Origin of the sequence: Loktanella salsilacus, assembly GCF_900114485.1 — a bacterium.
Classification (GTDB): domain Bacteria; phylum Pseudomonadota; class Alphaproteobacteria; order Rhodobacterales; family Rhodobacteraceae; genus Loktanella; species Loktanella salsilacus.
This window is the reverse complement of sequence record NZ_FOTF01000018.1, coordinates 1-57,671: the sequence shown is the minus strand read 5'-3', so window position 1 is coordinate 57,671 and position 57,671 is coordinate 1. Positions and strand designations below refer to the sequence as shown.

The window sequence follows — 57,671 nt, the reverse complement described above, 5'->3', positions numbered from 1 at the left end:
ATCATCCAGCGCGATATTCTCTGGCGCGGCCGCGGCGCTGCCCTCAGGCGCGATGGGACGCACGCCGATGCCAGCGCCAAGCAAGGGGGTGCGGGCGGTGACGATGCGCACGCCCTCTAGCCCGGCGGTCGCGATAATCACGTCGTCGCCTTGCCGCCGCAGCACCTGCGTTTGCTGCGATTGCAGGCGGTCATCCGCATCAACGACCAGCACGGTGCCATCGGCAGCGACCGCCGTGGCGGGCACTTGCGCCACGCCGTCAAGCGGCGGTTCGAGCACATGAACGGTCACGAAATCCCCCGGCCGCAGCCCCGGCGCATCATCCAGCGCGGCAAAGATCTGCCGCCCGGTCTGACCTGCGCCCACCGACCCGCCAATGCGGTCGACAGTGCCGCTGGCATTCAAATCCAGCCCTTCGACATTCAGGCTGGCCGTCACAGGCAAGCCGATCACCTCGCCACCATCCTGCAGCAGTCGCGCGAATTGCGCGGTCGAGATGCGGAACGCTATCTCTAGCTGATCGGGGTCCATCAACGTGCCGAATTCCTCGTTCGCGGTCAGGCGCGCGCCCTGCGCGGTGGACACGCCCGTCAGCACGCCGTCGAAGACCGCCGTGACAACTGTGTCGTCTAGCGTCCGGTCCGCCTCGCTTAGGTCGATTTGCACGCGGGTCAGTGCGGTGCGGGCGAGGTCCAGCCGCGCTGCCGCCTGCGCCTGCGATTGGCGGCGGGTCAACACGGTGGATTCGGCGTTTGAGACAGCAAGCTGCGCCTCTTCAACCACCGACTGCGTGCCCACGCCGCGCCGCGCCAGATCGCTGGCCCGCGTCAAGACTGCCCTGCGTAAATCCAGTTGGGACTGCGCTTGCGTCAGCTCGTCCGCGGCCAGCGTCACACCCGTTTCGGCGTCACGCACCTCGCCTTGCGCGTCTTGCACATCAGCGGCGATCCGGTCGCGGGCGGCCTGTGCGTTGGCCCCGTCCAGTCGCAGCAAGTCCTGCCCTGCCGTGACGCGGCCGCCTTCGACCAACGCCGGCGCGGTCCAGATCACCGTGCCGCCCACCGCGCTGCGCAGGCCAAGGGTCGTGCGGCTGCGGACCTCTCCGAACACGGTCAGTTCGGGCGACAGGGTGCCGGGCGTGATTTCGGTGACATTGACCGCAAACACCCGTTCCCGCTGGGCAAAGCTGCGCGGCTCTTCGTTCATGCGGGCGACGACAGCGCCGCGCAGGGTGTTCACGGCCCAAGCCGCAAGCCCCAGCGTCACCGCCAAAAGAAACACACCAACCAAGGATCGCCGCAAAAATCGCATTCAATCATCCCGTAAGTTTACTTGACGCAAGGTAGGCCGAAACCCGCAGATCACCACATCACAGGCGCGTCACTTGCGCCGCTGATGTTCGTCCAGTCGCGGCATGATTTCCACAAAATTGCAGGGCTTGTGCCGATAATCGAGCTGTTTGACCAAGATTTCATCCCAAGCGTCCTTGCAGGCGCCCGGGCTACCCGGCAGCGCAAACAGATAGGTGCCCTGCGCCACGCCGCCCGTCGCGCGGCTTTGCACGGCGCTGGTGCCGATTTTAGCCATGCTGACATGGGTGAACACGATGCCAAAGGCGTCGATTTCTTTCTCGTAGACATCGCGGTGCGCCTCCACGGTCACATCGCGGCCGGTCAGCCCAGTGCCCCCGGTCGAGATGACAACATCAATTTCAGGGTTCGCACACCACGCCCGCAGGCAATCCGCGATCGTTCCGCGATCATCCTTCACGATATCACGGGCCGCCAAACTGTGCCCAGCATCCTGCAACCGCGCCACCAGCGTATCACCGGATTTGTCATCGTCTGGCGTGCGGGTATCGCTGACCGTCAGCACGGCGATGCGGACGGGGATGAAGTCTCTGGTCTCATTGATACGGCTCATGGCGGGCCTCCTTAATGGCAGCGGGGCGTTGGGGCGCAGTCTTTTTCTGTGCGCAATAGCACAGAACAGGACGCTGCGGCGCGTGCAAGCATGTTATCACACCACTTGCACAGATCGGGATGCGGCATAACTTACAAGTAACCCTAAAGTGGACCACCCCATGCAGTATTCCATCCTCGACCTTGCCTCTGTTCCCGAAGGCAGCACCACCGCGCAGGCGCTTGCCGCCAGCGTCACCCTTGCCCAGCGCGCCGAACAGCTTGGCTATCATCGTTATTGGCTGGCAGAGCATCACAATATGGCGGGCATCGCATCCGCCGCGACCTCTGTGCTGATCGGGCATATCGCTGGCGCGACCAAGACGATGCGCGTCGGTGCCGGCGGCATCATGCTGCCGAACCATGCGCCGCTGGCGATTGCTGAACAGTTTGGCACGCTTGCGACGCTGTATCCGAACCGCATTGATCTTGGCCTAGGCCGCGCCCCGGGCGGCGACGGCCATGTGATGCGTGCGATGCGTGTCGAACGGCGCGGCGACACCTTTCCGCAGGACGTGATGGAGCTGATCGACTACCTTGGCGACGACGCCTCTGGCCCGGTGCAGGCCCACCCCGGCCAAGGCACGCATGTACCAGTCTGGATGCTGGGCAGTTCGCTGTTCGGCGCACAACTGGCGGCCCATCTGGGTCTGCCCTATGCCTTTGCCAGCCACTTTGCGCCTGACGCGCTAGAGGACGCGATTGCCACCTATCGCGGCAACTTCCGCCCATCTGATAGCTTGGCCAAGCCCTATTTCATGCTGGCCGCCAACGTCATCGCGGCCGATACAGATGCAGAGGCGCAGCGCCTGCGCACGTCTGTCCAGCAAGCCTTTGCCAACCTGCGCAGCGGCAAACCGGGCAAGCTGCCTGCCCCCGTGGACGATATCGACGGGATGATCGGCGCTGGGATGCGCGCCGCGGTGGATCACGCCCTGCGCATCACCGCCGTCGGCAGCCCTGACACGGTGCAACGCCAGATGTCCGACCTGATCACCCGCTACCAGCCGGACGAAGTCATCCTGACCGGCCAGATCCACAACACCGCCGCCCGCATCCGCAGCTTTGAGATCGCGGCAGAGGTGATGCAGGGCACGTCCTTGGCGGCCTAAACCGGTTCGCCCGCGTCCAGCCGCGCCAGAATGTCGTCGCCTTCGGTGATGATGGTCTGGCGCTTGGCCGCGTCCATCCGGTCCCAGACGGCATACATATTGCCCATACGCGGATTGCCTTTGAACAGATCGCGGTGCCGGTCAAGGAAATGCCAGTACAGCAGGTTAAACGGACAGGCCTGCTTGCCCGTTTTGTGCGCCACCTTATAGGCGCAGCCACCACAGTAATCCGACATCTTGTTGATATAGTTGCCAGAGCTGACATAGGGCTTGCTGGCGATGATGCCGCCATCGGCGAACTGGCTCATGCCGATGACATTGGGTGCCTCGACCCATTCATAGGCGTCAGCATAGACCGCCAGATACCATTCATGTATTTGCGCGGGCGCGATCCCCGCCAGCAACGCAAAGTTACCCGTCACCATCAACCGCTGGATATGGTGGGCATAGGCTTCCTCTTTGGTTTGCGCGACGCTTTGCTTCATGCAGCGCATGAACGTTGCGCCGCCCCAATAGACGGCAGGCAGATCGCGCGTGTGCTTTAAACCGTTGCGCTGGGTGTAATCCGGCCCTTCTAGAAAATAGATCCCCCGCACATATTCGCGCCAACCGATAATCTGGCGGATAAATCCTTCTGCCGCGTTAATCGGTGCGTCCCCCGCCTGCCAAGCAGCCTCTACCGCCTCACAAACCTCCATCGGGTCCAGCAGGCCCGCGTTGACATAAAGCCCGACCAGCCCGTGATAGAGGAAGCGGTTGTCGTCCAGCATGGCGTCCTGAAAATCGCCAAACTGGGGCAGACCGCCCTTGATCCAATGCGCCAGATGCTGCCGCGCCTGCCCCTGATCGGTGGCGAACCAAAAGTCATCCAGATCACCAAAGTTATCGCCAAAACGCGCCGCCACCAGCGTCAGCACCTCTTGCACAGTGTCGTCCGGAGTGAACCGCATCGGCCCGCTGTAATCGACCTGCCCTGGCGCGGGTTTGCGATTGTCGTGGTCATAATTCCACTGCCCGCCGGCGGGGTCGTCCCCTTCCATCATCAGGCCTGTCTTGCGGCGCATATCGCGATAGAAATACTCCATCCGCAGCGCTTTGCGTCCCTTGGCCCAGCCGGCAAAGTCCTGATGCGACGCGATAAAGCGATCGTCCGGGCGCTGATCTACGGGCACAGGGCAATGGGTCAACGCCTCAATCAGCCGCCATTCGCCCGGCTCTGTCGCGATCACACGGTCCGCCCCGTGCCGCGTCGCGGCGGCCAGCAGCGCGCCGACGATACTGGTTTCGCCAGCCTCTAGCCGGGCATAGTCGACGGTCCAGCCATCATCGCTAAGCCGCTTGGCAAACTTTCGCATCGCAGCAAACAAAAACGCGATCTTCTTAGGATGATGCGGCACATAGCCCGCCTCGTCCGTCACCTCTGCCATGACGACCACATCGCTAGCTTTGTCGCCCGCGCGCAGGGCGCTGAGGTTCATCGACAGCTGGTCGCCCAGCACCAAGATCAGGTTTACCATGGCACAGCCTTTCCGGCGTAATCAAAAAACCCGCCGGACTGATCCGCCGACAACCCGTCCATCACGCCCAGCAAATTGCCAGCCGCCTCACCCGCCGTCACCGTCTTATGTCGTCCGGCATAATTTGCGGTAAACGCCGTTTCGACCGTCCCCGGATGCAGCGAGACGACGATGCTATCCTTGTGACTGCGCCCCAGCTCAATCGCCGCGCCATGCACGATCTGGTTCAGCGCCGCCTTGGACGCGCGGTAGGAATGCCAGCCGCCAATGGCGTTATCGCCAATCGACCCCACCCGCGCCGACAACACAGCACAGACGCTGCGCCCATTGCGCGGCAACAGCCGGGGCAGATGCCGCAGAATTAACGCGGGCCCAATCGCGTTCACCGCGAACACCTGTGCCATCGCGCCTGCGTCAATCGCATCCAGCGACTTCTCTGGCACGCCCAGCACACCCACTGCGACAAAGATCGTCTCGAACGGGCCATCAAGCCCGCCCAAAACCGCCGCGACTGACGCGGCATCTGTGACATCCAGCCCGTCCGCACGCCGCGACAGCGTCACCACGTCGTCGCCGCGATCATGCAGCGCCTGCACAACGGCCTGCCCGATCCCGCCGGAGGCCCCAATCACCAATGCCCGCGCCATATGCCGCCCCTTATCCAAGCCAGACTGTGACCTAGCCCCAGCTTCCCGCAGGTCCATATTTCTTCTCGTCAAAAATATCCCGGGTGAGGCCGCACCGCGGCCGAGGGCAGCGCCCTCAATTCCCCCCTTTCATCCCGCGAAACCTGCGCTATAGTCACATCCATGAATTCGCGCCGCATCACCTTGGCCCTAGGCCTGCGTAACCTACGCCTGAACCACGCCTGAGCGTGCCCTTCGGCGCGACCGCTCGATAGGTGACAGCGCCGAACATCCCCACACAGACCAAGCTCAGGACCAAAGACCATGACCGACCGCGTTCTCATTTTCGACACCACCCTTCGCGATGGCGAACAATCCCCCGGTGCCACGATGACCCATGCTGAAAAGCTGGAAATCGCAGGCATGCTGGACGACATGGGCGTCGATATCATCGAGGCAGGCTTTCCCATCGCCTCTGAGGGCGATTTTGCCGCCGTCGCCGCCATCGCCAAAGCCTCGCGCAACAGCACGATCTGTGGCCTGTCCCGCGCGAACTTCAAAGATATCGACCGCTGCTGGGAAGCGGTCAAGCACGCCGCCAAGCCGCGCATCCACACGTTTATCGGCACCTCGGAATTGCACCGGGCGATCCCGAACCTGACGATGGACCAGATGGCCGAACGCATCCACGACTGCGTCACCCATGCGCGCAACCTGTGCGAAGACGTGCAGTGGTCGTCGATGGACGCGACCCGCACGGAATGGGACTTCCTCAAGCGCACGGTCGAGATTGCGATCGCAGCCGGTGCCACGACGATCAACATCCCCGACACCGTCGGCTACACCGCGCCTGTCGAATCTGCCGACCTGATCCGCCGCCTGATTGCAGAATGCGAAGGCGGCACGGACGTGATCTTTGCCACGCACTGCCATAACGATCTTGGCATGGCGACGGCGAACAGCTTGGCCGCCGTCGAAGGCGGCGCACGTCAGATCGAATGCACGATCAACGGCCTTGGCGAACGGGCGGGCAACACCGCACTGGAAGAGGTCGTGATGGCCATGAAGGTCCGGTCCGACATCATGCCGTTCCATTCAAACGTGGACAGCAAAAAGATCATGGCGATCTCTCGGCGCGTGGCCACGGTGTCCGGCTTTCCGGTGCAGTTCAACAAAGCCATCGTCGGCAAGAACGCCTTTGCCCACGAATCCGGCATCCACCAAGACGGCATGCTGAAAAACGCCGAGACATTCGAGATTATGCGCCCCACCGACGTGGGCCTGACCGAAACCTCGCTTGTCATGGGCAAGCATTCCGGCCGCGCCGCGTTGCGATCAAAGCTGCTGGAACTTGGCTACGAGCTTGCCGACAATCAGCTGGCCGATGTGTTTGTCCGGTTCAAGGAACTGGCCGACCGCAAGAAAGAGGTCTTCGAGGACGACCTTGTCGCGCTGATGCGCCAGAACGATGCGGTCGAGGACCGGATCAAGCTGAAATCCCTGCGCGTGGTCTGCGGCACCGATGGCCCGCAAACGGCCGATATCGTGCTGACGATTGACGGCGTTGAAAAGTCCGCCAGCACCACGGGCGACGGTCCCGTCGATAGCGCCTTTAACGCTGTCAAAGCGCTGTTTGATCACAAGGCGCGGTTGCAGCTGTATCAAGTCCACGCCGTCACCGAAGGCACCGATGCGCAGGCCACGGTCAGCGTCCGGCTTGAGGAAGATGGCCGTATCGCAACCGGCCAATCGGCGGATACCGACACGGTTGTCGCGTCCACGAAGGCCTATATCAACGCGCTGAACCGCCTGATTGTGCGCCGGGAAAAGACCGCACCCGATCACGACACCAAGGGCGTCAGTTATAAGGACGTTGGTCAGTAACCGACTGAATGTTGCAAAATGACAAATTGCGGGGCGATCCGAACCTAGGATCGCCCCGCAAAGTTGCAAAAGTCATAGTGGCAAAAACGTGCCACTACGTCACCAAACCGGGGCTTTCATTTCACCAAGGCTTGTCCTTATAAGGCACAAGCCTAGCGGCACCGGGAATCGCTTGGCAAATCTGCTTTTGCGACTTGGGAAGGCCACTACACATGGCGATCTGGCACAGTTTGTTTTCATCCGACATGGCGATCGACCTTGGGACAGCGAATACGCTGATCTATATCAAGGGTCGTGGGATCGTGCTGTCGGAACCTTCCGTCGTCGCATATCACGTCAAGGATGGCGTGAAAAAAGTGCTCGCTGTTGGCGAAGACGCCAAGCTGATGCTGGGCCGCACCCCCGGTAGCATCGAGGCGATCCGCCCGATGCGCGACGGCGTTATCGCTGACTTTGACGTCGCCGAAGAGATGATCAAGTATTTCATCCGCAAGGTCGCGAAACGCTCTACCTTCTCTAAACCCAAGATCATCGTCTGCGTGCCCCACGGCGCGACGCCCGTTGAAAAGCGCGCGATTCGTCAGTCGGTTCTGTCCGCTGGTGCCCGCCGCGCTGGCCTGATCGCTGAACCGATTGCGGCCGCTATCGGTGCAGGCATGCCCATCACCGACCCGACTGGTAACATGGTCGTCGATATCGGTGGCGGCACGACCGAAGTGGCAGTCCTGTCGCTGGGCGATATCGTCTACGCCCGGTCCGTCCGCGTTGGCGGCGACCGCATGGACGAGGCAATCATCAACTACCTGCGCCGCCAGCATAACCTGCTGATCGGCGAATCCACCGCCGAGCGTATCAAGACCAGCATCGGCACGGCCCGCATGCCCGACGACGGGCGCGGCGCATCCATGCACATCCGTGGCCGCGACTTGCTGAACGGCGTGCCCAAGGAGACCGAAATCAGCCAAGCGCAAGTCGCCGAGGCGCTGGCCGAACCCGTGCAGCAAATCTGCGAGGCCGTGATGACCGCGCTAGAGGCGACTCCGCCGGATCTGGCCGCCGATATCGTTGACCGCGGCGTCATGCTGACGGGTGGCGGCGCGCTGCTCGGCCAGCTTGATCTGGCCCTGCGCGAGCAGACAGGTCTGGCGATTTCCGTCGCAGACGAGTCGCTGAACTGCGTTGCACTCGGCACCGGCAAAGCGCTGGAATACGAAAAGCAGCTGCGCCACGTCATCGACTACGACAGCTAAGCCCTAACCCCGGAAGGGCGCCGAGCATTGGCCCGCGATCGCAACACCCATGACGATTTCATCGCCCCGATCCGCAGATTGCTGGTCGGGGTTGGTGTTGTATTGCTACTGGGTATTTTCCTTGTGTGGCGCATCGATAGCCCCCGTGTTGAACGCTTTCGCGCGGCTGTGATCGACCGGATCGTACCATCCTTCGACTGGGCCATGGCGCCTGTGACGGGCGCGGTGGAGCTGGTCGATGATTTCCGCAGCTACTCTGCCCTGTCAGAGCAGAACGCCAACCTGCGCCGCGAATTGCAGCAGATGAAAGCGTGGAAAGAGGCGGCCCTGCAGCTAGAGCAGGAAAACGCCCGCCTACTAGAGCTGAACAATGTCCGCCTTGATCCCCAGCTGACCTATATCACCGGCGTCGTCATGACCGACTCTGGGTCGCCGTTTCGCCAGTCGGTGCTGCTGAATGTAGGCCATCGCGACGGGATTGTGGACGGCTGGCCCGCGATGGACGGGATCGGCCTTGTGGGCCGGATCAGCGGCGTCGGGCGCAGCACGTCCCGCGTGATTCTGCTGACTGACACGTCCAGCCGCATTCCCGTGACGATCCAGCCGTCAGGACAAAAGGCGATTCTAGCAGGCGACAACACGCTGAACCCGCCGCTGGAGTTTTTGGAAAACGCCGATGCCGTCCGCCCCGGCGACCGGGTTGTGTCGTCCGGCGATGGCGGTGTGTTTCCTGCCGACCTGCTGATCGGCCAAGTCGCGCTTGGCAGCGACCGCCGCTTGCGCGTGCGCTTGGCCGCGGATTACGGCCGCCTTGAATTTCTGCGCATTCTGCGCGCCCATGCCCACGAAGACATCAGCGATCCCGGCGGCCTGCTGATCCCCGAAGAAACGCTGATCGGCCCCCTGCTGCCGCAGTCGGCGCAAGTGGGCAGCGATGGCTGAAAGCCCTGCCGCACGCATCTGGATTGGCCGCGCCGTATTTCTGGCATTGGCGACAGCGGTCATCTTTATCCAGCTTCTACCGCTGGATACGGCACCGCCCAGCTGGGCCGCGCCGGACCTGCTGCTTGCCATCTCGCTTGCTTGGGTGGCGCGGCGGCCTGAATTCCTGCCGTTCATCGTGGTCTTTGCGGTGTTCTTACTGACCGACCTGCTATTTCAACGCCCGCCGGGCCTATGGGCCGCGCTGGTCGTGGTCCTGACAGAGACGGTGCGATCACGCTCTCGTGGTTTGCGCAACGTGCCTTTGGCGCTGGAATGGGGTACAGTGGCCTTCGGGATCGTCGCGATCACGCTGGTCAACCGCTTGGTGCTAGCGATCATGCTGACCCCGCAAGCGCCGCTAACGCTGACCCTGATCCAGATGGTGATGACCATTATGATCTATCCGGTTGTCGTGCTGGTGGCGCAGGTTCTTTTTGGTCTGACCCGGCCCGCGCCCGGTCAGGTAGATAGTCTGGGGCACCGGTTATGAAGCGACCCGTCAAGGATAACGAACAGTCGTCACGGGGCATCAGCCGCCGTGCGTTGATCCTTGGGTCGGCGCAGCTTGGCGTGGCGGGCGTGCTGGGCTGGCGGATGCAATCGATGCAGATCGAACAGGCCGACCAGTTCCGCCTGCTGGCCGAGGAAAACCGCATCAACGTGCGCCTGCTGCCGCCGGCGCGGGGGCTGATCTTTGACCTGAACGGCATTCCGCTGGCCGCGAATGAACAAAACTACCGCGTCGTCATGGTGCGCGAAGACGCAGGCGACGTGGACGCTGTGCTGGCCCGTCTGCAAACCATCGTCGACATTGACCCCGCCGACATCGCACGCGCCAAGGAAGACATGCGCAAGCTTTCGTCATTCGTGTCGGTCACCATCACCGACCGCCTGCGCTGGGAAGACGTCGCCAAGATCAACGTCAATGCCCCCGCCCTGCCCGGCGTCAGCGCCGAGGTCGGCTTGTCCCGCCATTACCCTTACGGCGCAGATGTGGGTCACGTCATTGGCTACGTGGGCCCGGTTAGCGACTACGACCTGTCCAAGATCGAAGATCAGGACCCTTTGCTGCAAATTCCAAAATTCCAGATCGGCAAAACCGGTGTGGAAAACAAGCTTGAACACACCCTGCGCGGATCGGCTGGCACCAAGCGGATCGAGGTCAACGCCCTTGGCCGCGTGATGAGGGAACTTGACCGGCAAGAAGGCCTTGCTGGCAAAGATATCCAACTGACGCTGGACGAGCGGCTGCAATCTTATGCGCAGGCGCGCATGGATGGCGAAAGCAGCGGCGCGGTGGTGATTGATCTGGAAACCGGCGATCTGCGGGCCATCGCCTCTGCGCCGTCGTTTGATCCAAACCTGTTCGTGCGCGGCATTTCGGTCAAGGATTGGACCGACCTGAACGAGAATAAATACCGCCCCCTTGCGGCCAAGGCCGTGCAGGGTGCCTATCCGCCCGGCTCTACCTTCAAGATGGTCACGGCCCTTGCCGCGCTAGAGGCCGGCGCAATCAGCCCCGAGGAAACCGTCTATTGCCGGGGCTACACCGAAGTCGGCGGCACGCGGTTCCACTGCTGGAAAAGCGGTGGCCACGGCAATGTCAATTTCCACGACAGCCTGAAATTTTCCTGCGACTGCTATTATTACGAAGTCAGCCAGCGCGTCGGGATCGACAAGATTGCTGAAATGGCGCGCAAGATGGGGATCGGACTGAAGCATGACCTACCGCTGTCCGCGGTGTCGTCAGGCCTTGCCCCCGACAAACAGTGGAAGACAGAGGTGCGCGGCGAAGCGTGGCGCATCGGCGATACGGTGAACGCGTCGATTGGTCAGGGCTATGTCCTGGCCTCGCCCTTGCAACTTGCGATCATGACGGCGCGGATTGCGACGGGCAAAATGGTGACCCCGCGCCTGATCAAATCCATCGACGGCGTCGAAGAACCTAGCGGCATTGGCGAGTCCCTTGGCATTAACGAAAATATGCTGCGGCGCTGCCGTCAGTCGATGGACGCCGTGGTCAACGACCGACGCGGCACCGGCGCGCGCGCAAAGATTCTGACTGCCGGGTACGAGATGGCCGGCAAAACCGGGACATCTCAGGTCCGGCGGATTACAGCGGACGAGCGTGCCCGCGGTGTGACCCGCAATGAGGACCTGCCGTGGGAACGGCGCGATCACGCGCTGTTTGTCTGCTTTGCGCCGATCAATAATCCGAAATTCGCGGTGGCCGTTGTGGTTGAACACGGCGGCGGCGGATCGACCGCCGCGTCACCCATCGCCCGCGATATTATGTTGCAGGCGCTGTATGATGGCCCGCCCCCGTTGGAGGCCTACCCTTCGGCCGATCGCGGCCGGATCGAGGAACAGCAAAAGCGCATCGCAGAGCGGATCACAAAGATTAGACCAGCACAGGACCGCGTCTGATGAGCTATCTGGCGCATAACACCCAGTTCGTTCCCACAGGGTTTCGCAAGATCCTCTACCTGAACTGGCCCGTCATCATGCTATTGATGGCTGTCGCCTCTGCCGGGTTTGTCATGCTGTATTCCGTCGCTGGCGGATCGGCGCAGCCGTGGATGGAGCCGCAGATCAAGCGTTTCATCCTTGGCGTCGTCCTGATGATCGGCGTTGGCATGGTGCCGATCTGGTTCTGGCGCAATATGGCAGGCCTTGCCTTTGCCGTGTCCCTCGCCTTGCTGGTCGGGGTAGAGCTGTTCGGCAGCGTCGGCATGGGCGCGCAGCGTTGGATTGATCTGGGCTTTATCCGCCTGCAACCGTCAGAGCTGACGAAGATCACCCTCGTGATGTTTCTGGCCGCCTATTACGACTGGCTGCCGACGAACAAGACGTCGCATCCGGTGTGGGTTGCGCTGCCGGTGATCTTTATCCTCGTGCCGACGGCGCTGGTATTGAAGCAGCCTGACCTTGGCACGGCCTTGCTACTGCTATTTGGCGGCGGTGCGGTGATGTTTTTGGCAGGCGTGCACTGGGCCTATTTCGCGACCGTGATCGGGGCTGGCGTGGGCGCTGTCTATGCGGTGTTTGTCAGCCGGGGCACGACATGGCAGTTGCTAAAGGATTATCAGTTCCGCCGGATCGATACGTTTCTGGACCCGGCCAACGACCCCCTTGGCGCGGGCTATCACATCACGCAGGCCAAGATTGCGCTGGGATCGGGCGGTTGGACCGGGCGCGGCTTTATGCAGGGCACGCAAAGCCGGCTGAACTTTTTACCAGAAAAACACACCGACTTTATCTTTACGACCTTGGCAGAAGAGTTCGGCTTTGTCGGCGCGTTTTCACTCCTTGCGCTTTATGTGCTGATCATTGTGTTCTGCGTCGCCTCTGCCATGAATAACAAAGACCGCTTTGCGGCGCTGCTGACGATGGGGATCGCGATGACGTTCTTTTTGTTCTTTTCCGTGAATATGGCGATGGTCACGGGTCTGGCCCCGGTGGTTGGCGTTCCGCTGCCGCTGGTCAGCTATGGCGGGTCCGCGATGCTGGTGTTGATGGTGGCTTTCGGTCTGGTGCAATCCGCACATGTGCATAAGCCGCGATGATCAAAGTCCTCTTTTCCGCCCGCCCCGCCGCTTGGGATGAATACGAGGCCCCCCTGCGCCGCGCCTTTGACGCCGCCGGACTGGACTGCGACCTGTCCCGCGATCACGCGCCGCAGGACACGCGCTATATCGTCTTTGCCCCCAACGGACCGGTCAAGGATTTCACGCCTTACGTGAACACCCGGCTGGTGATGGGTCTATGGGCTGGGGTCGAAACCGTTGTCGGCAACACCACCCTGACCCAGCCGCTGGCGCGGATGGTGGATGACGGGCTGACGCGCGGGATGATCGAATACGTCGTCGGCCATGTGATGCGCCACCACCTTGGGATGGATGCGCATTTGGCCGGGCAAGACGGCGTCTGGCGCGATACGGTCTATCCGCCGCTGGCCAAGGATCGCCCCATCACGGTGCTGGGCCTTGGCGCGCTTGGTGCTGCCTGCGGGCAAGCGCTGGCCGCGCTTGGGTTTCCGGTCACGGGGTGGAGCCGGTCGCAAAAGCAGATCGACGGGCTGACCTGTCTGTCAGGCGACGATGGTTTGACAACGGCCCTGTCCGGCGCGCAGGGCGTCGTGCTCTTGCTGCCGCAAACGCCTGCGACGGACAGTATTCTGAACGCCCGCAGCCTTGCGCTGCTGGAACCGGGTGCTTTTATCGTCAATCCCGGACGCGGACCGCTGATTGACGACGCGGCTTTGCTGGCGGCACTTGGCAGCGGACAAGTCGGGGCGGCAACGCTGGATGTGTTCCGCAAGGAACCGTTGGCCGCAGATGACCCCTATTGGTCCCACCCCCGCGTGACCGTGACGCCGCATATCGCATCGACCACCCGCCCCGATACGGCGGCGCAGGTCATCGCAGAGAATATCCGCCGCGGCGAGGCAGGCTTACCTTTCCTGCATCTGGTGGATCGCAAGGCTGGCTATTAACGCGCCTTAACGCAGCTTTGGCGGCGCGGATGGATCAGACCCCGGTGCCATCGGCACGGCAGCCGCCGGGCGCGATACATCGGGCAGATCAAACCGCAGGCCGACGCGGGCTAAACGCTGCGATACCGCATCGGCGCTCGCCACGAACATCACGTCCATCACACCTGCTTCGATGCCGGAAAAAGTCAGCGCCTCGCCTGCGGCATGGGCCAGCGCGGCTTGCGCTGTTTCGGGCGCATCCACAAAGGCCAACACGTGCCCCTTGGCCCCGTCGGCATAATCCGCCGCAACCAGCAGTGCGTGATCGGCCAGACCGGCGCAGCGGCTTAGCTTGCGATCCAGCGCCTCTAACACTGCGTCCGGCAGGCCAGTGGGGCGGGACACACCGGTCAGGCGCGCCTCTGCCTGCTCTGGCGCGTGATCAAGCGTCGAGGCCAGCCAGTCGACCGCATCCGCAGGGATCAGCATTTCGCTAGGGGCGGTTTGCAAGTTCAGCCCAAGGCCAATGCCCTGCCCGGCCATTATCTGCACCAAGGCGCGGCCCGGAAGGCCCGCATAAGGCGCAGCGCGGCCGGTGAAGGCGGACAAACGCTCCTCTGCGTCGAAAACCAGCGTGTAGGATGCGCCATCAACCGTAAAAAGCGAGGGGCGCACGCTGTCGCCGTCAGGCTCTGCGTCCAGCAGAATGAACAGGTCCGTATCGGCCAGCAGTTCATAGAACCGCAGGCGCAGGGTGTCAGAATCGCCCATCAAAGCATGAGCGCGGTCCAGGTCGGTTTCGATTTCGGGGGCGGCAGTCATGACAGCACCTCTTGTACGCGGGCCCGCAGCACGGGCAACAGATCGGTCGCAAACCAAGGATTGCGGTTCAGCCAAGCCGTATTGCGCCACGACGGATGAGGCAAGCAGAACACGCGCGGCGCATGATCGCGCCACGCGGCAACGCGGTCCGTGACGCCGACCTTGCCACCCAAGTGCCAGCCTTGCGCATAACCACCGATGAGCAGCGTCAGGGGGATATCGCCAAGGCTGTCCATCACCGGCTGCCGCCATGTCGCAGCGCAAACACGCGGCGGCGGCAGGTCGGACCCTGCGGCGTTATACCCCGGAAAGCAGAACGCCATTGGCACGATCGCAACCCGGTCCCGGTCATAAAAATCGTCGTGCCCAATTCCAAGCCAGTCGCGCAAACGGTCGCCGGATTTGTCCCAAAACGGCGTTTGCGCTGCATGGACCCGCGCGCCGGGGGCCTGACTTGCGATCAAAATGCGCGGCGGCCCATTGAACCAGACCACCGGGCGCGGCACGTGACGCGTCGCCGTTGCGGCAAACCGGTCCGCACAGATGCGGCAGGCAGCAATATCGTGTTTTAGATCCATGCCATCCATTTAGGTCGCGCGCCCGGCAATCAACCGCTAACGCCCGGTCACACCACAGTGAAAGGCTGCGCATCTACGAGATCCGCCTGTCTTTAGCCATAATTCTACGGCATACCGATGAAAAGAAGGCCCGATGTGACGGACGGTTAACCCCTGTGCGTCATCAAAAGGCACCAGAAAGTTGGGCGGATCAGGGACGCGATGTTGGAGTTTAATCAGGTCAGCAAGTCCTATTGGACTGGCAAAACGCGCAAGGTGATCCTTGATCGCGTGTCGTTTCGCGTTGAACTGGGCAATTCGCTGGGGATCCTTGCACCGAACGGGACTGGCAAGACCACGCTGATCAACATGATGGCAGGCCTTGAAAAACCTGACGAAGGCACGATTTACCGCGGCTGCCGGATTTCGTTCCCGCTTGGGTTCATGGGCGGCGTTGTGAACCGCCACACGGCGCGGGAAAACGTGCGCTATATCGCACGGCTTTACGGGCTGGACCCTGACTATATCGAGGCGTTCTGCCGTTGGCTTTGCGGGATCAAAGAATACTTTGACATGCCCGTCGGCACCTATAGCGCGGGTATGCGGTCGCGTTTGACCTTTGCCTTGATGCTGGCGCTGGAATTCGACATCTACCTGATCGATGAAGGCATGCCATCCACGACTGACGTCGAATTTAATCGCAAAGCTGGTGAAATCCTGCGCGAGCGGTTGGAAAAGACGACCGTGATTATCGTGTCGCATCAGGCGCAAATCTTGGAACGGTTCGCCCGCTCTGCTGCCGTTTTGCGCCACGGTAAATTACATATGTTCGACACTTTGGAAGAGGCCAAGCAGCTTTATGACTACGAAGCCGACCGCTAAGAAATTCCGCATCCGCACGCCGGGTGCCGCCGCTGCAACGCCCGCCGCGCCTGAACCCCTGCGCCCCGCAGAGGCAGAAGCCCCGCGCCCAGTGCCCCCGCAGCAGCCTACGCTGGACGAGTCTGCGGACGTTCCTGCGACCGGCGATGCACCCGAAGGCAGCGCCGATATCGAAGACATTCGCCGCGAAGGTCTGACAGGCCGGCAGCTGCGCATGGCACGGCGCGTCGCGCAAAAGAACGGCATGGCCGTGACCTCTGATTTTGATGCCGTACGGCAACTGCGGCTAGCAGGTGTCGATCCGTTCCAGCGGTCCACCGTGCTGGAACTGGTTGCCCCTGATGGAAACGCCACCGGCGGCACGCGTGCGCCGGGTGCCGCGCTGGGTGCGCCGCCGGGCATGCCGGGGATGCCAAATGCGCGCGTTCAGCTGCCACAAACCATGGCCGACACGCCCGGCAACTTGCCATCCACTGAATTTGCCAGCCCTGCTGACCGGCACCTGTCAGAGATCATGAAAATTCAGGCCGATCTGGGCAAACGCCGTCGCCGGCGCACCGCGATGATGATGTCCCGGCTTGCAGTTTTCGTGCTGCTGCCGACGCTGATGGTCAGCTATTACTTCTATAATGTCGCGACCCCGATGTATGCGACCAGCTCTGAATTCGTCATTCAGCAGGCGGAACCTGCGGCGGCCTCAGGCGGGCTTGGCGGGTTGTTTCAAGGCACGTCGATGGCCACGCAGCAAGATAGCATCACGGTGCAATCCTATCTGTCGTCCCGCGCGGCGATGGTACGGCTGGACGACGATCACAACTTTAAGGATGTGTTCAGCGATCCGGCGATTGATCCCATTCAACGCTTGCCAGAGGGCGCCACGAACGAGGCCGCCTTTGGCATCTACAAAAGCCGCGTCAAGATTAGCTATGATCCGACCGAAGGCATCCTGAAAATGGACGTCATCGCCCCCTCGCCCGAGACCAGTCAGGAATTTTCAGAGGCGTTGATCGGCTATGCCGAGGATCAAGTCGACCAGCTGACCCAGCGCCTGCGCGAAGACCAGATGGCCGGCGCACGCGAAAGCTACGAATCGGCGGAAGGCAAGCGTAGCGACGCTCTTGCCGCTTGGCTGCAGCTGCAAGAAGACGTGCAGCAGATCGACCCGATTGGCGAAACGCAGGCCCGCACGCAGCAGATCTCTCAACTCGAAAGCGAACGCCAACGCCTGACGCTGTCCTTGCAGGAACGGCTGAACGTGCGCGTCCCGAACGAGGCGCAGGTAAATGGCTTGCAGGCGCAGATTTCCAATATCGAAGCCTTGATCGCCGATCTGCGCAACCAAATGACGAACTCTGCCATCACGGGCACGTCGCTGGCGTCGCGTAACACCGAACTGCGGCTGGCCGAGGAAAACTATACCTTCCAGACCATGCTGGCCCAGCAAGCCCTGACTCAGATGGAAACCGCCCGGATCGAAGCGAACCGCCAGGTCCGCTATTTGTCGATGGGCGTCGAACCCGTCGCCCCAGACGAGGCGACCTATCCGAAAGCCTTCGAGAATTCGATCTTGGCCTTTTTGATCTTTGCAGGCATCTACCTTATGATCTCGATCACCGCTTCCGTCCTTCGCGAACAGGTAACAAATTGATGCATGACGTCCACATCGGCGACCTGACGGTCGGCAACGACCGCCCCCTTCTGGTCATCGCTGGCCCTTGCCAGCTAGAAAGCGCGGACCACGCGCAGATGATCGCCGGCCAAATGGCCGAGGTCTGCAAAGCTGCCGGCGCGCAGTTCATCTTTAAAGGCAGCTATGACAAGGCCAACCGCACGTCCCTATCGGGCATGCGCGGCCTTGGCATGGACGAGGGGCTGAAGGTGCTGCAAGGCGTCAAGGACTCCATCGGTTGCCCGGTCCTGACGGACATCCACGGCATCGACCATTGTGCCACCGTCGCCGAAGTTGTCGACGTGCTGCAGATCCCCGCCTTCCTGTGCCGCCAGACCGACTTGCTGCTAGCCGCTGGCGAAACGGGCGCGGTAATCAACGTGAAAAAGGGTCAGTTTCTGGCCCCCTGGGATATGCCAAACGTCGTGTCCAAAATCGAAAGCACCGGAAACAAGCGCATCTTGCTGACCGAACGCGGTTCGTCTTTTGGCTATAACACGCTGGTTGCGGACATGCGGTCCCTGCCAACGATGGCGAAAACAGGCTATCCCGTCGTTATGGACGCGACCCATTCGGTGCAGCAACCGGGCGGCCAAGGCGGATCGTCTGGCGGGCAGCGTGAATTCGCCCCTGTCATGGCCCGCTGCGCCGTCAGCATCGGTATCGCCGCCGTCTTTATCGAAACGCACGAGGCGCCGGATACCGCCCCGTCTGACGGGCCGAACATGATCCCGCTGGACCAGATGGGCGCGCTGATCAATTCGCTGATGCAATTCGATGCGCTGGCCAAGGCGAACCCACTGCGGGTCTAACTTTACGACCCTCCCCCCTGCCCTAGATTGCAGGGCAGCCAAACCTTAGGGGCTGCCCATGCGATACCTGCTGCTGATTGCCGTTCTGTCCTGTCTGGCCGCCCCCGTGGCAGCGCAGGACCCCACCACCACGATCGACACTGTCGCCACGACGCAGCAAGACGGCGCGATTGCGGCCCGCTTGCAGGATATCCTAGGCGTGCTGGGCGGCTACGATGCCGTCAGCGTCGCGGTACAAGAGGGTGTCGTGACCTTCGACGGCACGGTGACAAACGCCAGCGATGCCGCGCGCCTTGATGATCTGGCGAACCGCGTGGCGGGCGTCGTCGCGACCCGCAACAATGTCGCCGAAACCTCTGACGTGGGCGCACGGCTGAACCCCGTGCTGGACCGCTTTCAGACCCGGATTGCGCAGACCATCGCGTTCCTGCCGCTGCTCGCCGTGGCCACCGTCGTCTTTGCCCTGATCGTCTGGGGCGGGTTCTGGATCGCCCGGCGCCCCCAGCCGTGGAACAGGCTGGCCCCCAATCCCTTTATCGCCGAGATTTTTCGCCAAATCGTGCGCCTTGGCTTTGTTGTGCTCGCGCTGGTCATCGCGCTGGATATCCTGAGCGCGACCGCTCTGCTGGGCACGATCCTTGGTGCCGCTGGTATCGTCGGCCTCGCGCTTGGTTTTGCGGTCAAGGACACGGTCGAAAACTTCATCGCCTCGATCATGCTGTCGATCCGCCAGCCGTTTCAGCCTAATGATTTGATCGAGATTAACGGCGACCAAGGCAAGGTCATCCGCCTGACCAGCCGTGCCACAATCCTTTTGTCAAACGATGGTAATCACATCCACATTCCCAACGCGACGGTCTTTTCTAACCGCCTGATCAACTACACCCGCAACGCGGAACGGCGGTTTCAATTCCGAATTGACGTGTCCCGCGATAGCGACCTGTCCGCCGCCCGCGCCCTAATCGAAGCGACAATCCAAGACCTGCCCTTCGTGCTGAACGCCCCCGCGGCGCAGGTCTGGATCACCGCGCTAGAGGCAGGCGGGATCGCCATGCAGGCCACCGGCTGGATCGACCAACGCAGCGCATCACTGACGCTGGCGCAGGGCGAAGCCATCCGCAAGGTAAAGCGCGCACTCGAGGCGGCGGGAATCACCATTCCCGACAACACACAAGCCATCGCCATCACCAAATCCGCCCCCCACTGCGGACACCCCGCACCCGAGAATGACACCGAAACCGTCGTCGATTCGAGCCATGAAACCGCCCTAGAAGCCATGATTGCAACCGAAAGGCATAGCGACGACAGCCCCGATCTTCTTCGGGATGGCGGTCAGTCAGAATAGTGCGAAAAAAGTGCGATCTGGGGCTTGAAGCCCCCCGAAGCTTATCGTATCCACCGCCTTGCTGATGGGGTGTAGCCAAGCGGTAAGGCAACGCTTTTTGGTAGCGTGTACCGTAGGTTCGAATCCTACCACCCCAGCCAGCTCCTCCCTCCACTTGATTACTTAGGCCCACGGGCCGACAGAGTGCACAAAGTGCCCCGGATAATGCCTCTGGTCCTGCGGGTGTCGTGGGTGCCTTCTGAGGTCGCCCGGACGGCCTGCGCCACACGCTACAGGTGGCGGTAATCAGTCCCGTTGGCCCAGTGATCATAGTCGTCGCGCTTGTTGTCTGCCCGGGTCCCCTCAATCAGATGCTCGGGGTTCACACAGCGCCGATTATGGCACCGATGCCGCACGACCTGATCCTCGGTCAGCACCGATCCGGTCAGCACACAGTACACGAAGCGGTAAGCCGCGACCTGCCGTCCGTTGAACATGATCTTACGGGGCGCGCTCCGTATCCGTGACCATGCAGCCGTTCTCGTCGGTAGGCGTGACCTCAAGAAGGTTGGCAGCCCTCGCAAGGGCCACCTCCGTGTGGTTCGTCAGCAGGTCAAGTGGAGCCTAACAAAGTGTAGGTTTTTTCGGTATTCGAGTTTGCGGTTGCTGCCTAAATCAGGGGTTTGCGCATGCCAATGATTACTGGGGTTGGCTGGCAGACTAAGCAATGAAACGGAAGATGCCGCGGTGACAAACTCCTTGATGGCTTCGGCTGCTGGGGGTTCATGCTGCCCCATTTTTATTTTTGCCGGGCGGTTCCCGCAACGACATTAATCAGGCGTTGGAGAGCGGGCCTCGGATGTTGGTGAGGCCGTTGCATGACTGCGTCGTCTGGGCTTCACGGGCTGGGTGGGGGCGCTTTTGGGTCGTGCGAGAGACAGCCAGAGCCTCTACCATCACAGCCGTCATACTGTTCCACATTCACCGTTGCGACTGAATTGGGCTAGACCGGGACCGGGGCCGTGCTGAGGGGGAATATCCATGGCGCCGCTGTTGCAGGGCACACTGTGCGGTTCTCTTAGTTGCGCTTGCGGCTAACCGTTAAGCAACCTTATGCGAGTAGTTTTTCAAGTACTTTTGAGCAAGCACCTCAATAGGAATCGGTTTATCGAACAAATATCCTTGAAATAAATCGCACCCGAATGATTTCACCAGCTTCGCCTGTGCTTCGGTCTCGATTCCTTCGCAAACGACGCTTTGCCCCATACTTTGCCCCACAATGATCATGCTCTTTATAAGTTGAAGGCATTTGGGCTCGGAAGCCCCTTCCAAAAGGAAACTACGGTCTATTTTCAAGGTGTCGAATGGCATATGCCGCAGATACCCGATCGATGAAAATCCGGTACCGAAGTCATCCAGCGAAGTCTTGAAACCCATATCGTGCATCAGCTTCAGTCGAACTGCGGCAAGCTGTCGGTTCTCGACGATAATGCCTTCGGTTAATTCAAATTCGATCCGGGACGGGGCTATATCGTATTTTGCAACAATGCGGTTCATATCTAATAGATATGCATCATCCTGCAGCTGGATAGGAGAAACGTTTACGCTCACATGCAGATCTGGATATTCAACAATACGGCTACATATTTTTTCGAACAAGATTTGCCCTAATTCTCCTATTAAGCCCGACCGTTCAGCAATCGTGATGAATATCTCTGGTGAAACATGACCAATGGTTTTTGAATGCCACCTGGCAAGAGCCTCTGCTTTGACGAACTGACCGGTCCGCGCACTCACCATAGGCTGGAACAGGATGTCCAACTCGTCAGGCATCTCAATCGAAGCGCGAAGCGCGCGCTCGATCAGGAAATCCTCTTTCGCTGTCTGATCTATCCCGTCATCATAGAACTGCGCTGATTGATCGCTGGATCGTTTGGCGTGATACATCGCGACATCAGCGCGACGCAGCATTTCTGACGGCTCTTGGACAATGTTGTCGTTGATGGCAACGCCAATGGCTGCCGATAGATTAAAACTGTTTTGATTGATGATAAGCGGCTGCTCCAACAGCGCCTCTATTTGCAACAGAACCGCAGAGGCTTCTGCTTTAGCGTCGGCGCAGTTCGTAATGACGACCGAGAATTCATCCCCACCCATTCGCGCCACAAGAGTGTTGTTTTTAGACAGCTCGGACAGTCGTGCCGATACGCCTATGACAACCGCGTCGCCGACTTCGTGGCCGAAGGTATCATTGATTTTTTTGAAATTATTCAGGTCAAGGTAGATCAGCGCAACAGAATTACGGAGCGCGGTAGATTGATTCTTGAGCCCTTCGTTGAAGGCCATTCGGTTGGCGATGCCTGTTAAAGAGTCCGTTCGCGCAGCCCTATTGGCAGATTCTTCCCTAGCTAAAAGCATTGTAGCGTTGCGATGGGCAACGATCGCGATGGCCGAAGACACGGCCACAAAGACCAAGCTGACCAGCAGGAGCCAAGGCAGCATCCACCGCACAAGTTCCGAGCCCGGCTGGGCGCTTATCCAGTTCACATAGGCAACCACGGCACCATCGGGCCCAAGGACCGCAAAATAAGACCTGTCAGCGATCGGCGCGGCGCTCAGGGTGACTTGCGTCAGTAGCAGGTCTCTTCCCATCTTGGTCAGCGCGTCCTGATCAATAACCCGCGTCATGATCGCGACGGACGCATCTGTGGTGGTCAACGTGCGCAGGCGTATCGGGTCAGTCGGCATGACATATGACGCCGCGTGAAGCTTAAACCCACCCTCATCAAATGTATAAAACTGAAAAGAAGTCTGCGGCATAATGGGACGCCCTGCCATCATGGTCCGAACTGTGCGTGCCAGCCCCGCAGTATAGCTATCGTCATAAACCGGGACATCAGCGGATCCTTGTGTCCAGGAGGTCGATCGGTGGTTGAACGCATTCAGGATATGCAATTCAGTGAAAACATCCCCGCCTTCGGCCCCCGAGGCGTAATTTTCATAGAAGGAGTCCATATCGCCGTCACGAATATTATCGTAAGCGACATCCCAATTATTGTAATCGTCGGATAACGCGCTCAGCATTTCGCGCTGGCTATTCAAATAGCGTGACACCAGTTGCGTGCTGTCATCCACGACGCGGCGGTCCAGTTCTGACGAAAACATCACGACACCAGAACCGACGACCGCCAGAAATATGATCACGGACAGTAACGACATCAATGTCATCTTACGCGGTGTGTACATAGACATTTTCACCTGGCTATACATTCAATATTTTGCGTACTTTGGACATCTTAAATAACGATGAAGATGCCACTCTAGACGTCCCTGACGAGCCACGACTAAATGCTGTTGATCATGTATTGGTCGGGCCACTTGCGCCTAACGGTGCGGCCCATATCGCGCGATGTAGGCGTTCTGATCTGGCGAAGACGTGTGCGCTTGAGAGGGCTGCCTGCTCAGGGACTTTGTGAGAACTGAGATGGCGTTAACAAGCAAACCGTTGCTCGCCTACGGGCTGCTCTGGAACCCTCTGGGCTTAGGCGTTTCAGCGGAACCAAACGAACCTCTGCAAAGGTTGGGGATCTTGCCAAAATCTACCTTAGGAAGCGGGCCGTGGCGTTGCGTCCTGGGGGCTACAAATCAGGCCTGCATTCCATCGGGCTGTTCGTTAGCAAGTACGCCAACGTTCCAGTGTCCCATCTAGGCCGTGACGAGGGACGGGCATTCCCTGAAACCACCCCCCCGGCTGTCAAAGGTAATCAGGAAGTCGGTGGCTTCCGCTGCCGCGAGAAAGAGTGAAGCTAACCCGCATCTTCCAGCTAGACGGGATCCGAACACGCCAGCCAGCTCCTCCTATATCTTAGTGAAGCATGAATGATCTGATCACTGCATGGCAAACACCGCCGCAGGCAACGATCGCTTTGCTGGTATGTATCCGCGGGTTCAGACATCCGCGAAACCGTTGCTTAGTCTGCGCTGGAAAGATCAGCCAGCTTTCGACCGAAAGCTGCGTTGGAACGCGCATATGGGGCGGCTCGGCATCGCGGCCGGGCCACCCTAACTTAAATCGACGTCAGCCCGTGACCGCTCGCGCCGCCTGTCTATTGCTCCAGCGGTTGCGAGAGTTATGGCCGCTGCTGCCCGTCACCGAAGACGAAATACTTGAAGCTGGTCAGTTGTTCGGCCCCCACCGGGCCGCGCGCGTGCATTTTACCAGTCGCGATGCCAATTTCTGCGCCCATGCCAAACTCACCTCCGTCGGCGAACTGCGTTGACGCATTGTGCATCACGACGGCTGAATCAATCGCCGTCATGAACCGCTTCGCGGCGTCATGGTTTTCCGTCACAATCGCATCAGTGTGGCCAGACGAGTGGGCCTGAACGAACGCAATCGCCTCAGCCAAGTCGTCGACAACCTTCACAGAAATAATGTTGCTCAGATATTCGGTGTCCCAATCGGCGTCCGTTGCAGGGATTATGCCGGGCAGGATCTTTTGCGCCGCATCGTCGCCACGCAATTCGCAGTCGCCAAGTGCATCGCGCAGCAGCGGCAAGACCTGATCTGCGATCTGGCGGTCGATGACGACACATTCGGTCGCACCGCAAATCCCAGTGCGCCGCATCTTGGCGTTTTGCACAATGCCCACGGCTTTCGCGATATCGGCGTCTTGGTGGATATAGCTGTGATTATTGCCATCCAGATGCAGCAACGTCGGCACGCGCGCCTCTTTCTGCACCAGGGACACGAGCCCGCGCCCACCGCGCGGGATCACCAGATCGACTGTATCCGTGCTGTGCAGCAAAAGCTTTACCGCCTCGCGGTCGCGGGTATCCACCAGTTGCACGGCATCCTCGGGCAGGCCCGCAGCCAAAAGGCCCTGCGCCAGACAGGCCACAATAACCCGCGAGGAATGAAGGCTTTCTGAACCGCCCCGCAAAATCACCGCATTGCCTGATTTCACGCAAAGCGCGCCTGCGTCCGACCCGACATTCGGGCGCGATTCATAGATCATCGCGATCACGCCAATGGGCACGCTGACGCGGTCAATCTTTAGGCCATTGGGCCGGTCAAACGTCGCAAGGGTGCGGCCCAGCGGGTCGGACTGCGCCGCAATAGCATCGACGGCATCCGCCATCGCCGCCACGCGGTCTTGGGTCAGGGTTAGGCGATCAATGAATGCCGCATCCTTGCCGCTGATGCTGTCCAGATCGGCCGCATTCGCGGTCAGAATGTCATCCGTGCGCGCACGCAGCGCCTTCGCCGCCTCGCGTAGCGCCAAATTGCGCTGGTCTGCCGTGGCCAAAGCAAGCTCTTGCGCTGCGGCTTTCGCGCGCTGGCCAAGGTCTGCAACAACGGCGGCCACGTCCATACCGGCTGTATCGGTGCTTAGGTCATTCATATGTCTCTCCTTTCGCAGCGCCAAAAGCGCCGCGCTTATTTCAATTCTGTGGCCCGGCGATATGCGGCCTGCACGGTGTCACGAAACAGCGCGTCCAATTGTCCGTCGCGCATCAGCGCGTTCAATCCGGCCTCTGTCGTGCCGTTCTTGCTGGTCACGGAATTGCGCAATTCTTCAAGCGAAGCGTCTGACTGGCGCGCGGCCTCGACCGTGCCCGTGATCGTATCGAACACCAGCGCACGCGCCGTGTCGTGGTCAAACCCCAGCTCTTCAGCGGCGGCCACATAGGTGCGCATCACCTCGAATACATAACCCGGGCCGCTGCCGCTGATGGCGGTCAGGCGGTCAATCTCGTCCTCGCTTTTTAGCGGAACGCAGCGCCCTGTCTCGGCGATGAACGCGGTGACATCGGTGATCTGCTGCGGTGTGCAGGCATCGTTCGCGTAGAGCCCCGACACGCCCATCCCGACCATCGCCGCAAGATTTGGCATCACGCGAATGATCGCAGCTTGGCCGACGATATCCGTCAGTGCGCCAACGCTGAAACCCGCCGCGATCGACACAAAGCAGCCACCGGGTTTCAGGGCGTGGGCATAACCCGGCAGCAAATCGGCGATCATCTGCGGCTTGATTGCGATCACGATGACATCGAATGCGGCGGACGGTAGATCTGTCGTTTTTGTGACATGGGTCACGCCGTCCGGCAGGTCTGTTGCCCCCGGATCAGCGACCGTAAATTGGTTTGCGTCCTGCTTGATCCACTGGCGCAACATCGCGCCGCCCATCTTGCCGCAGCCTATCAAAAGTATGTTCATCGCTTTTGTCCTTTCTGTTCTCGGTGACCCTTGCATCTGGCGCAGCGCGCCTGCACTGAGCCCGGCACCGGATTGCGCCCCTTTGATCACGTCGCCCGGCGGCCAAAAGGCGCCGGAATGAATGCTGCAATGCAGCGACATGGTTGCACTTATGCAGTGGGTGCATGTTATAGGACCCCTAACAATGATTAGGGGCTGGCTACAAGGGTGCGTCCAGATACGCAAACGGCCAAGGTTTTTCCCTATTAATTCAAATATATATCGGAGACTTACTATGTCGAAGAAACAAAAGATCGTCGTAAAAATCGGGTCCAGCCTGCTTGCAAACAGTGACAACCTGACCTTGCGCTATGCATTTATGAATGGGCTGATGAGCGATCTAGCCCACCTTCAACGCGAAGGTCACGACATTGTTTTGACCTCGTCCGGCTCTGTCGCGCTGGGTCTGAATATGATCGGAAAGCGGCCCGAGGATGCCGGCATTTTGGACAAACAGGCCGCTGCCGCCTGCGGCCAACCCCTGCTGATGAACGCCTACCGCCAGGTCGCGTCAGAGTTCGATTTGGACGTGGCGCAGATGCTGGTCACGGTCGAAGATATGGAAGAACGTCGCCGCTTTTTGAACATCAAGAACACGATGTTCAGATTGTTCGAAAACGACATTTTGCCGATCATCAACGAGAACGATTCCGTCGCAACCCGCGACCTGCGCGTAGGTGACAACGACCGTCTTTCGGCCAAAGTCGCCCAGATGATCGAGGCGGATCTTTTGATCATCCTGACCAGCGTCGAGGGTCTGTATGACCGCGACCCGTCCGACCCGGATGCGACATTCATCTCTGAAATCGAAGACGTCAGCGAGCATCTGGAATCCACAACAGGCATCAGCGCCTTGGGCAGCGGCGGCATGTTGACCAAGATGCAGGCCGCGAACATGGCCCAGAACGCAGGTGTCGAAACGATTATCGCCGAAGGCATCATTGAACGCCCCGTGTCATCAGTGCTGAACAAAGAACGGCGCTTTACCCGCTGCTTGGTCACAGGCGAAACCGCGTCTCCGTTGAAAGTCTGGCTCAGCAACCGGCTGCAGGTATCCGGAACGCTGGTCGTGTCCAATGCATTGGCCGCCGATCTGGCGAAAAAGGATCGCGGCATTAGCCGGGCCGATGTGATTTCGCTGCAGGGCGACTTCCTAAAAGGCGACGTGCTGCACGTCTATAGCGAAGACGGCGAAGAGGTCGCCCGCGGCCTGACCAACTTCTCGTCCGAGGAAACGCTGCTGATGGCGCGCAATCTGGATAGACCGGTCGAAGACGTCATTGGATATAAGACCCAAAGCAACATCATCGGTGCGGAAAACATATTGGTTCTTATGGATAACCACCTTCCGCTTGATGCGCCTGCGCAGGACCAGAAGGTCGTCATTCCCGTCTAAATGATCGGGCGAAAAATTAAATCACGGCCATAAGGCAGCGCAACTTGATGCGCTGCCTATGCGGGGCGATAGCGGATCGCTCGATTGCTTTTCTTTCGCCGTGGCACAGCCCGCCTGGGTATTCCCAAGATTTTCACTTGGCAAAAGGTCCCCCCACGCTAGATTTTAGCGTCGAATGGCTGCATTGTGTGATGCAGACACAGGTAATCAGGGACACCGTGAACATGGCTTCTAAACTCATTCTTGCCTCGTTGGGGCTGACTGCCGCACTGACATCAGCCGCGCAGGCCGACGTCGTGGTGTCCTCTAAGATCGATACCGAAGGCGGCTTGCTGGGAAATATGATCGCCCTCGCGCTGGAAGACGCGGGTCTGCCGGTTGAACGGCGTCTGCAACTAGGCGGGACACAGGTCGTGCGCGAAGCGCTGCTGGCAGGCCAAATCGACCTTTATCCCGAATATACCGGCAACGCGGCATACTTCTTTAACGAAGCTGACAGCGAAATCTGGAAAGATGCCGCAGCTGGCTATGCCCGCGCGGCAGAGCTTGATTTGGATGCCAACGGTCTGGTCTGGCTGCAATCCGCGCCAGCGAACAACACATGGGCCATCGCAGTGACTGGTCCTGTCGCCGAGGAAAACAGCCTTGTGACCATGTCCGACTTCGGCGCTTGGGTTGCAGGCGGCGGTGACATCAAGCTGGCCGCCTCGACAGAGTTTGTGTCCTCTCCTGCTGTGTTGCCTGCGATGCAGGACACCTATGGCTTTACCCTTTCGCCGGATCAGACGGTCGTGCTGTCGGGCGGCGATACGGCGGCCACCATTCAGGCGGCAGCGCGCGGCACATCGGGCGTGAACGCAGCGATGGCTTATGGCACCGATGGCGGTGTTGGCGCGACGGGTCTGGTCGTGATGGCCGACGATAAGGGCGTGCAGCCGGTTTATGAACCAGCGCCCGTGATCCGCGGCGAAGTGCTGGCCGAATATCCCAGCATCCCAGAGGTTCTGAATCCGATCTTTGCGGGCCTAGACATGGCAACCCTGCAAAAGCTGAACGGCCGCATCCAAGTCGGAGGAGAACCAGCAGAGGCCGTCGCGCGGGATTACCTGACGCAAATCGGAGTCCTGCAGTAATCTCTGCCCAGCGGTCATACGGCTTGGCAGGCCCGGTGCTTTCAGCGCCGGGCCTGTTGTTTTTCATCCTCGGGTGCGCGGCCCTGACCGCACCCTATATGACGCTTGCCGCGAACCGCATCGTGGCGGGCGATGGATTTCGCGCATGGCAACTTGCGGCCCCCGGCCCGTCGGTGCTTGCACTGGGCGTGCTGGCGGCAGGATTGGCGATGGGTGTGCTGGGCGCATGGCCCACCCTGCGCGTCATCGGTGCCGCGCTTGGTTTGGGGGCGCTGATCTGGCTGCTGACCCTTGGCAGTACGACCTTGCTGGACGGCGCCGGGGAATATGCACGCGTCTCTCCTGCTGCGGGGTTCTGGTGCTTGGTGGTGGTATTGGCGCTGCTGCTGGCCGACGGGCTGACCAACCTATCGCCGGGGCCATGGGCGCGGCTAGGCATTTTGGGCGTCATACTCGGCCTTCTCGCTGCGCTTTTAACATCAGGGCTGCTGTCTCAGTTGTCGATCATGCAGGAATTTTCCAGCCGGAAACCTGCGTTCTTTGACGCCTTGTCGCGGCATCTGTGGCTTTCGCTTGGATCGCTGCTGTTGGCTGCCATCATCGGTTTGCCACTGGGGATCGCCTGCTATCGCAAGCCGCGCCTGCAGGACACGCTGTTGCCGGCCCTTAGCTTTTTGCAGACGATCCCGTCGCTGGCGATGTTCGGCATCATGATCCCGCTTCTGGGCTGGGTCGGTGACACCATCCCTGGCGCGCAGGCGATCGGCATCGCCGGTATCGGCTTTGCCCCCGCCTTTATCGCGCTGGTCCTGTATTCCCTTTTGCCCGTTGTCGCCAATACCGCTGCCGGGCTCGGCAGCACGCCCCCCGCCGCGCAAGAGGCCGCGCGCGGGATGGGCATGACGTTTATCCAACGCTTAGCCAAGGTCGAATTGCCGCTGGGCCTACCAATCATCCTTGCCGGATTGCGCATCGTTCTGGTGCAGAACATCGGGCTTGCTGTGATTGCCGGGCTGATCGGCGGCGGCGGCTTTGGCGCATTTGTTTTTCAGGGGCTGAACCAAACTGCGATCGATCTGATCCTGCTGGGCGCGCTGCCGACGGTGGCCCTTGCCCTTGTCGCGGGCGTCTTGATGGACATCCTTGTCGCCCTGACCCAGCCGCACACTCGCCACGTTTCAGAAAGCGCGCCATGATCGAAATTGACCAGATATCGAAGGTGTATGACGGCAAGGCCGCTGTCGATGCGGTGTCGATGACGGTGGAAACCGGCACGATCACCGTCATCGTCGGCACCTCTGGCTCTGGCAAAACGACACTTCTGCGCATGATCAACCGGCTAGAGGAGCCCACCTCTGGCGAGGTGCGGATCAACGGCGTGGTGACGACATCCATGCCCGGCCATATTCTGCGGCGGCGGATCGGCTATGCCATTCAAGGGCACGGGCTGTTTCCGCATCACACCGTGGGGCGCAACATCGGGGCCGTGCCGCAGCTTTTGGGCTGGTCCAAAGAGAAAACCCGCGCCCGCGTGGACGAACTGCTGGACCTGTTTTCAATGGACCCGGCGCAATTCCGCGACCGCTATCCGGCAGAGCTATCGGGCGGGCAGCAGCAGCGCGTCGGGGTCGCCCGCGCCTTGGCATCGCGGCCCGATCTGTTGTTGATGGACGAACCCTTTGGTGCGCTTGACCCCATCATTCGCGCGCGGGCGCAAACCGATCTGCGGCGCATCCAGCGCACCCTTGGCTCGACCATCATGCTGGTCACGCACGACATGGAAGAAGCGATTCATCTGGGCGACCGCGTCGCAGTCATGGATGGCGGGCAACTGGTGCAACACGGCACCCCGGCCGAGATTATCCAGAACCCCGCGACTGCCTTTGTTGCCGATATGGTCGGCGGTGTTGATCGCCCCCTGCGGCTGCTATCGCTGATCGCGGTCGCGGATATCGTTGAAGACGGCCCCGCCACCGGCACCCCCATCGCGGCAGAGGCAAGCCTGCGCGACGCCCTCTCTGCCTGCCTATGGAGCGGACGAGACGCCCTGCCCGTCACGCGCGGCGACGCGATCATTGGGCGCGTCACCCTGCCCGCGATCCGTGCGCAAGCGCAGGCCACGGCATGAGCGGCGGAGGCCTGCGCCGCATCGCGCTGACAGCGTTGCTGATCGCCCTTGTTGTGCGGCCGAGCTGGTTCGCTTGGGCCTTTGCACCCTTTGCCCCCACGGGCGGTCCGGTGATTTATGAGCGCGCCTCGCTGCTGTCCCTCTCTCTCAACCACCTTGGGCTGGTTGTGCTGGCCTCTACCGCGGCGACAGCCGTGGCGGTAACGCTGGCGATCTTGGTGACGCGGCCCGCCGGGGCGGCATTCCTGCCGCTGTCGCGCACGATCACGAATATTGGGCAGACCTTTCCCCCGGTCGCCGTTCTGGCGCTTGCGGTGCCTGCGCTTGGCTTTGGGTCTGGCCCAACACTGGTTGCTTTGTTTCTGTATGGCCTGCTGCCGATTTTCGAAAACGCGATTACTGGCCTGACCACCCTGCCCCCCGCCACGATGGAGGCCGCGCGCGGCATCGGCCTGAACGGCTGGCAGCGGCTAAACCGGGTAGAGCTTCCGCTTGCCCTGCCCGTCATCCTGACCGGCATCCGCCTGTCCGTCGTGATCGCCCTTGGCACCGCAACCATCGGGTCCACTGTCGCGGCCAAAACGCTGGGAGAGGTAATTATCGCCGGCCTGCTGACCAACAACACCGCCTATGTCCTGCAAGGCGGCCTGATTGTCGGACTGTTCGCCGTGCTGATCTATGACGCCATGATCCGGCTGGAAACCTATCTGACGCAGCGCGTGACAGGCGGGGCTGCCGGGCGGTAATCCACCCGTCAAGCCCGCGCATATGTCAGCGGTTTAGATAATTCGTATTACTGGTCAGCAGATTTCCATTTGACCGGGTTAACGTAGACGATGCGGTCATCGACGCTGACCATAACTTCACCGTCTTGAATATTGACCTGCAATTTCATCGACCGATCCGCCAGATTTGCCAATTCGCTCGTCTCGTTTTCGGACAAATTGACAACCTGAAGGTTGTTAAATCGCGTGGTGCTATTCTTAATCTTGTCCCACCAGACCTCTGCAGTGCGCCCGCCATAGCAATAGATAACGACCGCATCCGCCTTGCCGCAGGACTGACGCACGACCTTCTCGCTCGGCAGGCCTAGCGCCACCCATAGCTCTAGCTCGCCGCTTAGGCTTTTCTGCCAAATGTCCGGCTCGTCATCCGTCGACAGGCCTTTTGTCATTTCTAATTGTTCGTGGGCATTCAGGGCGAAGGCAAGAATGCGCACCATCAGCCGTTCGTCCGTTTCGGACGGATGCTTGGCTACGGTCAATTTATGGGTTTCGTAATAGTGTCGATCCATATCCGATACGGACAGTTCAACTTTATAGATGGTGGCTTTTTGCGCCATGATGTTCCCCAAAATAGCCAAGTTGGGGATGCCTAGTGCGTCCAGACCGTTTGTGAAAGCGGATAAAAGGGGCGCGGTGCCCCATCGCGGTGCCAGCGATCTGAGCCGCAAAAAGGTTGGGGCGACCCAATGGCCGCCCCTTTTGCGTCACCTCAAAGGCGATGAACGATCAATTCACGCCGTAAGTTGTTTCGTCGATCTTGTCATAGATTTCGCTGCGGGCCAGCGCTGCAAGGGCGTCAACGTCGGTTGTATCCACATCCGCCAGCAGTCCATCCCATTTATCGATGATCGCTTTGAACGCGGTCAAGATCGCCTCTGGGTCTGCCACGCCACGCTCTTTGGCGGTCGAAATCAAGGTGGCTTCGTCAGCGACCACGAATTCCGCCAGTGCATTTGTCAGCGTCTCGTCGGGGTCAACGACCGTCATGCCGCCGTCCTTGGCGGACTGGACGGCCTCTTCGACGTCCTTGTCGAACGCGATGCGGTGCTCGCCCAGATAATAGGCCATTTCGTTGAACAACACGCGGCGGTTTTCAGGTGTGATGGATTGCCAGAACGGCACGTTATAGCCCCATTCAAACCCGGCATAGTAATTGCCGATGGCAAGGGTATTCATGTCGGTGACGACGTCTTTCAGGCTAAAGCTGTCCAGCGCATCGGCCGCAGCCACGGCGCAATCAAGCGACCCTGCATCAAGGCCGGTATACATCTCGCTTGACGGAATAGAGACAGGCACCGCCCCGGCGAATTCAGCGAAACGCGACCAAGCGCCGCCAGCCATCCGCAAACGCTTGCCTTGCATATCTTCCAACGTGCGGATCGGGGTATTGCACTGCATGAAATATTCAGAAGTCGAATAACCGCCGCCATAGACAACGCCGTTCGCTTTCCATTCCGCCTGCTGTTCAGCATTGGTCAGGCCGAATTCAGTCGAAGCAAAAGCCATGACCAGCGGGTCTGTATTATAGAACGCCATGTTGCCAATCAGGTTATCAATTGGCAATTCAGACGGCGTATAGGTGCCCGCGTGATAGGTGACCTGCGCGACGCCGTCACGCACGCCTTGCAGCGACGATGCGGGCGGCAGCAGCGAGCCGGCTGAAAAGACTGTAAAATCAATCTCTCCGTTGGTTTCCTCTGCGACCTTTTTCGCAAACTCAACGTAGGGGCCGCGCACCATCGAATGGCGTTCGGCAAAGAAATGGTTCGCGTTATAGCTCTCGGCCGATGCGGCGGTGGTCATGGTCGTTGTCATGGCCGCAAGTGCGACGACCGTGGATTTCAGAATGGACGTCATGTTCACAGGTTTCCTCCCTTTGGAACGTGCAGTGGTTGTGTGGTTCAGTTCGCCATCAAGGATGGCAGGAACAGGCTAAGCGCGGGGAATGCGATCAGCAGGATCAGGGTCAGCATGTCCATCGCGATGAACCATGTTGTCCCGGAAATGATGTCGCCCAGCTTGACCTTGCCCGACAGGGCAGAGTGCAGGACGTAAAGGTTCAGACCAACGGGCGGCGTCACAAGGCCAATTTCAAGCAGTTTGATCGTGATGATGCCGAACCAGATCAGGTTGATGTCAGCGCCTTCCAAAACCGGCAGCAGGACTGGCAGTGTCAGCAGCATCAGGCCAATGGAATCGATCACCATGCCAAGGATTACGAACAGTCCGGCGACCATCAGAATGATAACAATCTTGTTGTCAGACACCGACAGCATCGCGTCCGTCAGCGCGCGCGGCACGCCCGACAGCCCCATAAAGCGGGTGAACATGATGGCACCGATGGACAGAAAAAAGATCGACGACGTCGCCACGACGGTTTGCCGGATGGCGTCGCGCATCGCCTCCCATGTCAGGCTGCGGCGCAAAAGTGCGATGATAATGGCCAGCGTCGCGCCGACCCCGCCCGCCTCGGTCGGGGTGAAAAAGCCGCCAAAGATGCCGCCAAGCACGCCCATGATCAGCACCGGGAACGGCCAGACCGACCACAGCAGGCGCAGGAACTTGGACGCGTCGAAGGCATCCGTGCTACGCGGGGCAAGATCCGGGTTCAAGGTGCAGCGCACCGTGATCATCCCCATGTAAATCAGGGCCGAAATGATGCCCGGGATGACGCCAGCAATGAACAACTGGCCGATCGATTGCTCTGTGAAAATACCGTAAAGCACCATCAGGATCGACGGCGGGATCAATGATCCCAGCGTCCCAGAGGCGGCAACCACGCCCGTCGCAAGCGATGGGTGATACTTTGCCCGCAGCATTTCCGGCACAGCGATCCGCGACATGGCGGCGGTCGTGGCGATGCTGGATCCAGAGGCCGCGGCGAACAGCCCGCAGGCCCCGACGCTGGCCGATGCAAGCCCGCCGGGCACACGGGCCAGCAGCAACTTTAACAGATCAAACGCGCCCGTGGTCAGGCCCGTATTCGCCGCAATAAACCCCATCAGCAAAAACATCGGGATCGCCGTCAGGGACCAGTCCCCGATAAAGCTGAAGGGCAGCGCGCTGACGATCCCAAAGGCCGCCGTTGTGTTCAGCATGACCGAAATGCCAATGAACGACACGATCATCAGGGCGATGCCGATGGACATGCGCAGGGCAAGCAGACCGAAAAGGCTCGCGACCCCGATCCAACCGATGGTCAACATGCTCATGCTGCGGAATCCAAATCATGAAGTTTCGTGACAGGGCGGCCGCGCAATAGCATGACCGCCCGCAAGACGGCCGCGACAGCCGCCAGACCAAAGCCCAGCGGCAACATGCAGCGGGCGGGCCAGACGATGATTTCGCGGCTGCCCATGACAACCTCGCCCACCTTGAATGCGCGCACGGCGTCTAGCCCGGTGCGCCAGGTCATGACCGACAACATCACCGCCGTGGCGACGAATGTGATCATCAGACATGTCCGCTTGAGCCAGCTAGGGAAATGGTTAAACAACAGATCCACACTGATCTGCTCATCATCATATTCCACCATGGCCATCGGCAGCATGACGATCGCAACCATATAATAATATGACGAAATCTCGACCGTGCCTTGGATTGGGGCGTTCCAAAACACCTTTAGAATGACATCGAGTGTGATGTTCAGCATCATCAGAATGATACCCAAGCCGCCGACAAGCATCAGCCCATGGGTCAGTTTGCGAAATGCACGGTCCATAGATCCTCCCTGCGCATTTGACCCTCCTGATCTCCTGCGCCTTACCACAGCATTCCGCACGGACCCGCCCACTTCAAATCGCAAAGCTTGATCGGGTGATCGCACTTCGTTATCGGTCCGGTATTCAGAATATAATCGGAGAACGCGATGGGTCCGACCCGCATAGGCATCCGTCACCTGCGCTATACGATTGCCGTCGCCGATGCTGGCGGGTTTCGCTCCGCCGCCGAGGCGCTGAATATCGCACAACCAGCCGTCAGCAAGACCATCCAGGACACGGAAAAGGATCTAGGCTTTGCCATCTTCCTGCGTTCTGCCGGCGTGTTTGAAATCACCGATGCCGGGCGGGTTTTTCTGGATGATGCCCGCCTGACGCTGGCCACTTTTGAACGCACCATCCGCGCATCCCGCCAGAACGAGCTTGGGGCGCGTGGACATATTATCGTGGGATATTCGGCGCTTGCGACTTCTGCCCAGATCTCTGCCGGGCTGGACCGCTTTCACAAACGCTATCCGGGCTGCCAGGTCGAAATGCACGTGATGTCGACCGACGCCATGATGCGGAACCTTAAAACCGGAAAGATCGACATCGGCTTTTTGCTGTCCCACGACAGCGTGCAAGACCCAGAGGTCGCGCAGCAGCCGGTCTGGTCAACACAGATCGGGGTCGTCGTGCCCCGCGATGTCCACGCCGTGACGCTGGATACCCTGCGCGGCAGCGATTTCGTCATGGGTGTGCGCGAAAACTGGCGGTCCTTTCGCGCCCTTCTTGACGCTGCGTTCCTTGCGCCCGGCCTGACCCCGCACGTCGTGGACGAGGCGTGGGATGTGCAGGTTATCTTTCAGCGGGTCGCCGACGGGCGCGGTTTGACCTTCTATCCGATCAGTGCCGCAGACAGCCTGCCCGCCGCTTTGACCATCTTGCCGGTCCCCGATTGGACCCCGCAACTGACCATCTCAATGGCATGGAGCCGCGTCGTCGATACCAAGCTGCTGCAAGCCTTCCGCGACAGCTTTCCTAAATAGCGGTCGCGGGTGATCCAATTCTACGATCACCCGATCACACAACCCTATTTGAGCGCCGCACCAATCCTGCGTCTTATGATCCAGCAATAGCCGCTGCGAGTGTAAAAGCCGATGGATTACGACACCGATCCCCGACCGTTTCATCTGAAGGGATCGACCACGGGGGTGCTGCTGCTGCATGGTTTCACCAGCACACCGCAAAGCGTCGCCTATGTCGGCCACGCCATTCACGCGGCCACTGGCGCAAGCGTCAGCGTGCCCTTGCTGGCGGGCCATGGTGACACGCCGCAGGCGTTGGCGCGGACCGGTTACCGCGACTGGCTCGCCTCGGCCGAGGCTGCGCTCGATGCCTTGCGGACCACTTGCGATCACGTCGTCGTCGCAGGCCTGTCGCTAGGCGGCACGATTGCGCTGAACCTTGCCATCCGCTTGCTGGACCGCGTTGACCGGGTGATCACCATCAACGGCTCCACGGGCATTTACCGGCCGGATCAGGTCGCCAAACTCTTTGCCGATCAGCCCACCGCATTCCATCCCGGCATCGGATCCGACATCCAGCACCCGCACCGCAAAGAGGTTTGCTACGATCAAATCCCCACCGCAACACTGCGCGAGCGTTTCATTCTGACGTGCGCAACGGGTCTGATGCTGCCAGATCTAAAACAGCCGATCTTGGTCTTTCAATCTCGCCAAGACCATGTTGTTGCGCCCGAAAATGGCCTGCGCATCGTGCGCGATGTCGGCTCTTCGGACGTGACGCTGCATTGGCTGGAACGGTCCTATCATGTCGCCACACTGGATCACGACCGCGATATCATCGTCGCCCGCGCCGCAGCTTTTATCACTGGCTAAACCCCGCCAATTTGCCCGCACCTTGCGTCAAGATTGATGTGGATCAACACCCCAATCATGGGATACGACTATCAGACGGACAGGAGCCCTTTGCGTCCCTGCTTCGAAGGATATTCAATGCCTCGCACCGTCGCCCTGCCCAGCCAATACGCCCGCTTGATCGACGCCAGCGCCGCTTTGCCGCCGGTCCGCACTGGGGTCGTGCACCCCTGCGATGCCTTATCCCTAACCGGCGCGCTGGACGCAGCGGCGCGCGGTATCATCGTGCCAGTCCTGATTGGACCCGCAGCTAAGATTACGGCGACAGCGCAGGACGCAGGCCTGTCCCTGACCGGCATCGAAATCATCGACGCCCCGCACAGCCACGCCGCTGCGGCCACAGCCGTCGCCCTTGCCCGCGCGGGCAAAGTCGCCGCCTTGATGAAAGGTGCACTGCACACGGACGAGTTGATGGACGCCGCTGTCGACAGCGCGGCCGGGCTGCGGACAGAGCGCCGGATGAGCCACATTTACGTCCTCGATGTGCCAACATATCCAAAGCCGCTGCTGATCACGGACGCCGCGATCAACGTGGACCCGGACCTGTCTGCCAAGCGCGACATCGTGCAGAATGCCATTGATCTGGCCCATGCCCTTGGCGTCGCCTTGCCCAAGGTCGCGATTTTGGCGGCGGTCGAAACCGTGAACCCGCGTATGATCTCGACCCTGCATGCGGCGGCGCTGTGCAAGATGGCGGATCGCGGCCAGATCACAGGCGGGCTGCTGGACGGACCGCTTGCGTTTGACAACGCGATTTCATCCGAATCCGCGACCGCTAAGGGGATCGTATCGCAGGTCGCAGGGGATGCAGATATCCTTGTCGCGCCCGATCTAGAGTCCGGCAACATGATGGCCAAGCAGCTGATCTACCTTGCTGGGGCGCAGGCCGCAGGCTTGGTCATGGGGGCATCGGTGCCGATCATCCTGACAAGCCGCGCTGATAACAGTTGGGCGCGGCTGGCATCCTGCGCGCTGGCACGGTTGGTGATCGGATGACACAGGCGATTTTGACGCTGAATGCGGGATCAAGCAGCCTTAAGTTCGCGCTATTTCCCGTCACTGACGATTTTCCTGCCCTGATGCGCGGCAAGATCGCAGGCATCGGCACGGCAGCGCGTTTCACGGCGACCGACCACGATGGCAAGCCCGTGACGCAACCGATGGGGGTCAAGCCGGACGCCCAGCACGATGCCCTGATCCCCGACCTGCTGCGCTGGCTTGGGCGGCAATTTCCGGACGTCACCATCACCGCCGTCGGGCACCGCGTCGTGCATGGCGGGCGCAGCTTCAAGGCCCCAACGCTGGTCACGCCAGAGGTGCTGGACACCCTGACCGATCTGGTGCCGCTTGCGCCGCTGCATCAGCCGCATAACCTTGCCGCCATTCGCCGGGTTGCAGCGCTGCTGCCGAAGGTGCCGCAAGTGGCCTGCTTTGACACCAGCTTTCACCGCACCCAAGACCGCCTTGCCCAACTCTTTGCCCTGCCCCGCGCGATGACGGACGACGGCGTCATCCGCTACGGCTTTCACGGGCTGTCCTATGATTACATCGCAGGCGTCTTGCCTGACTACACGGACCGGGCGCAAGGCAAGGTCGTCGTCGCCCATCTGGGCAACGGGGCTAGCATGTGTGCGCTGTCAAAGGGGCGCAGCACCGCGACCAGCATGGGGTTCACCGCGCTAGACGGCTTGATGATGGGGCAGCGCTGCGGCGCGATTGATCCCGGTGTGCTGCTGTATCTGATGGACGCAAAGGGCATGACGGCCGCGCAGCTTTCAACCCTGCTGTATACCCAATCCGGCCTGCTGGGCGTGTCCGGCATCAGCCCCGATATGGCCGTGCTTCAGGCCAGCGCAGCGCCTCAGGCGCACCAAGCCATCGACCTGTTCTGCTACCGCGCCGCGAACGAGCTGACGGCGCTTGCCACCGCGAACGGCGGGCTGGACGCGATCGTCTTTACCGCGGGGATCGGCGAACGATCAGCCCTTGTCCGCGCACAGATTTGCGAACGGCTGGCGTGGCTGGGCGTGGATATTGACCCAGAGGCCAACGCAGAAAACGCCCAGCGCATTTCCACGGACACCTCTGCGATAGAGGTGCTGGTCATCGCCACCGACGAAGAAATCGTGATCGCCGAAGCGACCCGCCGCTGGGCCTAGGCACCAGCGGCGGCGCGTTTTACTGGTCCTGCAAGTCCTGCGGCAGCAAGGCCTGCGGCATGTCCTGATAGCACACCGGGCGAGTAAAGCGGCGGATCGCCAGCGTTCCGACGGACGTCGCGCCAAAGTTCGTGCTGGCCGGGAACGGGCCACCGTGGACCATGCTGTCTGCCACCTCTACCCCGGTCGGGAAGGCGTTGACCAACAAACGGCCCGCTTTGCGTTCCAGCACGGGCACAAGCGCGCGGGCGGCGTCCAGATCGGCGTCGTCCATCTGCAAGGTGCAGGTCAGCTGACCATGCAAAGCCTGCGCGATCTGATGCACTTCGCCCTGATCTTTGGCGCGAATGACAATGCCAGCGGGGCCGAACATCTCTGCCGCCAAATCGGGGTTTGCCAGCCAATCGGTGCCCGCGACGACGAACAGCGCCGGACCGCCTTCGCGCCCTGTGCCGCCGGCATTCAGGCAGGTCTGCACGCTGGCATGCGACGCCGCCTGCGCCACGCCCGCGCGGTAACCTTCTGCCGTGCCGCCCGTCAGCATCGGGGTGGGCGCGACCTGTGCCAGTGCGTCCTGCGCTGCGCCGATAAAGGCGTCTGCCTGGGCGTCAGGCACCACGACAACGCCGGGGTTGGTGCAGAACTGGCCCACTCCCATCGTCAGCGATCCGGCCCAGCCAGTGCCGATAGCAGCGGCACGCGCTGTGGCAGCGGCGGGCAGGATAAAGACGGGGTTGATCGCGCCAAGCTCGCCAAAGAACGGGATCGGCTCTGGCCGTGCCATCGCCAGATCGAACAGCGCCTTGCCGCCGCGATAAGACCCGGTAAAGCCCACGGCGCGGGTCAGCGGGTGCTGGACCAGCGCCTCGCCTGCTGCGTTTGTATTGGACTGCACAAAGCCAAAGGTGCCCTTGGGCATGCCTGTCTTTTGAACCGCGGCGGCGATGGCTTGCGCCACGATTTCCCCGGTTGCGGGGTGGCCGGGGTGGCCTTTGTAAACCACCGGACATCCAGCGGCGAGGGCGGCCGCCGTGTCGCCGCCAGCGGTCGAGAACGCGAGCGGGAAGTTCGACGCGCCAAACACGCCCACCGGGCCAAGCGGGCGCTGGATCATCCGCAGATCAGGGCGCGGCAGCGGCGCACGGTCCGGCAGTGCGGGATCAAAGCGGCGGTCCAGAAACGCGCCCTTGCGGATATGATCAGCAAACAGACGTAGCTGCCCGCAAGTCCGCCCCCGCTCGCCGTTCAAGCGGGCGGCAGGCAGGCCAGTCTCGGCGCTGCCATAGGCTGTTAGATCATCGCCGCGTGCGTCAATCTCGTCGGCAATCGCATCGAGCAAGCCTGCGCGGTCTTCGCGGCTGGTCCAACCATATGTGGCAAAAGCCGCCTCTGCCGCCTGCATCGCCGCGTCGATTTCCGCCGCGCCGCCGCAATAAACCGTGACCGGATCGCCGCTGACCGGATCGGACTGGAACGTCGTCCCGCCCACCGTCCAAGCGCCGTTGATGTAATGCTGTCCGGTCAATGCGGTCATATCGTGTCCTATAAATCAGTCTTCAAAAGCCTCCACGACATCGCGGCGGCCCAGCAGAAACGCGTCTGCAACATGTTGCAGCGGGCTGACGTCCACGTCGGACTGACCCGCCTCGATCAATTCGGCAAAGCGATGATACAGGCCCGGATATTCCCCAAGCCCGTCCTTTTTCTGCGCCATGCCGTCGATGTGCAACGTCGCACCCCCGTCCGTCAGGCGCAACTGGCCCTGCGTGGTATCAACGGTAATATTCCAGCCTTGCGGGCCTTCTTGGCGCCAGTCGAAAACAGCAGCGACACGCATGCCAGCGGGCCCGGCAAAGGCCAGATCGGCGGCAATCGGCGTGTCGCGGTTTTCCGGGAACGCCAGCGTGGCCCCGGTTAGATGCACCGGGTTTGGTAGGATTTCCGTCATAATCGACAAAGCGTTGATGCCAGGATCGAACACCCCAAGGCCGCCCGCCTGCCAGATCCAGTCTTGTCCCGGATGCCAGCGGCGCACGTCCTCTTTCCAGTCGATCTGCACATGTTTGATCTGCGCATCACGCAGATAGGCGCGGGCCTGCGCGACGCCAGCGGCATGGCGCGAATGCCATGTCGCGAACAGGGTCACACCCTTGGCGCGGGCAAGGCGCTCAAGCTTAAGCACCTCTGACACTGTGGCGCCCGGGGGCTTTTCCAGCATGACATGCTTGCCTGCCGCCAGCGCGGCCATGGCGATGTCAAAGCGTGGCACTGGCGGCATACACAGCGACACCGCGCGGATATCCGGACGCGCCGTAAGCAAACCCGCAATGTCGTCATGGTTTTCAACGCCGTCCACACCGCCCGACCGGCTGACCGTGGCCGCCAGCGCAAAGGCATTCGATGCGGCAATCGCCGGTATGTGCTGATCGCGGGCAATCTTGCCGATGCCCAGCAGGGCTATCGGCTCGCTCATCAACTGACGGCCCACGCCGCCAGCGCCTGCGCCTCTGATATTAGTGACTGTCACGCGGCACCTCGTTTCCACGGTTTCCTTTCAGGATCCCAAAGTCGGCCCCTGTATCCGCCCCTTCCACCATATCCACGAACAGCTTGGAATACCCCGACGTGAACATCGGCGCGGCGGGGGTCCATGCGGCCAGACGCGCGGCAAGCTCGTCATCGCTGATGTCCAGATGGATGCGGCGGGCCTCGACGTCGAGCTCGATCATATCGCCCGTGCGCACGACGGCCAGCGGGCCGCCAGCGGCTGCCTCTGGCGCGGTGTGCAGAACGACAGTGCCGTAAGCCGTGCCTGACATGCGTGCGTCAGAAATGCGGACCATGTCGGTAATCCCCTTCTTCAGCACCTTGGGCGGCAGGCCCATATTGCCGACCTCGCTCATGCCCGGATAGCCCTTGGGGCCACAGTTTTTCAGGACCATGACGCAGTTCTCGTCGATATCCAGCGCATCATCGTTGATCCGCGCCTTATAGTCGTCGATGTCTTCAAACACTACGGCCCGGCCCCGATGCTTCATCAAATGCGGGCTGGCGGCAGACGGTTTCAGCACCGCGCCATTGGGCGCAAGGTTGCCGCGCAGCACGGCGATGCCCCCCGATGCAGCCAGCGCCTTTTCCACCGGCAGGATCACGTCATCGTTCCAGTTTTGCGCGCCGGCAACTTCTTCGCCAATGGTGGTGCCGGACACGGTCAACGCGTCGTCATGCAGCATCCCGGCCTCGGACAGACGCTTGAGCACGACAGGCAGGCCGCCCGCGTAAAAGAACTCCTCCATCAGGTATTTGCCCGATGGCATCAGATTCACGATCGTCGGCACATCGCGGCCGCAGCGATCCCAGTCGTCCAGCGTCAGATCGACGCCAACCCGGCCCGCCAGCGCCAGCAGGTGAATGACCGCATTGGTCGACCCGCCAATCGCGCCGTTGCACCGGATCGCGTTCTCAAACGCCTGCTTGGTCATGATGTCCGACGGTTTCAGGTCGTCCTTGACCATCTGCACGATGCGGCGGCCCGTCATCTGCGCCATGACCCGGCGACGGCTGTCGACACCGGGGATCGCGGCGTTGCCGGACAGGGCCATGCCCAGCGCCTCGGCCATACTGGCCATGGTGGACGCGGTGCCCATCGTGTTGCAGGTACCAGACGAACGGCTCATCGCCTGCTCTGCCGCAAGGAAGTCTTCTTGCGTCATCTTGCCCGCTTTGATGTCCTCGGACATCTGCCACAGCGCCGTGCCAGAGCCCATACGCTCGCCCTTGAACCAGCCGTTCAGCATCGGCCCGCCAGTGACGACGATGGACGGAATGTCGGTCGATGCAGCCCCCATCATCAGCGACGGAGTCGTCTTGTCACAGCCCACCAGCAGCACCGCGCCGTCGATGGGCTGGGCGCGCATCACCTCTTCCACCGCCATCGCGGCAAGGTTGCGATACATCATCGCCGTGGGGCGGAATGTGTTTTCGGACGCGCTAAACACGGGAACTTCGACGGGAAAGCCGCCAGCCTCCCACACGCCAGCTTTCACCTTTTCAGCCAGCTCGCGCAGGTGGCCGTTGCAGGGGGTCAGATCGGACCATGTGTTCAGAATGCCAATCACAGGGCGCCCGTCGAACAGATCGTCGGGATAGCCCTGATTTTTCAGCCAACCCCGGTGATAGATATTATCGCGGCTCGTGCCGCCATACCATTCTTGCGAACGCAGGGTGCGGGGCCATGGGGCGGGCGTGAAGGTCATCGCGAATTCCTAAAAAGGGTGACGCCGCATAAGATCGTTACGGCGTGCGTCATGTGATCAAGGGTGTCGACCAAAGCGGGCCGCTGCGCGCAATCTACTGCCTTGCGGTATGCACGGCCAATGCAATTCATTGCACCCGCCATACCATCTTTGGTATATCGCTCACAGCACCCAACCGCAGGCCCATCATGACACACCCGCCCAGCACCCTTGCCAACCTGATCCAGCGCGGCCTGCGCCTGCCGCAACTGCGGCTACTGATTGCGGTGGCAGACCTTGGTCAAATTTCCGGCGCGGCGGCGCAGGTCGGCATCACCCAGCCCGCCGCGTCCCGTATGCTGGCAGAGCTGGAACAAACCGCTGGCACGCCCCTGCTCCATCGCCACCCGCGCGGCGCAGGGCTGACGGCGGCTGGCACACTGCTGGTGCGCAGCGCCCGCGTAGCCCTGCGCGATCTGGAAACCGCCTTTGCCAGCCTCGACACCCACGCGCAAGGCACCAGCGGTCTGGTGCGGATCGGCGCGGTTACGGGCGCGGGGTTAGAGCTGATCCTGCCCCTGATCCGCGACATGCGCGTGACCCATCCAGAGATTGAATTCGACGTCATGGTCGAAACATCTGACGTGCTTGCAGACGCCTTGCTGGCCCAGCGCATCGACTTTTACCTTGGCCGGATGCTGCCCGGTGCTCCTGCCCGCGACATCACCGCGATGCCCATCGGGGCAGAGCCTATCGCCCTGATCGTGCGCAAGGATCACCCCCTAACGCGCAGCCCAAAGCCCGCCTTGGCCGACACGCTCGCCTACGACTGGGTCATGCAAAGCCAAGGCGGTCTGATGCGCCATGCGGTCGAGGCTTATTTGCTGGACCGCGACCTCGCCCCGCCGCAGCGTACGCTCAGCACCTCATCGCTGGTGCTGACGCTGGCGATCGTGTCGGATACCGATGTCGTGGCCCCGGTGGCGCGGTCGATTGCCGATGTGCTGTTCGCACCTGACCGCATGAACAGCAATATCAGCATCCTGAACGTGGCCCCCGATATGGCCGTCGGCCCCTATGCGCTGATCTGCCGCCGGAACGCCGCGCTCACGCCTGCGGCCGCCCGTGTCCTGAACGTGCTGCAGACCCGCATCACGGACCGGGGGCGCGGGGCGGCGGGTGACTAAAGCGCGCTGCAGTCTTCACTCCGCATCACTCGGATCAACAAGGTCCAACTGCGCGCGCTGAATGCGCAACAGATGCTCCCACTGGTGGTCGATCTTTTCATGCAGGGCGCGAATTTCCAGCTCTGACTTCAGATTGACGCGGTAGTCACTCTCGGCACGGATGCGGTCCTTTTCGTCCTGCCGGCGCTGGCTCATCATAATGATCGGGGCCTGCAAAGCCGCCACGCAAGACAGGATCAGGTTCAAAAAGATGAACGGATAGGGATCGAATGCCCGGAACATCAAGCCGGTCACGTTCAGCAACATCCACGCCACCAGCGTCACAACAAAGCCGATGATAAAGGTCCACGACCCACCAAAGGCGGCCACCCGGTCCGACATACGCTCGCCAAAGCTGGTTGCGGCTGGGTCGTCGCTATCGCCCGGATCTTGCGTCAGCATTTGGCCAGAGGCGAGGGCATCGATCACCTCGCGGTCCAGCGCGCTCAGGCGGCCCGCCTCGTCGGTCAGGATGTGTTCCAGATGCATCCTGCGATAGCGCGCCAGATCAAGGCGTTCGGACCCATATCCGGATGATCTGCCAAGATCATTGCCGTCATATCGGGCCGCATGACAGCAAGCGACACAGCATCGCCGCGCGGCATCGCCTTGCCGCACAGGGCGCAGGTCGTCTTATCTTGATCGTCGTCGCCAGCCATTCCGGCCTCCTTGATGCCCAACCACTGGGCGAAACCGGCGGGGGTTGCGGGCAGCTTACAGGACCGCCGCTGGGCCGCAAAGGCTGCGATATCAGGCGATCAGATCGTGATCAGGTGGTTATCCCAAGCGACATCAAAGGCCGCGACACCCGCCAAAGCATTGGCCCCAAACCGCGCCATCCCGCCAAAGCCATCCGTCAGCATAAAGCCATCCGGCGCGGCCCCGACCCCGCAGACATCGGCCCGCACGGGCATGTCGATGAATGTCCCGTCCAGATCGAAAATCGCCAGCACACCGCCCTTGGGCGATGTGATCGCGACGCGGTCGCCTGCGGCCTCGAACGCGACGCTGCCCCCGTAATTCTGCATCCGCGTCGCCATGGCATCGGGCAGCGTACACATAACGGGTGCCTGCCCGCGGCGGTGCAGCCCAAGCAAGGGCGGCGTGACCGCTGCCGCGCCTTCCCACTGCATTGCAAAGGCGATGGTGCCATCCGCATGGGCGGCCAGATGGCGGATCGAATTCCAATGCAGATCGGGGGACAATTCAACCTGTTCCTCGACCGTGCCGTCCAGCGCCAGATAGGTCAGGTTCGGGCGCATCGTATCAAGGTTCAGCTTGGTGCGGTCGTCGTCTAGCGCAGCGATGATCCCGCCATTGGCGACAACTAAGCCCCCATCCGGGCGGCGCAAAATCTCGTGCGGGCCAATCCCGCCAGAGGCGAATTGCCCGCTGCGGCGATAGCCACCGGCACGGGTCCATTGACCAATCCAGCCGCTGCCGGTGGCGTTATCAATCTCTCCGGTGAACAGCAGTTCACCATCCGCCGAAAACGCGCCATGCCCGCTGAAATGATGCCCCTCTGGCGCGGTCAAGGTGCGGATCACGTGGCCCTGCGCGCAGTCGATCACCAATGCATAGGTGCCGGGCCGGCGGGCAAAGGTCACCGCCTCTGGACGGACCGGATGGCCCGCGCCAGCATGGCCGCGCCCCGGCAGCGGAATGCGAAACCGTTGTTGCCCCTGCGCTGTCACACCGTACAGCGCAAAGCTGCCGTCAGGCTCTCGCGCGGCCGCCAAATAATCTGGTGATCCCGCATCCGCCCACGTCACACTTGGGATCGCAACCGCTGCCGCAAGGCTGGCCAGAAATCCGCGCCGCGTCGTCATGTCAGTCCCCGTCCGCAGAGTTAAAGCCTGCCGAAACGCCCAGCGATGCGCCGATTTCGCCTAGCACCGCGTCATATGCGGTGGTGACCGCTTGTTGCACAATTTCAATCTTTAGCCGCTTGGATGGGTCGTCCACCCCTGCCAAAATTGGATCATCCAGACCTTCGGCCAATTCAATCGCGCGGGTCATAGCGGCATCCGTGATCGGTGCCGTGCCATCCGTCAGATGCCACGCCAGATCGGCCAGAGCCTGCAACGACAGCACGATGTTGCGCTGACTGCGACCAGACCGCCACGCCTCTGCCCGGTTCGGACGGGGCCGATCAAAGGTACCCAGCGGACGCGTCAAACGCTGCTCAACATCAAAGTCGAGCCCCGCCAGCAGCGCCGTGAACAGCGCCTGCGTCGCCTCTTTATCGCTCAGGTAAGTCTGGTTTCCCGCAGCGCCTGCCGTGCGCATGGTTTCGGCGTAGCCGTCCTGCCAATCCTGATCAACGCGCGCCGCAATGGTCGCCAAATCGGCGGTCAGCGCCTGCGTAAGAGCGCAGCCATAATCCCCCGCCTGATCGAACTGCGGATCATACAGCAGGTATTCCAACGCATAGATGCCCCGCGCCGCGACCGAGATTTGCGCCGTCCCCGTCGCCGTGTCGATGATCGGGTCCTGATCGGCAATCAGCCGGGCCAGCGCCTTTGGCGTCGCGCTGCGTTCGTCCGGCCAGAAGGCCACGATAACGGACGCGCCGTCTTGTTCGATGGGTCCGAACTTCAGATGGCTGACCGCCATCCAAGCGTCAAAGGTGTCGTTCCAAGCCGGGCGCACCGCATCCGGCGTGCAATCGGCAGCGGCAATTTTGCGCAAGCCAGCGGCGGACGCTTCGAACGCCGCATAGCCGGGCAGGATATGGGCATCCACCACCTCCTCTACGCCAGCAAAGGCAGGGGATGCCGCCAGCGCGGCGATCAGGGACAATGCGGATTTCATAGCGACTCCAGATATTTGATCAGATCAGCGCGGTCCTGCGGAGCCATCGCGACGACCGCATCACGCTGCGCTTGCGCCTCTCCACCATGCCACAGCACAGCCTCTAACAAGGACCGGGCGCGGCCATCGTGCAGAAAATATGTGTGCCCCGACACGGTATGCGTCAAACCAATGCCCCACAGCGGCGGGGTGCGCCATTCTTGGCCATTTGCACGCCCCTCGGGACGATTGTCTGCCAGACCGGGGCCCATGTCGTGTAGCAGCATGTCGGTATAGGGCCAGATCAGCTGAAAGCTTTGCTCTGGCTGATCATCCAGCCGTTCGGTGACATATTTCGGCGTATGGCAGGCGATGCACCCCGTGTCATAGAACACCTGCTTGCCGCGCAACACGCGCGGATCGTCCACATCGCGCCGTTCCGGCACGCCCAGATTGCGGGCATAGAACGTCACCAAATCAAGCCCTTCGGCGTTGATCTCGGTCAGCTCTTCGGTGCCTGTTGTGCCGTGCGGCGCGCCTTGGCAATCTGCCTGCGCCTGCGTGCAATCGCCCCAAGGCGCGTCAAAGATCGGGGTGGAAATGCCGATATCGCCAGCAAAGGCAGCGGCGGATTGTTCGCGGATCGTCGGCGCGCCCGCCTTTAGGCCAAAGCGGCCCAGCATCGGGCGGTTCTTATCAAAGGACCAAACCACCTGCGCCCGCCCAGAAATACCGTTCCCATCCGCATCATCCGGGTCGGCCTGCGCCAGAATATCGGCGGCAGGGATCGCCTCTAGCAGGCCAAGACCGATCATCTGCGGGGCCACGCGGGGCGACAGCATCGCGCCGGGGGCCAGCGGGCCATAGCCTAGATTGTCAGCCGTATAGGTCGGCGCAGTCAGTGTGGCCGTCTGCCCGCCCGCCAATTGCACCTTTTCATCCGCATAGGTGATGCCCATGCGATATTCCGCCGGATGCCCCTGCACCGCAAAGTTCTGCAACTGCCCGCCGTAGACCGGATCGGGCGCTGTGCGCGGCGTGTCATCGTCGCCAAGGCTCAGCAGGAACGCGTCCAGTTCTGACATATCCGCATCGGTCGGTGCCGGGACCGAGATGCGCAGGAACATCGACACGGCCTCTTCATCGCCTTCAGGCGGATGGCCGCGCCCGTCTTTCAGGTGGCAATTCTGGCAACTGCGCGCATTATACAGCGGCCCAAGCCCGTCCGACACAAGCGTCGAGGACGGCGAGGACACCCAAAGTTTGCGAAACAGCCCGTCGCCGACCTTAAAGTCCAACTCGCGCGCGAACGGCATATTGGCAGAGGGGATCGAGAATGCATCGCCGTTGTCCCGCGCCCGCACCGTCGCCGCGCCTGCGCCATTCGCCTCGAACGGTTCCGCCTTGGTGAAATCTGTCGTCGGCGCGGTGACCGCCGCGATGCGCGCGGCCTCTGCGTCCGTCCGCGCCTGACCCGTCAGATGCGGCGCGTTCAGGTCGTAGCTTTCAGCCTGCGTCTGCGCCGTCAAAGCCGTGCCGCCCAGCGCCAAAGCCGCCGCGCATCCAAGCAAAAGGGTTCCGTATCGCTGGGTCATATCGGCATCTTGTCTTTTGAAATGGGTCGATGCGGCGAGGCCCCGCCGCATCACTTGCAAACATCACATGGCGCCGTCTGACAAACAGCGCAACGCGGGACCTGCGTTACTGGAACACGGCGTTCGGGTTATCCAAGCTATCGGACCCTTCGACCGCGATCCCGTTCAGGTCCAGCGCGGCGACCGCCCGCTCGATCGACCGGGTCTGGATAACCAACGCGTCCACCGCGCCCATCACCAGCGCCTCGCCTTCGGTATTGTCGCGGGCCAGCATCTGGTCATAGGCCATGCCAGCCTCTGCCTTATCGCGGATCACGGCCAGCGCAGCGACGGAAGCCTCAAGCTCGGTCTTTAACTGCGCATCAATCGCCGGATCAGCCTGCGCGACCAAGTCAGACAGCGATGGGCCGCTGACGGTGCTGCCATCAACGCGGGTATAGCTGCCAAGATAGACGTTTTGAACGCCAAGCCCGTCGTAATAATGGCTCATATGCGTGTTGTCGGAAAAGCAGTCATGCTCTTCTTCGGGGTCATTCATCATGACGCCCAGCTTCATGCGCTGGCCTGCCAGCTCGCCATACGACAGCGACCCCATGCCCGTCAGCATGGCCGAAATGCCAGCGGTTTCATCCGCCAAAACTGCGGTCCGCGCAGCCCCGCCATCGGCCCAAGCCGCGGCCATTTCGTCCAGATCCGTGACCAGCAAATCAGTCACCGCACGCAGGTAATCGCCGCGACGGTCACAGTTGCCGTTGGTGCAATCGTCCCCTGCCGTATAGTCGGTCCAAGGCCGATCCCCGGCCCCCGCATCGGTGCCGTTCAGGTCTTGGCCCCACAGCAGGAACTCTACCGCGTGATAGCCTGTCGCGACATTCGCCTCGACGCCGTCCGCCTCTTGCAATGTGTCCTGCAGCAAAGCGGGGGTGATCGCGCTCGCGTCCACCTCTTCGCCCGACAGGGTAAACGACGGGTTCGCCACGACATTTAGCACGGCAAATTCGTTTTCGTCCGTCGCACCGCCATAGGTGGCTTCAACGTAGTCGATCAGCCCTTCGTCCAGCGGCCAAGCGTTCACGCGGCCCTCCCAATCGTCGACGATCGCGTTGCCAAACCGGTAGGCTTCGGTCTGCATGTAGGGCACGCGCGCCGCGATCCATGCGGTGCGGGCCGCTTGCAGCGCCGCCTCTGACGGTTGGTCCAGCAATACGTCCACTGCCGTTTGCAGCGCCTGCGCGGTGGTCAGGCTATCCGCATATCCGGCCGCCGCGATGTTGGCATAGGTGTCCAGCACCTCGGCCCGCTCGACCGCGAATGCGGGCAGCGCCGTCAGTGCCGTGGTTGCCGTCATGGCGAAAAGCATGGATTTCATCGGATCGTGTTCCTTAGTTTTTGTAGCGTAAGTTATGTTGGCTATGTGTCGGGACCGGTGCGGTATTTGGCATCCGCGCAAGCCGCAGGAAAACCTGCCCAAGGCGCAAAGCCAGTTCCACCGCACCCCATGCCGCATGGCCCTTGATCAAGGTGCTGGCGAACAAAAGCGCCTCTTCATGGTCCCGCCCAGCGGCAGCAGCCACCAGATTGGCAAAGGCGCTTTCATCCCCGCAGAAACAACTGCATCCCAGCCCGTGCCGCATAATAGGCCGCCGGGCATTGGTCAGAACCGCCGTCATCAGGGCATCAAAATCGGCCACCATCGGCCCAGCGGCATCGCCCATGACAAGGGCAAAGTCCCGCGCAATCATGCCGCGATCCGCGCCGCCCGTGCACCACGCCCGCAGGTAGACAACGGCCCCAAGCTCAATCGGCCCCAGTTCCTGCAAAGTGCCAACTGGGGCACCGCCACGCGGTGTCTGCTGCGGCACATCCACACCGGGAAAATGCGGACGCACGCTCATTTCGTCAGGATCAGTTTGCCAGCGCGGGTCACGCGCAGCAGATACGCCTGCCCCGAAAGCAAAATCCACGCCTGATCGCCGCCCGCCATTAGGTCTTTGGCGTTATGCGTTGGCGCATCCTGCGTATGGGTAGAAGCGGACATAGCGTCACCTTTTGGCATTGTGTGTTCCGGGCTGCCGTAAGGGTGGCTAGGATGATACGCCTTTTCTGACTGAAACAGTCAGATACGTCAACGAGAATAGTTGACTAAAAGAGTTTATAGCGCGGACGGGGGATATATCCTGTGATATTTTCCCGTATTAACAACAACTAAACAAAAAAATGACGGCTTTCTGATCTGCGCACGCTAGGCGTCAATCACCCGCACCGCGCCCAGTCGCGCCATCAGCGGCGCTCCATCATTCTTCCGAAAATTGCCATATAGAATGCAAAAAAGGGCCACGCCGCAGCGTCGCCCCCTTTTTCATATCGCGTTCGGAGCCGCGTCAGTGCTTCACGTAAAGCACATCAGACGATCAACAGTGTGGCGGCGTTCAAAGTTTGTCCATCGGCCGCTAAAAAAACCCAATAACAGAGGGTTTTTCCGATAATTATTCATCGGTTTGTCCATTTTGATAGCCAAAGTTTGTCCATCAGAAAAACCTCACGCGATAAAAAAAAGGCTGCTTAAAAGCAGCCTTTTTCGATAATATTTCGGAGGTCAGAGGTTCTTTACGTCTTCTCTGCGATAGATCCGCTCCCGCAACCGGGCAGGTTCATCAATGGGCTGAACCCCAGCGGCTTCCAGCTTCCTTTTCAGCTGGTAGGAATTGAGACTCAGCTTCCGACTTAGCGATGTGAATCCCACGTAGTTACGGGCAAAAGCGTCGAGCATCTGAACCTCCACCAGAACAACGGGGAGACCTTCGAGACTGATTGTCGGAAGAATTGGCCCGCCTTCCTTTTCAGCAATGAGCGCCTTGACGGTCGCGTGTGACATTTTCAGCCGGTCCGGGACACGCTTCAAACGGATGACACCTCTTGGATCACGGGGCTTGGCAAGGGCCTTGACCTCATCAGGATACAAACGGATTCCTCCATAGCCCGGTACATGTGCCAGCTGATAAACAAGGGTCAGGTCGCCATCCAGGAGAAGCTGCACGATCGTTGTGGTCGGCACATGCGCAATCTGTGCTGTTTCCGGGATGCCGAACGTCCCCTCCGGCGCCGTTTCTACCTTTTGAGCGTCATGGGTGAGAGCGGTCACGAACCGTTGAACCTCATCGAGCGGCACGGCAGTCTGTTGACGACCCTGCCCGTCTTTTTCACTGGAAATCTTTTTTAGGATGCCACCCTCGATAAGCTGGACGACCTGCCCCCGGGTCGTGTTCAGCACCTTGGGAAGATGAATCTGAGCGACCGATGCCTTCATCATCGCAACCAGGCGCTCCCCATCAGACGCATCAAAAGTTGCATCGATGGCCTTCTGAGCATGTTTGGGGATCAGTCCTGATGTGACCAGAAAATTGCGGATTGTCGTCGGATGAGTGGCTGTCGTAGTTGCAAGGGAATGCACACTGTGGCGGCGGCGAACGCCCACCTTCTCGCCCAGCAAGACTCTGTCGGGATGTACTTCCATCGTGTCCAGGATGTGTTCGCGCACCAGCTCGCGAATTGGGCCCGTTTCCTTCCCGTTTTTGGGTGCCGACAACCAAAGATAAAGTTGCCCGAAAATCATCGGGAGGCCTGATCTGCTTCTGGAAATCTGTTTGCCGACCGATAGTCTCGCTTGCAAAATTGAGAGGGCTTCACGAATCCCATTTTCATCGCGAGAGGAATACTGGAAGCCAGTGCGCCCGGCGGTGTCCCATTCATCCTCGGTCAGCTGGTTCAGTTTGCGTCTTGGTCCGAAAGCAAGGACGACACCGAGCAAGCTGGTCGCGCGAAATGCACTTTCAATGCCTTGCCCATCCATCCATGCCGGACCCGCCATTCCCCTTAACCTGTCGAGGCAGTAGTTCTGAAGCGGCGACGGCTTGCGTGGGGTTAGGCCTGCTGCCAGACGCGCCAGGGCGGGGCCCCTCTCAGGCACACGAATTGCCATTTCGCGCAGGCAATCTGACCATACGGCTTCTCTCCGATTGATCAGCGGAAGGTCATGCTTTGGGCAAGTCCTGACAGCCCGGATCGTCCAAATCGTGAGGCCCCGGCGCTGGATAGCAGGGTTCGGGCCCCCTTCGTCGTCTACAACGAGGCAGGCGGGGCAAAACATCATGTTCGTGCCGTGCAAAAACTCAGAGGCGAACGTGTGCCCTCCGAAGGTATATCTGCGCTGGGAGACCTGACTGATTGCATTTGATGAGACCAAGTTATGGTCTTCGCCTGTAAGATCGCACAGGCGCGCAATGGCATGCTTTCGATTGGCAAGCATGTCACCATAAGGGATGCCAATGTCGTGCAGAAACGACATGAGATCACCCCCCGTATGGAACGCGGCCAACCGCGCCACCCAGGACAAGGTGGTTTCCGCATTGTCGTAGGGCAATGAAGGATTCAAGATTTTCATCGCGAACGTCCTTTGGTCCCGCGATGATTTCTTACATCGAGATCAATTGACGCCCATTGCGGACTTACGAACACATTCTGTTCTGGCGGGCGCGACTCTGTCGCAGACCAAGCATGAGCATAGTTCGTTAAACTGAGTTCGGCTGCGCCGTCGAGAAGGGCATATTCAATTGCGGTAATCGTTTTCTCGATGCAGATCCCAAATCTGCCGCGGCAGGCGTGGATCAAGCGCGGAACGAGCCCCGGCTCTACAGGTGGCTTCAATCCGGCAATTTTGCAAAACCCGGAGATGACTTCGGAAAGTGCTTCGCCTTCCGTCGCATCTGTGATTGGCGGCATCTGGATCTTGGTGAACCGACGTTCCACCTCCTCATCAAGATAGATCAGGTCAAGCAACAGATCTGTCCCTGACAGGACGACGATGACACCCTGATCGCCCTGCATCAGACGCTTCAGGGTCTTCAGCAGGTCCTTTACCTCTTTTTTATTGCCCATCATGTCATGGGCCTCATCGACCCACAGCACGCAGATACCCAGAAGAGCCAATCTGTTCCGAACGACATTCCAGATACTCCAACGCTCACGACGTTCCGAAATTTCAGGATAACCGCTGACACGCAGAATCTCGCAGCCAAGACTCTTCAGCGTGGCTGGGCTGGGCACTGTCACATGCAGGAATCGGGCCGGATCGCCGCCCGATGCCACCAAGGCAGGGTGTTTCGACAGACAATTATGGATTGTGTGCGTTTTGCCGCCACCTGAGGCATCCGAAACTGCAAGACCATGAATTTCGAGGCCCCGACTGAATAAACGGGGTGCCGGCAACAGATTGCTTTGCTCGTCGGACTGCAAGAGCGCGTCAATCGCGTCCCGCAGAAGCTCATCCCGATCGGAGGAAATGTGCAGTCCCTGGAGCTTCGTCACGATGCTGCCAATCTCCGCTTTCGTTTTTGTTGATGCGGTCATGTCTTACTCCTCAATCTTCATGGTGCCAGTGCCACGACGGCGTGGAATCACAGCTTCAGCAGCAGGAGGTTCGGCGTCCTCAACGGCCGGCATGACAATGTCACCGATGCCATCGGCAGCCCTGTCACGAGCCGGCTGAACCGGCTCACGCCCGACAACAAAGCCCAGAAACAGGCTGTCTTCGAGGTGAGCCAAGGTCTCTTCTGACAAATCCTCGGCCAGGATGTTTGCACGTGTCTTGGCTGCATTGTTTAGAGCATCGATCTCGCGGATGGCTCTATACGCGATGTCCTGTGATACGGCTTGGCCGCCCCGCAGTGTCATCCGCAATCGACGGGCTGCCGTGATCCAGTCACCTGCCACTACGCCGTCGAAACCATCGAAAACGGCAGCGACTTTGACCCAGGTTTCAAGTTTGACCCAGATCGCACCGATGTCCCCGGGGTACCAACGAACATCCAATAGCTTCTCATCGTTGTGCACGCCGTAACGAGCCAGATCGTCGCTGTGGTATCGCACGCCCATCACTGTAATACCTTCGCCGCTTAGCACCCGCTTCATCGGCTTGGCGAATACCGGACCCATCTGATCAATCGACGGTGGTGGCCTGACGCCGTAGGTGTCAGACGCCTTCTGCCACGTCTCAAAAGGCGTTGCGCCGTCCAGACCTTCGTGTGGAGTGTTGTGGTAGATATCGACAACCCAGCGGATGAGGGCGAAGGTGAGTTCATCTGCGGTCAGAGCAGCGCGCGCCTCCGAGTCGTATTCGCCGCGCTGGATAATCGTCGAAAAAGTCCGGCCAGACAGCAGCGGAAGCAGATTGGCACTCATGGTGCGGAAAAACCGCTCGATGCGGCCACGCAGCTGCGGGAAGCCGGCAATGGCCCGTTCTGTACGAATGCCCAAGTCCTCGCAAGCCGTTCTGAATTCGGTGGACTTGAATGCAGAGCCGCAGTCAGTCACCAGAAGTTCTGGCAACCCACACATGTTCCAAGGGGATCGGGCCTGTACGGCGTCACTCCATTCCCCTTTGTCGACCATCATCATCTGGAGCGTTTCTAATGCGCTATGCCGCGTGGGCGTCCGCGACAGGCGCATTCCTACGATACATCGCGTGGTGGCGCAGATGGCGACAGTCCACCACCACCGGCCCTTTTTGCCATTCAGCCCCAAGCGTTGACGCTCGTCTTCGGAAAGAAAATCGACAAGCCCTTCCTCCCTGAAAATCGACATCAGGTCGATGCGGTTCTCGTCCATCTCGACCCGCTGCATGGGGCGATCAAGGTGACAGATGCCCTGCCCGGTTTGACGCATCTGGCGCACGGCTGCCTCCCTGCCATACCTTCCAACTGCCACGGAAAACGGATCTAAACGCTTAATCGCGGCACTGACGGCACCGCGCGACGGCACAGGAAGTGGCAGCAAACCATCACTGACGCGCGCTTCATTCGTGACGGAAAACGAAGCACGGGTGCGGTTTGCAATCGTCTGAATGGTTGGTCGATCAAGAGACAGAAACCCGCGCACCCCTTTTGCCAGCAGAGCACGCGCTTCATGATCCACAATTCCATTCCGGTTTCCGCAATCCGCATACTTGTCCACGTTGCCGGACATACCGAACGCCTCGAATTGCTTAAGCCAGCGGCGGAGCGATCTCGCTGAAAATTTCCTCGGCTGCACAACCACCTTGTCGTTCGGAAGAACGGCATGCGCTGAAAAATAAGACGCGGCACGAGCGCAAATCTGCGAACGATTTGCTTCGATTGACGCATCTGTCCGGATGACTTCTTTCGCCTTTTCCATTTCCAGAAATGATGCAACCAAGGCATTGCGCATGCGCACGCGTTCTTCATGCGGCCCGGACAGCAGACCAACGGAATTTGCCGCGACTGACATCCTCCTGACCGCTTTTTGCGGATCATAATACGAAGCTTCGACCGAAAGACGTTTTGCTTGGTGAAGATTGCTCAGTCGCTCAAAACTGAAGCTCTCTGACACCCCAGTGCTGTCCTCCCGGCGGAAGAGATAGCCTTCAGAATTGCGGTAGTCCGGGATATAGGCGATGCCGTCGATCGTCACACGGTCCACGGTATCAAAGAAGAACGTCGGGCGCGTTGTTGTTTTGAAATCCAAGGGCATCAGCTGTTCCCCCGCACAGAAACCATCGTCTCCGGTTTAATGCGCTCATGGCGCTCGATCCGCAGAATCTGGTTCATGATCAGACGGACCAGTGCACGGAAACCGCGCGCGCCGTATCCAATCACTTCGGTCAGTTCGGCCATGGAAGCAGCGCCCCGCAATTCGCGGATAACCAGCAGCGCGACCACGTCCACGTCCGGATCGTCTTCACGCATGCCCATGAACATCTCAGCATTGTAGGTGCTGATCGGATCGAGGCCTTTCTCCGTCAGAAGACGGACGCCGTCCGCAAAGTCTGGCGTCATCTGAGCGGCGATTTGAGCCAGCTCAGCTTCAACTTGGCCACTTACCAGGCGCACGGACGGCTTGACCTCACAGGCAAGACGCTGGCCATTGTGGCGGATCACCACGAAGTCGAAGTATTTCGTGCGGATTTTGTCAGTGGCATCGACCCAGTCGAAGGCAACCTGCTCAACAATGGTGGCCACGCATGGCATGGACAGCAAGTAGACCGCCCACAGCATTTCAAGATGGCTTTCGACGACGACGACACGGCCGTAATCCCCCTCTGTCAGGGTTGTTGTCCGCTGCTCTACTTTTCTCTAATTTTCAGGTGGGCGGGATAGGACAATGACGTGGGATACTCACCAGAACGAAAATCGGCTGTTCTGAAGCGGATGCTGCCGCCGAATAACTTGGCCATTCGGCAGCTTTCGCAGGATGAAGGGATTTCCGAGGCTACACTGCACAAGTGGCGGGCTGATGCGCGCAGCAAGGGGCAGCTTCTGCCTGACGCTGACGCTGGCCCTGAGGGTTGGTCTTCGCGCGACAAGTTCGCGGCGGTGTTGGAAACGGCAGCACTGAACGAAACTGATTTGGCCGAATACTGCCGCAAGCGCGGACTC

The 57,671-nt window shown here is 60.6% G+C and carries 52 protein-coding genes and 1 tRNA gene (1 of these 53 running past the window's edge); 24 read left to right on the top strand and 29 right to left on the bottom strand.

Going from position 1 to position 57,671, the window contains the following annotated elements:
• Nucleotides 1-1,311: the 5' portion of an efflux RND transporter periplasmic adaptor subunit gene (locus BM131_RS14905; protein WP_090190756.1), read on the bottom strand. 141 nt of this gene lie to the left of the window's left edge; 1,311 of the gene's 1,452 nt are visible here — the first part of the coding sequence; its start codon is at nt 1,309-1,311; its stop codon lies beyond the left edge, outside the window.
• Nucleotides 1,312-1,380: 69 nt separating this feature from the next.
• Nucleotides 1,381-1,923: a molybdenum cofactor biosynthesis protein B gene (gene moaB, locus BM131_RS14900; RefSeq protein ID WP_090190754.1), complete on the bottom strand. Its 543-nt coding sequence runs from the start codon at nt 1,921-1,923 to the stop codon at nt 1,381-1,383.
• 160 nt (nt 1,924-2,083) lie between these two features.
• Here moaB and BM131_RS14895 point away from each other — a divergent pair, with 160 nt between their 5' ends.
• A complete protein-coding gene (locus BM131_RS14895) occupies nt 2,084-3,073 on the top strand; it encodes an LLM class flavin-dependent oxidoreductase (RefSeq protein WP_090190752.1) in 990 nt (329 codons plus the stop codon).
• Here BM131_RS14895 and BM131_RS14890 read toward each other — a convergent pair.
• Both BM131_RS14890 and BM131_RS14885 read right to left on the bottom strand, forming a co-directional pair.
• Entirely contained in the window at nt 3,070-4,590 is a 1,521-nt protein-coding gene (locus tag BM131_RS14890; RefSeq protein ID WP_090190751.1) for a cryptochrome/photolyase family protein, read from the bottom strand. The two genes, BM131_RS14895 and BM131_RS14890, sit on opposite strands and share 4 nt — an antisense overlap.
• On the bottom strand, nt 4,584-5,237 hold the full coding sequence (locus BM131_RS14885) for an SDR family NAD(P)-dependent oxidoreductase (RefSeq protein WP_090190749.1): 654 nt from the start codon (nt 5,235-5,237) through the stop codon (nt 4,584-4,586). Before BM131_RS14885 ends, BM131_RS14890 begins: the two co-directional genes overlap by 7 nt.
• A 303-nt stretch (nt 5,238-5,540) precedes the next feature.
• On the opposite strand from BM131_RS14885, the gene BM131_RS14880 reads away from it, so the two are divergent.
• The 7 genes from BM131_RS14880 (at nt 5,541) to BM131_RS14850 (ending at nt 13,829) form a co-directional block, all read left to right on the top strand.
• A complete protein-coding gene (locus BM131_RS14880; RefSeq protein WP_090190747.1) occupies nt 5,541-7,100 on the top strand; it encodes a 2-isopropylmalate synthase in 1,560 nt (519 codons plus the stop codon).
• 212 nt (nt 7,101-7,312) lie between these two features.
• Complete coding sequence (locus tag BM131_RS14875) at nt 7,313-8,350, top strand: rod shape-determining protein (RefSeq protein ID WP_072858148.1); 1,038 nt, start codon at nt 7,313-7,315, stop codon at nt 8,348-8,350.
• Nucleotides 8,351-8,377: 27 nt separating this feature from the next.
• Nucleotides 8,378-9,292 carry a rod shape-determining protein MreC gene (mreC, locus tag BM131_RS14870; RefSeq protein ID WP_090190746.1) on the top strand — a complete coding sequence of 305 codons (915 nt, stop codon included), beginning with the start codon at nt 8,378-8,380 and terminating at the stop codon, nt 9,290-9,292.
• Nucleotides 9,285-9,824 carry a rod shape-determining protein MreD gene (locus BM131_RS14865; RefSeq protein ID WP_090190744.1) on the top strand — a complete coding sequence of 180 codons (540 nt, stop codon included), beginning with the start codon at nt 9,285-9,287 and terminating at the stop codon, nt 9,822-9,824. The genes mreC and BM131_RS14865 overlap by 8 nt, the downstream gene beginning before the upstream one ends.
• Complete coding sequence (gene mrdA / locus BM131_RS14860) at nt 9,821-11,761, top strand: penicillin-binding protein 2 (protein ID WP_090190743.1); 1,941 nt, start codon at nt 9,821-9,823, stop codon at nt 11,759-11,761. The genes BM131_RS14865 and mrdA overlap by 4 nt, the downstream gene beginning before the upstream one ends.
• Entirely contained in the window at nt 11,761-12,900 is a 1,140-nt protein-coding gene (gene rodA, locus BM131_RS14855; protein ID WP_090190741.1) for a rod shape-determining protein RodA, read from the top strand. Before mrdA ends, rodA begins: the two co-directional genes overlap by 1 nt.
• On the top strand, nt 12,897-13,829 hold the full coding sequence (locus BM131_RS14850) for a 2-hydroxyacid dehydrogenase (RefSeq protein WP_090190739.1): 933 nt from the start codon (nt 12,897-12,899) through the stop codon (nt 13,827-13,829). Before rodA ends, BM131_RS14850 begins: the two co-directional genes overlap by 4 nt.
• Nucleotides 13,830-13,835: 6 nt before the next feature.
• Here BM131_RS14850 and BM131_RS14845 read toward each other — a convergent pair whose 3' ends face one another.
• Nucleotides 13,836-14,630 carry an SseB family protein gene (locus BM131_RS14845; protein ID WP_090190738.1) on the bottom strand — a complete coding sequence of 265 codons (795 nt, stop codon included), beginning with the start codon at nt 14,628-14,630 and terminating at the stop codon, nt 13,836-13,838.
• On the bottom strand, nt 14,627-15,208 hold the full coding sequence (locus tag BM131_RS14840) for a uracil-DNA glycosylase family protein (protein WP_090190736.1): 582 nt from the start codon (nt 15,206-15,208) through the stop codon (nt 14,627-14,629). The genes BM131_RS14845 and BM131_RS14840 overlap by 4 nt, the downstream gene beginning before the upstream one ends.
• Nucleotides 15,209-15,409: 201 nt before the next feature.
• Between BM131_RS14840 and BM131_RS14835 the strand changes: the two genes are divergently transcribed.
• From BM131_RS14835 to BM131_RS14815, 5 genes are all read left to right on the top strand, one after another.
• Nucleotides 15,410-16,069 (top strand): ABC transporter ATP-binding protein, encoded by a 660-nt coding sequence (locus BM131_RS14835; protein WP_090190735.1) that lies wholly within the window; start codon nt 15,410-15,412, stop codon nt 16,067-16,069.
• On the top strand, nt 16,047-17,717 hold the full coding sequence (locus BM131_RS14830) for a KpsE/RkpR family capsule polysaccharide export protein (protein ID WP_090190733.1): 1,671 nt from the start codon (nt 16,047-16,049) through the stop codon (nt 17,715-17,717). Before BM131_RS14835 ends, BM131_RS14830 begins: the two co-directional genes overlap by 23 nt.
• On the top strand, nt 17,717-18,550 hold the full coding sequence (gene kdsA, locus BM131_RS14825) for a 3-deoxy-8-phosphooctulonate synthase (RefSeq protein WP_090190731.1): 834 nt from the start codon (nt 17,717-17,719) through the stop codon (nt 18,548-18,550). The genes BM131_RS14830 and kdsA overlap by 1 nt, the downstream gene beginning before the upstream one ends.
• A 58-nt stretch (nt 18,551-18,608) precedes the next feature.
• Nucleotides 18,609-19,895 carry a mechanosensitive ion channel family protein gene (locus BM131_RS14820; RefSeq protein WP_090190730.1) on the top strand — a complete coding sequence of 429 codons (1,287 nt, stop codon included), beginning with the start codon at nt 18,609-18,611 and terminating at the stop codon, nt 19,893-19,895.
• A 65-nt stretch (nt 19,896-19,960) separates the two neighbouring features.
• Nucleotides 19,961-20,035: transfer RNA gene (locus BM131_RS14815), tRNA-Gln, on the top strand.
• A 129-nt stretch (nt 20,036-20,164) separates the two neighbouring features.
• Here BM131_RS14815 and BM131_RS14810 read toward each other — a convergent pair.
• From BM131_RS14810 to BM131_RS14795, 4 genes are all read right to left on the bottom strand, one after another.
• The gene (locus BM131_RS14810) at nt 20,165-20,371 is read right to left on the bottom strand and encodes an HNH endonuclease (RefSeq protein WP_090190728.1); all 207 of its coding nucleotides are present in this window, start codon (nt 20,369-20,371) and stop codon (nt 20,165-20,167) included.
• A 604-nt stretch (nt 20,372-20,975) separates the two neighbouring features.
• Entirely contained in the window at nt 20,976-23,093 is a 2,118-nt protein-coding gene (locus BM131_RS14805) for a bifunctional diguanylate cyclase/phosphodiesterase (protein ID WP_175499363.1), read from the bottom strand.
• Nucleotides 23,094-24,004: 911 nt separating this feature from the next.
• Nucleotides 24,005-25,279, bottom strand: a complete 1,275-nt coding sequence (locus tag BM131_RS14800) for a glutamate-5-semialdehyde dehydrogenase (RefSeq protein ID WP_090190725.1) — start codon at nt 25,277-25,279, stop codon at nt 24,005-24,007.
• 35 nt (nt 25,280-25,314) lie between these two features.
• Complete coding sequence (locus BM131_RS14795; protein ID WP_090190777.1) at nt 25,315-26,094, bottom strand: pyrroline-5-carboxylate reductase family protein; 780 nt, start codon at nt 26,092-26,094, stop codon at nt 25,315-25,317.
• A gap of 274 nt (nt 26,095-26,368) precedes the next feature.
• On the opposite strand from BM131_RS14795, the gene proB reads away from it, so the two are divergent.
• The 5 genes from proB (at nt 26,369) to BM131_RS14770 (ending at nt 31,536) form a co-directional block, all read left to right on the top strand.
• Nucleotides 26,369-27,529 carry a glutamate 5-kinase gene (proB, locus tag BM131_RS14790; RefSeq protein ID WP_090190724.1) on the top strand — a complete coding sequence of 387 codons (1,161 nt, stop codon included), beginning with the start codon at nt 26,369-26,371 and terminating at the stop codon, nt 27,527-27,529.
• 224 nt (nt 27,530-27,753) lie between these two features.
• Nucleotides 27,754-28,662, top strand: coding sequence for a glycine betaine ABC transporter substrate-binding protein OsmF (gene osmF, locus BM131_RS14785; protein ID WP_090190775.1), 909 nt, complete (start codon nt 27,754-27,756; stop codon nt 28,660-28,662).
• A 56-nt stretch (nt 28,663-28,718) separates the two neighbouring features.
• Nucleotides 28,719-29,858: an ABC transporter permease gene (locus BM131_RS14780; protein WP_245754263.1), complete on the top strand. Its 1,140-nt coding sequence runs from the start codon at nt 28,719-28,721 to the stop codon at nt 29,856-29,858.
• Nucleotides 29,855-30,790 carry an ABC transporter ATP-binding protein gene (locus BM131_RS14775; protein ID WP_090190723.1) on the top strand — a complete coding sequence of 312 codons (936 nt, stop codon included), beginning with the start codon at nt 29,855-29,857 and terminating at the stop codon, nt 30,788-30,790. The genes BM131_RS14780 and BM131_RS14775 overlap by 4 nt, the downstream gene beginning before the upstream one ends.
• On the top strand, nt 30,787-31,536 hold the full coding sequence (locus BM131_RS14770; protein ID WP_090190721.1) for an ABC transporter permease: 750 nt from the start codon (nt 30,787-30,789) through the stop codon (nt 31,534-31,536). The genes BM131_RS14775 and BM131_RS14770 overlap by 4 nt, the downstream gene beginning before the upstream one ends.
• Nucleotides 31,537-31,583: 47 nt before the next feature.
• On the opposite strand, the gene BM131_RS14765 is transcribed toward BM131_RS14770, so the two are convergent.
• The 4 genes from BM131_RS14765 to BM131_RS14750 all read right to left on the bottom strand — a co-directional run bounded on the left by BM131_RS14765 (nt 31,584) and on the right by BM131_RS14750 (nt 35,296).
• Entirely contained in the window at nt 31,584-32,132 is a 549-nt protein-coding gene (locus BM131_RS14765) for a YaeQ family protein (protein ID WP_090190772.1), read from the bottom strand.
• 169 nt (nt 32,133-32,301) lie between these two features.
• Nucleotides 32,302-33,432 carry a C4-dicarboxylate TRAP transporter substrate-binding protein gene (locus BM131_RS14760; protein WP_245754264.1) on the bottom strand — a complete coding sequence of 377 codons (1,131 nt, stop codon included), beginning with the start codon at nt 33,430-33,432 and terminating at the stop codon, nt 32,302-32,304.
• A gap of 44 nt (nt 33,433-33,476) precedes the next feature.
• Nucleotides 33,477-34,787, bottom strand: a complete 1,311-nt coding sequence (locus tag BM131_RS14755; RefSeq protein ID WP_090190717.1) for a TRAP transporter large permease — start codon at nt 34,785-34,787, stop codon at nt 33,477-33,479.
• A complete protein-coding gene (locus tag BM131_RS14750; RefSeq protein WP_090190715.1) occupies nt 34,784-35,296 on the bottom strand; it encodes a TRAP transporter small permease subunit in 513 nt (170 codons plus the stop codon). Before BM131_RS14750 ends, BM131_RS14755 begins: the two co-directional genes overlap by 4 nt.
• A 147-nt stretch (nt 35,297-35,443) precedes the next feature.
• Here BM131_RS14750 and BM131_RS14745 point away from each other — a divergent pair, with 147 nt between their 5' ends.
• The 4 genes from BM131_RS14745 (at nt 35,444) to BM131_RS14730 (ending at nt 39,372) form a co-directional block, all read left to right on the top strand.
• Nucleotides 35,444-36,322: a LysR family transcriptional regulator gene (locus BM131_RS14745; protein WP_090190713.1), complete on the top strand. Its 879-nt coding sequence runs from the start codon at nt 35,444-35,446 to the stop codon at nt 36,320-36,322.
• Nucleotides 36,323-36,433: 111 nt separating this feature from the next.
• Nucleotides 36,434-37,174, top strand: a complete 741-nt coding sequence (locus BM131_RS14740; protein WP_090190711.1) for an alpha/beta hydrolase — start codon at nt 36,434-36,436, stop codon at nt 37,172-37,174.
• Between the two features lie 117 nt (nt 37,175-37,291).
• Nucleotides 37,292-38,209 (top strand): bifunctional enoyl-CoA hydratase/phosphate acetyltransferase, encoded by a 918-nt coding sequence (locus BM131_RS14735; protein ID WP_245754262.1) that lies wholly within the window; start codon nt 37,292-37,294, stop codon nt 38,207-38,209.
• Entirely contained in the window at nt 38,206-39,372 is a 1,167-nt protein-coding gene (locus BM131_RS14730; protein WP_090190771.1) for an acetate/propionate family kinase, read from the top strand. Before BM131_RS14735 ends, BM131_RS14730 begins: the two co-directional genes overlap by 4 nt.
• 19 nt (nt 39,373-39,391) lie before the next feature.
• Here BM131_RS14730 and BM131_RS14725 read toward each other — a convergent pair whose 3' ends face one another.
• From BM131_RS14725 to araD, 3 genes are read right to left on the bottom strand one after another with little or no spacing between them, the layout of a single operon-like run.
• The gene (locus BM131_RS14725; protein WP_090190708.1) at nt 39,392-40,906 is read right to left on the bottom strand and encodes an aldehyde dehydrogenase (NADP(+)); all 1,515 of its coding nucleotides are present in this window, start codon (nt 40,904-40,906) and stop codon (nt 39,392-39,394) included.
• Between the two features lie 15 nt (nt 40,907-40,921).
• The gene (locus BM131_RS14720; RefSeq protein ID WP_090190769.1) at nt 40,922-41,845 is read right to left on the bottom strand and encodes a Gfo/Idh/MocA family protein; all 924 of its coding nucleotides are present in this window, start codon (nt 41,843-41,845) and stop codon (nt 40,922-40,924) included.
• Nucleotides 41,846-41,885: 40 nt separating this feature from the next.
• Nucleotides 41,886-43,628: an L-arabinonate dehydratase gene (gene araD, locus BM131_RS14715; protein ID WP_090190707.1), complete on the bottom strand. Its 1,743-nt coding sequence runs from the start codon at nt 43,626-43,628 to the stop codon at nt 41,886-41,888.
• Nucleotides 43,629-43,816: 188 nt separating this feature from the next.
• Between araD and BM131_RS14710 the strand changes: the two genes are divergently transcribed.
• Nucleotides 43,817-44,794, top strand: coding sequence for a LysR family transcriptional regulator (locus BM131_RS14710; RefSeq protein WP_139222641.1), 978 nt, complete (start codon nt 43,817-43,819; stop codon nt 44,792-44,794).
• 15 nt (nt 44,795-44,809) lie between these two features.
• Here the strand turns inward: BM131_RS14710 and BM131_RS14705 are convergent, their stop codons facing one another.
• The 12 genes from BM131_RS14705 to BM131_RS14655 form a co-directional block, all read right to left on the bottom strand.
• Nucleotides 44,810-45,322 carry a DUF1003 domain-containing protein gene (locus tag BM131_RS14705; protein WP_217646874.1) on the bottom strand — a complete coding sequence of 171 codons (513 nt, stop codon included), beginning with the start codon at nt 45,320-45,322 and terminating at the stop codon, nt 44,810-44,812.
• A complete protein-coding gene (locus BM131_RS20435) occupies nt 45,301-45,492 on the bottom strand; it encodes a hypothetical protein (RefSeq protein ID WP_217646873.1) in 192 nt (63 codons plus the stop codon). Before BM131_RS20435 ends, BM131_RS14705 begins: the two co-directional genes overlap by 22 nt.
• A 99-nt stretch (nt 45,493-45,591) precedes the next feature.
• Nucleotides 45,592-46,662, bottom strand: a complete 1,071-nt coding sequence (locus BM131_RS14700) for a DUF1513 domain-containing protein (RefSeq protein ID WP_090190704.1) — start codon at nt 46,660-46,662, stop codon at nt 45,592-45,594.
• Between the two features lies 1 nt (nt 46,663).
• Complete coding sequence (locus BM131_RS14695; protein ID WP_090190702.1) at nt 46,664-47,647, bottom strand: imelysin family protein; 984 nt, start codon at nt 47,645-47,647, stop codon at nt 46,664-46,666.
• On the bottom strand, nt 47,644-49,221 hold the full coding sequence (locus tag BM131_RS14690) for a di-heme oxidoreductase family protein (RefSeq protein WP_090190700.1): 1,578 nt from the start codon (nt 49,219-49,221) through the stop codon (nt 47,644-47,646). Before BM131_RS14690 ends, BM131_RS14695 begins: the two co-directional genes overlap by 4 nt.
• Before the next feature lie 106 nt (nt 49,222-49,327).
• Nucleotides 49,328-50,590, bottom strand: a complete 1,263-nt coding sequence (locus BM131_RS14685; RefSeq protein ID WP_090190698.1) for an imelysin family protein — start codon at nt 50,588-50,590, stop codon at nt 49,328-49,330.
• Between the two features lie 13 nt (nt 50,591-50,603).
• A complete protein-coding gene (locus BM131_RS14680; RefSeq protein ID WP_090190697.1) occupies nt 50,604-51,116 on the bottom strand; it encodes a hypothetical protein in 513 nt (170 codons plus the stop codon).
• Nucleotides 51,113-51,259, bottom strand: a complete 147-nt coding sequence (gene hemP / locus BM131_RS14675) for a hemin uptake protein HemP (RefSeq protein ID WP_341223190.1) — start codon at nt 51,257-51,259, stop codon at nt 51,113-51,115. The genes BM131_RS14680 and hemP overlap by 4 nt, the downstream gene beginning before the upstream one ends.
• Nucleotides 51,260-51,817: 558 nt before the next feature.
• Nucleotides 51,818-53,662 (bottom strand): TniQ family protein, encoded by a 1,845-nt coding sequence (locus tag BM131_RS14670; RefSeq protein WP_090190693.1) that lies wholly within the window; start codon nt 53,660-53,662, stop codon nt 51,818-51,820.
• Nucleotides 53,659-54,627 carry a TniB family NTP-binding protein gene (locus tag BM131_RS14665; protein ID WP_090190691.1) on the bottom strand — a complete coding sequence of 323 codons (969 nt, stop codon included), beginning with the start codon at nt 54,625-54,627 and terminating at the stop codon, nt 53,659-53,661. The genes BM131_RS14670 and BM131_RS14665 overlap by 4 nt, the downstream gene beginning before the upstream one ends.
• 3 nt (nt 54,628-54,630) lie before the next feature.
• A complete protein-coding gene (locus BM131_RS14660; protein ID WP_090190690.1) occupies nt 54,631-56,766 on the bottom strand; it encodes a DDE-type integrase/transposase/recombinase in 2,136 nt (711 codons plus the stop codon).
• On the bottom strand, nt 56,766-57,290 hold the full coding sequence (locus tag BM131_RS14655; RefSeq protein ID WP_090190689.1) for a PDDEXK family nuclease: 525 nt from the start codon (nt 57,288-57,290) through the stop codon (nt 56,766-56,768). Before BM131_RS14655 ends, BM131_RS14660 begins: the two co-directional genes overlap by 1 nt.
• A 111-nt stretch (nt 57,291-57,401) precedes the next feature.
• On the opposite strand from BM131_RS14655, the gene BM131_RS14650 reads away from it, so the two are divergent.
• Nucleotides 57,402-57,671 (top strand): transposase (locus BM131_RS14650; protein ID WP_217646872.1); only part of this gene is annotated, 270 nt, incomplete at its 3' end.

Bases quoted from the DNA above. Each gene is read 5' to 3' on its own strand.
- moaB (WP_090190754.1), bottom strand. From the start codon at position 1,923: ATGAGCCGTATCAATGAGACCAGAGACTTCATCCCCGTCCGCATCGCC.
- BM131_RS14895 (WP_090190752.1), top strand. From the start codon at position 2,084: ATGCAGTATTCCATCCTCGACCTTGCCTCTGTTCCCGAAGGCAGCACC.
- BM131_RS14890 (WP_090190751.1), bottom strand. From the start codon at position 4,590: ATGGTAAACCTGATCTTGGTGCTGGGCGACCAGCTGTCGATGAACCTC.
- BM131_RS14885 (WP_090190749.1), bottom strand. From the start codon at position 5,237: ATGGCGCGGGCATTGGTGATTGGGGCCTCCGGCGGGATCGGGCAGGCC.
- BM131_RS14880 (WP_090190747.1), top strand. From the start codon at position 5,541: ATGACCGACCGCGTTCTCATTTTCGACACCACCCTTCGCGATGGCGAA.
- BM131_RS14875 (WP_072858148.1), top strand. From the start codon at position 7,313: ATGGCGATCTGGCACAGTTTGTTTTCATCCGACATGGCGATCGACCTT.
- BM131_RS14865 (WP_090190744.1), top strand. From the start codon at position 9,285: ATGGCTGAAAGCCCTGCCGCACGCATCTGGATTGGCCGCGCCGTATTT.
- mrdA (WP_090190743.1), top strand. From the start codon at position 9,821: ATGAAGCGACCCGTCAAGGATAACGAACAGTCGTCACGGGGCATCAGC.
- rodA (WP_090190741.1), top strand. From the start codon at position 11,761: ATGAGCTATCTGGCGCATAACACCCAGTTCGTTCCCACAGGGTTTCGC.
- BM131_RS14850 (WP_090190739.1), top strand. From the start codon at position 12,897: ATGATCAAAGTCCTCTTTTCCGCCCGCCCCGCCGCTTGGGATGAATAC.
- BM131_RS14845 (WP_090190738.1), bottom strand. From the start codon at position 14,630: ATGACTGCCGCCCCCGAAATCGAAACCGACCTGGACCGCGCTCATGCT.
- BM131_RS14840 (WP_090190736.1), bottom strand. From the start codon at position 15,208: ATGGATCTAAAACACGATATTGCTGCCTGCCGCATCTGTGCGGACCGG.
- BM131_RS14835 (WP_090190735.1), top strand. From the start codon at position 15,410: ATGTTGGAGTTTAATCAGGTCAGCAAGTCCTATTGGACTGGCAAAACG.
- BM131_RS14830 (WP_090190733.1), top strand. From the start codon at position 16,047: ATGACTACGAAGCCGACCGCTAAGAAATTCCGCATCCGCACGCCGGGT.
- kdsA (WP_090190731.1), top strand. From the start codon at position 17,717: ATGCATGACGTCCACATCGGCGACCTGACGGTCGGCAACGACCGCCCC.
- BM131_RS14820 (WP_090190730.1), top strand. From the start codon at position 18,609: ATGCGATACCTGCTGCTGATTGCCGTTCTGTCCTGTCTGGCCGCCCCC.
- BM131_RS14810 (WP_090190728.1), bottom strand. From the start codon at position 20,371: ATGTTCAACGGACGGCAGGTCGCGGCTTACCGCTTCGTGTACTGTGTG.
- BM131_RS14805 (WP_175499363.1), bottom strand. From the start codon at position 23,093: ATGTCGTTACTGTCCGTGATCATATTTCTGGCGGTCGTCGGTTCTGGT.
- BM131_RS14800 (WP_090190725.1), bottom strand. From the start codon at position 25,279: ATGAATGACCTAAGCACCGATACAGCCGGTATGGACGTGGCCGCCGTT.
- BM131_RS14795 (WP_090190777.1), bottom strand. From the start codon at position 26,094: ATGAACATACTTTTGATAGGCTGCGGCAAGATGGGCGGCGCGATGTTG.
- proB (WP_090190724.1), top strand. From the start codon at position 26,369: ATGTCGAAGAAACAAAAGATCGTCGTAAAAATCGGGTCCAGCCTGCTT.
- osmF (WP_090190775.1), top strand. From the start codon at position 27,754: ATGGCTTCTAAACTCATTCTTGCCTCGTTGGGGCTGACTGCCGCACTG.
- BM131_RS14775 (WP_090190723.1), top strand. From the start codon at position 29,855: ATGATCGAAATTGACCAGATATCGAAGGTGTATGACGGCAAGGCCGCT.
- BM131_RS14770 (WP_090190721.1), top strand. From the start codon at position 30,787: ATGAGCGGCGGAGGCCTGCGCCGCATCGCGCTGACAGCGTTGCTGATC.
- BM131_RS14765 (WP_090190772.1), bottom strand. From the start codon at position 32,132: ATGGCGCAAAAAGCCACCATCTATAAAGTTGAACTGTCCGTATCGGAT.
- BM131_RS14760 (WP_245754264.1), bottom strand. From the start codon at position 33,432: ATGACGTCCATTCTGAAATCCACGGTCGTCGCACTTGCGGCCATGACA.
- BM131_RS14755 (WP_090190717.1), bottom strand. From the start codon at position 34,787: ATGAGCATGTTGACCATCGGTTGGATCGGGGTCGCGAGCCTTTTCGGT.
- BM131_RS14750 (WP_090190715.1), bottom strand. From the start codon at position 35,296: ATGGACCGTGCATTTCGCAAACTGACCCATGGGCTGATGCTTGTCGGC.
- BM131_RS14745 (WP_090190713.1), top strand. From the start codon at position 35,444: ATGGGTCCGACCCGCATAGGCATCCGTCACCTGCGCTATACGATTGCC.
- BM131_RS14740 (WP_090190711.1), top strand. From the start codon at position 36,434: ATGGATTACGACACCGATCCCCGACCGTTTCATCTGAAGGGATCGACC.
- BM131_RS14735 (WP_245754262.1), top strand. From the start codon at position 37,292: ATGCCTCGCACCGTCGCCCTGCCCAGCCAATACGCCCGCTTGATCGAC.
- BM131_RS14730 (WP_090190771.1), top strand. From the start codon at position 38,206: ATGACACAGGCGATTTTGACGCTGAATGCGGGATCAAGCAGCCTTAAG.
- BM131_RS14725 (WP_090190708.1), bottom strand. From the start codon at position 40,906: ATGACCGCATTGACCGGACAGCATTACATCAACGGCGCTTGGACGGTG.
- BM131_RS14720 (WP_090190769.1), bottom strand. From the start codon at position 41,845: ATGAGCGAGCCGATAGCCCTGCTGGGCATCGGCAAGATTGCCCGCGAT.
- araD (WP_090190707.1), bottom strand. From the start codon at position 43,628: ATGACCTTCACGCCCGCCCCATGGCCCCGCACCCTGCGTTCGCAAGAA.
- BM131_RS14710 (WP_139222641.1), top strand. From the start codon at position 43,817: ATGACACACCCGCCCAGCACCCTTGCCAACCTGATCCAGCGCGGCCTG.
- BM131_RS14705 (WP_217646874.1), bottom strand. From the start codon at position 45,322: ATGCATCTGGAACACATCCTGACCGACGAGGCGGGCCGCCTGAGCGCG.
- BM131_RS20435 (WP_217646873.1), bottom strand. From the start codon at position 45,492: ATGGCTGGCGACGACGATCAAGATAAGACGACCTGCGCCCTGTGCGGC.
- BM131_RS14700 (WP_090190704.1), bottom strand. From the start codon at position 46,662: ATGACGACGCGGCGCGGATTTCTGGCCAGCCTTGCGGCAGCGGTTGCG.
- BM131_RS14695 (WP_090190702.1), bottom strand. From the start codon at position 47,647: ATGAAATCCGCATTGTCCCTGATCGCCGCGCTGGCGGCATCCCCTGCC.
- BM131_RS14690 (WP_090190700.1), bottom strand. From the start codon at position 49,221: ATGACCCAGCGATACGGAACCCTTTTGCTTGGATGCGCGGCGGCTTTG.
- BM131_RS14685 (WP_090190698.1), bottom strand. From the start codon at position 50,590: ATGAAATCCATGCTTTTCGCCATGACGGCAACCACGGCACTGACGGCG.
- BM131_RS14680 (WP_090190697.1), bottom strand. From the start codon at position 51,116: ATGAGCGTGCGTCCGCATTTTCCCGGTGTGGATGTGCCGCAGCAGACA.
- hemP (WP_341223190.1), bottom strand. From the start codon at position 51,259: ATGTCCGCTTCTACCCATACGCAGGATGCGCCAACGCATAACGCCAAA.
- BM131_RS14670 (WP_090190693.1), bottom strand. From the start codon at position 53,662: ATGAAAATCTTGAATCCTTCATTGCCCTACGACAATGCGGAAACCACC.
- BM131_RS14665 (WP_090190691.1), bottom strand. From the start codon at position 54,627: ATGACCGCATCAACAAAAACGAAAGCGGAGATTGGCAGCATCGTGACG.
- BM131_RS14660 (WP_090190690.1), bottom strand. From the start codon at position 56,766: ATGCCCTTGGATTTCAAAACAACAACGCGCCCGACGTTCTTCTTTGAT.
- BM131_RS14655 (WP_090190689.1), bottom strand. From the start codon at position 57,290: ATGCTGTGGGCGGTCTACTTGCTGTCCATGCCATGCGTGGCCACCATT.